The organism is Extensimonas vulgaris, from assembly GCF_003337425.1.
In the GTDB taxonomy this organism is placed as follows: domain Bacteria; phylum Pseudomonadota; class Gammaproteobacteria; order Burkholderiales; family Burkholderiaceae_C; genus Extensimonas; species Extensimonas vulgaris.
In genome coordinates this window covers 111,992-166,449 of record NZ_QPJU01000002.1, presented here as the reverse complement: position 1 = coordinate 166,449, position 54,458 = coordinate 111,992, and the positions used below count along the sequence as shown (strand labels likewise).

General features: G+C 66.3%; 62 protein-coding genes (1 of these 62 cut by a window edge). 41 read left to right on the top strand and 21 right to left on the bottom strand.

What is annotated here, in order from left to right; all coding sequences use genetic code 11:
• The 20 genes from DFR45_RS03760 to DFR45_RS03665 form a co-directional block, all read left to right on the top strand.
• On the top strand, window positions 1–948 hold the 3' portion of the coding sequence (locus tag DFR45_RS03760; RefSeq protein WP_114482359.1) for a UDP-N-acetylmuramoyl-L-alanyl-D-glutamate--2,6-diaminopimelate ligase. The gene continues 594 nt to the left of window position 1, outside the view; the window shows 948 of its 1,542 coding nt (coding positions 595–1,542); the start codon falls outside the window, past its left edge; it ends in the stop codon at window positions 946–948.
• Window positions 945–2,627, top strand: a complete 1,683-nt coding sequence (locus DFR45_RS03755; protein WP_114482358.1) for a UDP-N-acetylmuramoyl-tripeptide--D-alanyl-D-alanine ligase — start codon at window positions 945–947, stop codon at window positions 2,625–2,627. The genes DFR45_RS03760 and DFR45_RS03755 overlap by 4 nt, the downstream gene beginning before the upstream one ends.
• Window positions 2,621–3,799, top strand: coding sequence for a phospho-N-acetylmuramoyl-pentapeptide-transferase (mraY, locus tag DFR45_RS03750; RefSeq protein WP_114482357.1), 1,179 nt, complete (start codon window positions 2,621–2,623; stop codon window positions 3,797–3,799). Before DFR45_RS03755 ends, mraY begins: the two co-directional genes overlap by 7 nt.
• Window positions 3,796–5,430 carry a Mur ligase family protein gene (locus DFR45_RS03745; protein ID WP_114482356.1) on the top strand — a complete coding sequence of 545 codons (1,635 nt, stop codon included), beginning with the start codon at window positions 3,796–3,798 and terminating at the stop codon, window positions 5,428–5,430. The genes mraY and DFR45_RS03745 overlap by 4 nt, the downstream gene beginning before the upstream one ends.
• Entirely contained in the window at window positions 5,427–6,713 is a 1,287-nt protein-coding gene (ftsW, locus tag DFR45_RS03740; RefSeq protein ID WP_114482355.1) for a putative lipid II flippase FtsW, read from the top strand. Before DFR45_RS03745 ends, ftsW begins: the two co-directional genes overlap by 4 nt.
• Window positions 6,710–7,792, top strand: coding sequence for an undecaprenyldiphospho-muramoylpentapeptide beta-N-acetylglucosaminyltransferase (gene murG, locus DFR45_RS03735; RefSeq protein WP_114482354.1), 1,083 nt, complete (start codon window positions 6,710–6,712; stop codon window positions 7,790–7,792). Before ftsW ends, murG begins: the two co-directional genes overlap by 4 nt.
• Window positions 7,789–9,222, top strand: coding sequence for a UDP-N-acetylmuramate--L-alanine ligase (murC, locus tag DFR45_RS03730; RefSeq protein ID WP_114482353.1), 1,434 nt, complete (start codon window positions 7,789–7,791; stop codon window positions 9,220–9,222). Before murG ends, murC begins: the two co-directional genes overlap by 4 nt.
• Window positions 9,219–10,217, top strand: a complete 999-nt coding sequence (locus tag DFR45_RS03725; RefSeq protein WP_114482352.1) for a D-alanine--D-alanine ligase — start codon at window positions 9,219–9,221, stop codon at window positions 10,215–10,217. The genes murC and DFR45_RS03725 overlap by 4 nt, the downstream gene beginning before the upstream one ends.
• On the top strand, window positions 10,214–11,062 hold the full coding sequence (locus DFR45_RS03720) for a cell division protein FtsQ/DivIB (RefSeq protein ID WP_114482351.1): 849 nt from the start codon (window positions 10,214–10,216) through the stop codon (window positions 11,060–11,062). The genes DFR45_RS03725 and DFR45_RS03720 overlap by 4 nt, the downstream gene beginning before the upstream one ends.
• A gap of 1 nt (window position 11,063) precedes the next feature.
• Entirely contained in the window at window positions 11,064–12,293 is a 1,230-nt protein-coding gene (gene ftsA, locus DFR45_RS03715; RefSeq protein WP_114482350.1) for a cell division protein FtsA, read from the top strand.
• A gap of 177 nt (window positions 12,294–12,470) precedes the next feature.
• The gene (ftsZ, locus tag DFR45_RS03710) at window positions 12,471–13,715 is read left to right on the top strand and encodes a cell division protein FtsZ (protein WP_114482349.1); all 1,245 of its coding nucleotides are present in this window, start codon (window positions 12,471–12,473) and stop codon (window positions 13,713–13,715) included.
• Window positions 13,716–13,789: 74 nt separating this feature from the next.
• Window positions 13,790–14,713, top strand: a complete 924-nt coding sequence (gene lpxC / locus DFR45_RS03705; protein WP_114482348.1) for a UDP-3-O-acyl-N-acetylglucosamine deacetylase — start codon at window positions 13,790–13,792, stop codon at window positions 14,711–14,713.
• A gap of 159 nt (window positions 14,714–14,872) precedes the next feature.
• Window positions 14,873–15,127, top strand: coding sequence for an RNA chaperone Hfq (hfq, locus tag DFR45_RS03700; RefSeq protein WP_114482347.1), 255 nt, complete (start codon window positions 14,873–14,875; stop codon window positions 15,125–15,127).
• 33 nt (window positions 15,128–15,160) lie between these two features.
• Window positions 15,161–16,339, top strand: coding sequence for a GTPase HflX (hflX, locus tag DFR45_RS03695; protein WP_114482680.1), 1,179 nt, complete (start codon window positions 15,161–15,163; stop codon window positions 16,337–16,339).
• A 48-nt stretch (window positions 16,340–16,387) separates the two neighbouring features.
• Window positions 16,388–17,758, top strand: a complete 1,371-nt coding sequence (gene hflK / locus DFR45_RS03690) for an FtsH protease activity modulator HflK (RefSeq protein ID WP_114482679.1) — start codon at window positions 16,388–16,390, stop codon at window positions 17,756–17,758.
• A gap of 11 nt (window positions 17,759–17,769) precedes the next feature.
• Window positions 17,770–18,675, top strand: a complete 906-nt coding sequence (gene hflC / locus DFR45_RS03685; protein WP_114482346.1) for a protease modulator HflC — start codon at window positions 17,770–17,772, stop codon at window positions 18,673–18,675.
• Between the two features lie 33 nt (window positions 18,676–18,708).
• Window positions 18,709–18,888, top strand: coding sequence for a DUF2065 domain-containing protein (locus tag DFR45_RS03680; protein WP_114482345.1), 180 nt, complete (start codon window positions 18,709–18,711; stop codon window positions 18,886–18,888).
• Between the two features lie 125 nt (window positions 18,889–19,013).
• On the top strand, window positions 19,014–20,201 hold the full coding sequence (locus DFR45_RS03675; protein ID WP_114482344.1) for an ATP phosphoribosyltransferase regulatory subunit: 1,188 nt from the start codon (window positions 19,014–19,016) through the stop codon (window positions 20,199–20,201).
• A gap of 12 nt (window positions 20,202–20,213) precedes the next feature.
• On the top strand, window positions 20,214–21,590 hold the full coding sequence (locus tag DFR45_RS03670) for an adenylosuccinate synthase (protein ID WP_114482343.1): 1,377 nt from the start codon (window positions 20,214–20,216) through the stop codon (window positions 21,588–21,590).
• 43 nt (window positions 21,591–21,633) lie between these two features.
• Complete coding sequence (locus DFR45_RS03665; RefSeq protein ID WP_114482342.1) at window positions 21,634–22,158, top strand: phosphoribosyltransferase; 525 nt, start codon at window positions 21,634–21,636, stop codon at window positions 22,156–22,158.
• A gap of 37 nt (window positions 22,159–22,195) precedes the next feature.
• On the opposite strand, the gene DFR45_RS03660 is transcribed toward DFR45_RS03665, so the two are convergent.
• Both DFR45_RS03660 and DFR45_RS03655 read right to left on the bottom strand, forming a co-directional pair.
• Window positions 22,196–23,296: a VanZ family protein gene (locus DFR45_RS03660; RefSeq protein WP_114482341.1), complete on the bottom strand. Its 1,101-nt coding sequence runs from the start codon at window positions 23,294–23,296 to the stop codon at window positions 22,196–22,198.
• 22 nt (window positions 23,297–23,318) lie between these two features.
• Window positions 23,319–23,747 carry a CopD family protein gene (locus tag DFR45_RS03655; RefSeq protein WP_114482340.1) on the bottom strand — a complete coding sequence of 143 codons (429 nt, stop codon included), beginning with the start codon at window positions 23,745–23,747 and terminating at the stop codon, window positions 23,319–23,321.
• A gap of 231 nt (window positions 23,748–23,978) precedes the next feature.
• On the opposite strand from DFR45_RS03655, the gene hemB reads away from it, so the two are divergent.
• From hemB to DFR45_RS03620, 7 genes are all read left to right on the top strand, one after another.
• Complete coding sequence (hemB, locus tag DFR45_RS03650) at window positions 23,979–24,989, top strand: porphobilinogen synthase (RefSeq protein WP_114482339.1); 1,011 nt, start codon at window positions 23,979–23,981, stop codon at window positions 24,987–24,989.
• 282 nt (window positions 24,990–25,271) lie between these two features.
• Window positions 25,272–25,853 (top strand): MarR family winged helix-turn-helix transcriptional regulator, encoded by a 582-nt coding sequence (locus tag DFR45_RS03645; RefSeq protein ID WP_114482338.1) that lies wholly within the window; start codon window positions 25,272–25,274, stop codon window positions 25,851–25,853.
• A gap of 98 nt (window positions 25,854–25,951) precedes the next feature.
• The gene (locus DFR45_RS03640) at window positions 25,952–27,568 is read left to right on the top strand and encodes an efflux transporter outer membrane subunit (protein ID WP_114482337.1); all 1,617 of its coding nucleotides are present in this window, start codon (window positions 25,952–25,954) and stop codon (window positions 27,566–27,568) included.
• Between the two features lie 79 nt (window positions 27,569–27,647).
• Window positions 27,648–28,928 (top strand): HlyD/EmrA/EmrK family protein, encoded by a 1,281-nt coding sequence (locus DFR45_RS03635; protein ID WP_114482336.1) that lies wholly within the window; start codon window positions 27,648–27,650, stop codon window positions 28,926–28,928.
• 20 nt (window positions 28,929–28,948) lie between these two features.
• Window positions 28,949–30,568, top strand: coding sequence for a DHA2 family efflux MFS transporter permease subunit (locus DFR45_RS03630; protein WP_114482335.1), 1,620 nt, complete (start codon window positions 28,949–28,951; stop codon window positions 30,566–30,568).
• Window positions 30,569–30,666: 98 nt separating this feature from the next.
• Window positions 30,667–32,235, top strand: a complete 1,569-nt coding sequence (locus DFR45_RS03625; RefSeq protein WP_241659306.1) for a methyl-accepting chemotaxis protein — start codon at window positions 30,667–30,669, stop codon at window positions 32,233–32,235.
• A gap of 94 nt (window positions 32,236–32,329) precedes the next feature.
• Complete coding sequence (locus tag DFR45_RS03620; RefSeq protein ID WP_114482677.1) at window positions 32,330–33,331, top strand: hypothetical protein; 1,002 nt, start codon at window positions 32,330–32,332, stop codon at window positions 33,329–33,331.
• A 117-nt stretch (window positions 33,332–33,448) separates the two neighbouring features.
• On the opposite strand, the gene DFR45_RS03615 is transcribed toward DFR45_RS03620, so the two are convergent.
• Both DFR45_RS03615 and DFR45_RS03610 read right to left on the bottom strand, forming a co-directional pair.
• Entirely contained in the window at window positions 33,449–33,898 is a 450-nt protein-coding gene (locus DFR45_RS03615; RefSeq protein WP_114482334.1) for a host attachment protein, read from the bottom strand.
• A 167-nt stretch (window positions 33,899–34,065) separates the two neighbouring features.
• The gene (locus tag DFR45_RS03610; RefSeq protein WP_114482333.1) at window positions 34,066–34,755 is read right to left on the bottom strand and encodes a dienelactone hydrolase family protein; all 690 of its coding nucleotides are present in this window, start codon (window positions 34,753–34,755) and stop codon (window positions 34,066–34,068) included.
• Between the two features lie 170 nt (window positions 34,756–34,925).
• On the opposite strand from DFR45_RS03610, the gene DFR45_RS03605 reads away from it, so the two are divergent.
• Entirely contained in the window at window positions 34,926–35,558 is a 633-nt protein-coding gene (locus DFR45_RS03605) for a MarC family protein (RefSeq protein ID WP_114482332.1), read from the top strand.
• Between the two features lie 70 nt (window positions 35,559–35,628).
• On the opposite strand, the gene DFR45_RS03600 is transcribed toward DFR45_RS03605, so the two are convergent.
• From DFR45_RS03600 to DFR45_RS03535, 16 genes are all read right to left on the bottom strand, one after another.
• The gene (locus tag DFR45_RS03600; protein WP_114482331.1) at window positions 35,629–36,150 is read right to left on the bottom strand and encodes a hemerythrin domain-containing protein; all 522 of its coding nucleotides are present in this window, start codon (window positions 36,148–36,150) and stop codon (window positions 35,629–35,631) included.
• Between the two features lie 292 nt (window positions 36,151–36,442).
• Window positions 36,443–36,592, bottom strand: a complete 150-nt coding sequence (locus DFR45_RS14460) for a hypothetical protein (protein WP_158637005.1) — start codon at window positions 36,590–36,592, stop codon at window positions 36,443–36,445.
• 325 nt (window positions 36,593–36,917) lie between these two features.
• Entirely contained in the window at window positions 36,918–37,241 is a 324-nt protein-coding gene (locus DFR45_RS03595) for a DUF6378 domain-containing protein (protein WP_194161652.1), read from the bottom strand.
• Complete coding sequence (locus DFR45_RS03590; RefSeq protein WP_158636969.1) at window positions 37,238–37,987, bottom strand: DNA-methyltransferase; 750 nt, start codon at window positions 37,985–37,987, stop codon at window positions 37,238–37,240. Before DFR45_RS03590 ends, DFR45_RS03595 begins: the two co-directional genes overlap by 4 nt.
• A 56-nt stretch (window positions 37,988–38,043) precedes the next feature.
• Window positions 38,044–38,499, bottom strand: a complete 456-nt coding sequence (locus DFR45_RS03585; protein WP_114482329.1) for a phage virion morphogenesis protein — start codon at window positions 38,497–38,499, stop codon at window positions 38,044–38,046.
• Window positions 38,500–38,523: 24 nt separating this feature from the next.
• The gene (locus tag DFR45_RS03580; RefSeq protein ID WP_114482328.1) at window positions 38,524–39,405 is read right to left on the bottom strand and encodes a phage head morphogenesis protein; all 882 of its coding nucleotides are present in this window, start codon (window positions 39,403–39,405) and stop codon (window positions 38,524–38,526) included.
• 9 nt (window positions 39,406–39,414) lie between these two features.
• Window positions 39,415–40,983 carry a DUF935 domain-containing protein gene (locus DFR45_RS03575; RefSeq protein ID WP_114482327.1) on the bottom strand — a complete coding sequence of 523 codons (1,569 nt, stop codon included), beginning with the start codon at window positions 40,981–40,983 and terminating at the stop codon, window positions 39,415–39,417.
• A 1-nt stretch (window position 40,984) separates the two neighbouring features.
• Complete coding sequence (locus DFR45_RS03570; RefSeq protein ID WP_114482676.1) at window positions 40,985–42,415, bottom strand: phage terminase large subunit family protein; 1,431 nt, start codon at window positions 42,413–42,415, stop codon at window positions 40,985–40,987.
• A complete protein-coding gene (locus DFR45_RS03565; RefSeq protein WP_114482326.1) occupies window positions 42,415–42,987 on the bottom strand; it encodes a phage protein Gp27 family protein in 573 nt (190 codons plus the stop codon). The genes DFR45_RS03570 and DFR45_RS03565 overlap by 1 nt, the downstream gene beginning before the upstream one ends.
• Before the next feature lie 10 nt (window positions 42,988–42,997).
• The gene (locus DFR45_RS03560; protein ID WP_114482325.1) at window positions 42,998–43,312 is read right to left on the bottom strand and encodes a hypothetical protein; all 315 of its coding nucleotides are present in this window, start codon (window positions 43,310–43,312) and stop codon (window positions 42,998–43,000) included.
• Window positions 43,309–43,665: a hypothetical protein gene (locus DFR45_RS03555; protein ID WP_114482324.1), complete on the bottom strand. Its 357-nt coding sequence runs from the start codon at window positions 43,663–43,665 to the stop codon at window positions 43,309–43,311. Before DFR45_RS03555 ends, DFR45_RS03560 begins: the two co-directional genes overlap by 4 nt.
• On the bottom strand, window positions 43,655–44,281 hold the full coding sequence (locus tag DFR45_RS03550; RefSeq protein WP_114482323.1) for a DUF2514 domain-containing protein: 627 nt from the start codon (window positions 44,279–44,281) through the stop codon (window positions 43,655–43,657). The genes DFR45_RS03555 and DFR45_RS03550 overlap by 11 nt, the downstream gene beginning before the upstream one ends.
• Window positions 44,278–44,820, bottom strand: a complete 543-nt coding sequence (locus tag DFR45_RS03545; protein WP_114482322.1) for a lysozyme — start codon at window positions 44,818–44,820, stop codon at window positions 44,278–44,280. Before DFR45_RS03545 ends, DFR45_RS03550 begins: the two co-directional genes overlap by 4 nt.
• Window positions 44,821–45,118: 298 nt before the next feature.
• Complete coding sequence (locus DFR45_RS14330; RefSeq protein ID WP_144686910.1) at window positions 45,119–45,412, bottom strand: hypothetical protein; 294 nt, start codon at window positions 45,410–45,412, stop codon at window positions 45,119–45,121.
• A gap of 68 nt (window positions 45,413–45,480) precedes the next feature.
• A complete protein-coding gene (locus tag DFR45_RS03540; protein ID WP_114482321.1) occupies window positions 45,481–45,993 on the bottom strand; it encodes a hypothetical protein in 513 nt (170 codons plus the stop codon).
• A gap of 22 nt (window positions 45,994–46,015) precedes the next feature.
• On the bottom strand, window positions 46,016–46,363 hold the full coding sequence (locus DFR45_RS03535; protein ID WP_114482320.1) for a helix-turn-helix domain-containing protein: 348 nt from the start codon (window positions 46,361–46,363) through the stop codon (window positions 46,016–46,018).
• A 95-nt stretch (window positions 46,364–46,458) separates the two neighbouring features.
• Here DFR45_RS03535 and DFR45_RS03530 point away from each other — a divergent pair, with 95 nt between their 5' ends.
• From DFR45_RS03530 to DFR45_RS03520, 3 genes are read left to right on the top strand one after another with little or no spacing between them, the layout of a single operon-like run.
• Window positions 46,459–46,719, top strand: a complete 261-nt coding sequence (locus tag DFR45_RS03530; protein ID WP_144686909.1) for a hypothetical protein — start codon at window positions 46,459–46,461, stop codon at window positions 46,717–46,719.
• Between the two features lie 45 nt (window positions 46,720–46,764).
• Window positions 46,765–47,094: a hypothetical protein gene (locus tag DFR45_RS03525; protein ID WP_114482318.1), complete on the top strand. Its 330-nt coding sequence runs from the start codon at window positions 46,765–46,767 to the stop codon at window positions 47,092–47,094.
• Entirely contained in the window at window positions 47,091–47,438 is a 348-nt protein-coding gene (locus DFR45_RS03520; RefSeq protein ID WP_114482317.1) for a helix-turn-helix domain-containing protein, read from the top strand. Before DFR45_RS03525 ends, DFR45_RS03520 begins: the two co-directional genes overlap by 4 nt.
• Window positions 47,439–47,474: 36 nt before the next feature.
• On the opposite strand, the gene DFR45_RS03515 is transcribed toward DFR45_RS03520, so the two are convergent.
• Complete coding sequence (locus tag DFR45_RS03515) at window positions 47,475–47,741, bottom strand: hypothetical protein (protein ID WP_144686908.1); 267 nt, start codon at window positions 47,739–47,741, stop codon at window positions 47,475–47,477.
• Between the two features lie 113 nt (window positions 47,742–47,854).
• Here DFR45_RS03515 and DFR45_RS03510 point away from each other — a divergent pair, with 113 nt between their 5' ends.
• The 10 genes from DFR45_RS03510 (at window position 47,855) to DFR45_RS03470 (ending at window position 54,456) form a co-directional block, all read left to right on the top strand.
• A complete protein-coding gene (locus tag DFR45_RS03510) occupies window positions 47,855–48,331 on the top strand; it encodes a hypothetical protein (RefSeq protein ID WP_114482315.1) in 477 nt (158 codons plus the stop codon).
• Window positions 48,328–48,651 (top strand): IclR family transcriptional regulator, encoded by a 324-nt coding sequence (locus DFR45_RS03505; protein WP_114482314.1) that lies wholly within the window; start codon window positions 48,328–48,330, stop codon window positions 48,649–48,651. The genes DFR45_RS03510 and DFR45_RS03505 overlap by 4 nt, the downstream gene beginning before the upstream one ends.
• Before the next feature lie 55 nt (window positions 48,652–48,706).
• A complete protein-coding gene (locus DFR45_RS03500; protein WP_114482313.1) occupies window positions 48,707–49,630 on the top strand; it encodes a hypothetical protein in 924 nt (307 codons plus the stop codon).
• Between the two features lie 35 nt (window positions 49,631–49,665).
• Window positions 49,666–51,447 (top strand): DDE-type integrase/transposase/recombinase, encoded by a 1,782-nt coding sequence (locus DFR45_RS03495; RefSeq protein ID WP_114482675.1) that lies wholly within the window; start codon window positions 49,666–49,668, stop codon window positions 51,445–51,447.
• 110 nt (window positions 51,448–51,557) lie between these two features.
• The gene (locus tag DFR45_RS03490) at window positions 51,558–52,466 is read left to right on the top strand and encodes an ExeA family protein (RefSeq protein WP_114482312.1); all 909 of its coding nucleotides are present in this window, start codon (window positions 51,558–51,560) and stop codon (window positions 52,464–52,466) included.
• A 3-nt stretch (window positions 52,467–52,469) separates the two neighbouring features.
• Entirely contained in the window at window positions 52,470–52,628 is a 159-nt protein-coding gene (locus DFR45_RS14455) for a hypothetical protein (protein ID WP_158636968.1), read from the top strand.
• A gap of 83 nt (window positions 52,629–52,711) precedes the next feature.
• On the top strand, window positions 52,712–52,915 hold the full coding sequence (locus DFR45_RS03485; protein ID WP_114482311.1) for a hypothetical protein: 204 nt from the start codon (window positions 52,712–52,714) through the stop codon (window positions 52,913–52,915).
• Complete coding sequence (locus DFR45_RS03480) at window positions 52,915–53,541, top strand: hypothetical protein (protein WP_241659305.1); 627 nt, start codon at window positions 52,915–52,917, stop codon at window positions 53,539–53,541. The genes DFR45_RS03485 and DFR45_RS03480 overlap by 1 nt, the downstream gene beginning before the upstream one ends.
• Complete coding sequence (locus DFR45_RS03475; RefSeq protein WP_114482310.1) at window positions 53,538–53,894, top strand: helix-turn-helix domain-containing protein; 357 nt, start codon at window positions 53,538–53,540, stop codon at window positions 53,892–53,894. The genes DFR45_RS03480 and DFR45_RS03475 overlap by 4 nt, the downstream gene beginning before the upstream one ends.
• A gap of 34 nt (window positions 53,895–53,928) precedes the next feature.
• The gene (locus DFR45_RS03470) at window positions 53,929–54,456 is read left to right on the top strand and encodes a host-nuclease inhibitor Gam family protein (protein WP_114482309.1); all 528 of its coding nucleotides are present in this window, start codon (window positions 53,929–53,931) and stop codon (window positions 54,454–54,456) included.
• The last annotated feature ends 2 nt before the right edge of the window (window positions 54,457–54,458 follow it).

The following is a 54,458-nucleotide window of genomic DNA, read 5'->3' as shown; positions in this document are numbered from 1 at the left end:
GCGGGCACGCGCATCCGCGTGGCGGTGTTCACCAACTTCACGCAAGACCACCTCGACTACCACGGCGACATGGACGCCTACTGGCGCGCCAAGCGCGCGCTGTTCGACTGGCCGGGGCTGCAGGCCGCGGTGATCCACCTCGACGACGCCCAGGGTGCGCGCCTGCACGCCGAGCTCGAAGGCGCAGCGCTCGACCTCTGGGGCGTGTCCGTGCCTTTGGCGCAGCAGCCGCCTGCCGCAGGCGCACGCCTGTGGGCGCAAGACCTGCACTTCGGCGCGCAAGGCATCGCCTGCACGGTGTGCGAAGGCACCGCGCGCCACCCCTGGCAGCCGCGCGTGGTGGGGCGCTACAACCTGCAGAACCTGCTGGGCGTGCTCGCCGTGCTGCGCAGCCTGGGCGTGCCGCTGCCCGAGGCGCTGCGCGTGTGTGCGGCGCTGCCGCCCGTGCCCGGGCGCATGCAGCAGGTGCCGGGCAGCGGCGCCGAGCATGGGCAGCCGCTCGTGGTGGTCGATTACGCGCACACGCCGGACGCGCTCGAGCAGGTATTGCTGGCGCTGCGCCCCGTGGCGCAGGCGCGCGGCGGGCAGCTGTGGTGCGTGTTCGGCTGCGGCGGCGAGCGCGACGCGGGCAAGCGCCCGCAGATGGGCGCCGTGGCGCAGCACCGCGCCGATTGGGTGGTGGTGACGAGCGACAACCCGCGCGGCGAAGACCCGGCGGCCATCATTCACCAGATCCTGCTCGGCACGATCGCGGGCGAGACCGTGCGCGCCGAGCCCGACCGTGCCGCCGCGATCGCGCTCGCGCTGGCCGAGGCCGACGCTGCCGACGTGGTGCTGATCGCAGGCAAGGGCCACGAGGACTATCAAGAAATCGCGGGCCGGCGTGTGCCGTTTTCCGATCTGGCGCAGGCGCAGGCCGCGCTCGCTGCGCGTGGGGGTTCGGCATGATGCGGCTGCAGCAGGCTTTCGACTTCATCCGTGCGCGCATTCCTGCGGCGCGGCTCGTGGGCGTGGATACGGCGGGCGCGGCGGCCATCGAACTGCAGCGCGTGCACACCGACACGCGCACGCTGCAGCCGGGCGACCTGTTCGTCGCGCTGCGCGGCGCGCGTTTCGACGCGCACGACTTTCTGCCCCAGGCGCGCGCGCAAGGGGCCGTGGCCGTGGTGGCCGAGCGCGGGATCGAGGCCGCGGGCCTGCCCGGCATCGAAGTGCCCGACAGCACGGCCGCGCTGGGCGCGCTCGCCGCGGGCTGGCGCGCACAGTTCACGCTGCCGCTGATCGCCGTCACCGGCAGCAACGGCAAGACCACGGTGACGCAGATGATCGCGTGCATCCTCGCCGCCAACGCGGGCGAGGCGGCCTTTGCCACGCGCGGCAACCTCAACAACGCCATCGGCGTGCCGCAGACCCTGCTGCGCCTCACGGCCGCGCACCGCGTGGGCGTGGTCGAGCTGGGCATGAACCACCCCGGCGAAATCGCCTACCTGGCCGAGCTGGTGCGCCCCACGGTGGCGCTGGTCAACAACGCGCAGCGCGAGCACCTCGAATTCATGCACACCGTGGAGGCCGTGGCGCGCGAAAACGGCGCCGTGCTGGCCGCGCTGCCCCAGAGCGGCGTGGCCGTGTTCCCGGCGCAGGACGACTACACGCCGCTGTGGCGCAGCCTGGCCGCGGGGCGGCGCTGCCTTACGTTCGGCGGCGCCGGGGCCGATTTCGAGTGCCTGCGCGCCACTTGGGAGCTGACAGAGGCGCCGGAGCAGCCGGGCGCGCAGCAAGCCGCCTGGAGCGTGCAAATGCGCACGCCCACCGGGCCGCTCGCCTGCCGGCTGCACATCGCCGGGCGCCACAACGTGACGAATGCGCTCGCCGCCGCAGCCTGCGCGTTCGCTGCCGGTGTGCCGCCGGACGCCATCGCGCAGGGGCTCGCGGCCTTTCGGCCTGTGGCGGGGCGCTCGCGCGCGTTTGGCCTGCAGCTGGGCGGGCGCGAGATCACGGTGGTCGATGACAGCTACAACGCCAACCCGGACTCGGTGCGCGCGGCCATCGCCGTGCTCGCCGAGCTGCCCGCGCCGCAGTTGCTCGTGCTCGGCGACATGGGCGAAGTGGGCACGCAAGGCCCGCAGTTCCACGCCGAGGCCGGCGCCCAGGCGCGCGCCGCGGGCATCACCAGGCTTTATGCGCTGGGCGAACTGGCCGCACACGCGGTGCGCGCCTTCGACCCCGAAGGGCGCGGCGCGGGCCGGCATTTCGACCACATGGCCGCCTTGCAGGAGGCCGTGCGCGCGGCTTTGCCCGATTTGGGCAGCGTGCTCGTGAAAGGATCGCGTTTCATGAAAATGGAACAGGTGGTGCAGGCCCTAGGAGCCTGTCGGACTTTGGGCGTCGATAGCGAGAATGGGCCCCAGCAAGGCCAGTTTTTGCCGGATTCGCCGCCCCATAGCGGGACTATGGGGCAAGAAGACGGTAAAAAATGGGCCGCTGCGGCGCATTCGCAGCCGACGATTCCAAAGTCCGACAGGCTCCTAGAGGCCAGCCCTGGGGCCGCCGCGCCCACGCCAGCTGCTGCAGCATCCCCCACTTCCCCCACTTCATCCCCCGCCGGGGCCGCAGGTGCCGCATGCTGATCTGGCTCGCGCAATGGCTGCAGGGCTGGTCGGCCGAGTTCGGGTTCCTGCGCGTGTTTCAGTACCTGAGCTTTCGCGCCGTGATGGCCGCGCTCACGGCGCTGCTCATCGGGCTGGCCGCGGGGCCCAAGGTGATCCGCATCCTCACCGCGCTCAAGATCGGCCAGCCCGTGCGCGAGTACGCGATGCAGTCGCACCTCGTGAAAAGCGGCACGCCCACCATGGGCGGGGTGCTGATTCTGCTCGCGCTCACGGCGTCCACGCTGCTGTGGGCCGACCTGTCGAACCGCTTCGTCTGGATCGTGCTCGTGGTCACGCTGGGCTTTGGCGCGATCGGCTGGGTGGACGACTGGCGCAAGGTGGTGCGCAAAGACCCCGAGGGCATGCGCTCGCGCGAGAAGTATTTCTGGCAATCGATGATCGGCCTGCTCGCGGCGCTGTACCTGGTGTTCGCCATTTCCGGCAATTCCAACGCGCGCGTGCTCGAGCTGTTCATTACCTGGGTGCAGTCGGGCTTTGCGCTCGACCTGCCGCCCAAGGCCGGGCTGCTGCTGCCGTTTTTCAAGGAAGTCAGCTACCCGCTGGGCGTGTGGGGCTTCGTCGTGCTGACCTACCTGGTCATCGTCGGCGCGAGCAACGCCGTGAACCTCACCGACGGGCTCGACGGCCTGGCCATCATGCCGGTGGTGCTGGTCGGCTCGGCGCTCGGGGTGTTCGCCTACGTCGTGGGCAATGCGGTGTATTCCAAATACCTGTTCTTTCCGCACATTCCGGGTGCGGGCGAGCTGCTGGTGTTCTGCGCTGCCATCGCGGGCGCGGGGCTGGCCTTCTTGTGGTTCAACGCCTACCCGGCCAAGGTGTTCATGGGCGACGTGGGCGCGCTCTCGCTCGGGGCGGCGCTGGGCACGGTGGCCGTGATCGTGCGCCAGGAGATCGTGCTCGCCGTGATGGGCGGCATCTTCGTCGTCGAGGCGCTCTCGGTGATGCTGCAGGTGGGCTGGTTCAAGTTCACCAAAAAACGCTATGGCGCAGGCCGGCGCCTGTTCCAGATGGCGCCGCTGCACCACCACTTCGAGAAAAAAGGCTGGAAGGAAACGCAGGTCGTGGTGCGCTTTTGGATCATCACCATGCTGCTGTGTCTGGTGGGGCTTTCGACCCTGAAATTGCGATGAACAGCCCTGCCACCACTTCCATTGCCCAGCATACCCCGGCGCTCGCGCGTTGGCAGGGCGCGCGCGTGCTCGTGCTGGGCCTGGGCGCCTCAGGACTGGCGATGGCGCGCTGGTGCGCGCGCTGCGGCGCGCTGGTCACGGTGGCCGACACGCGCGCTGCACCGCCGCAGCTCGCCACGCTGCGCGCCGAGCTGCCGCAGGCCGCATTCGTGAGCGGCGCGCTGGACGCGGCGCTGCTGCGCGGCCAGGGCTATGCCGCGGTGCTGCGCTCGCCGGGGCTGAGCCCGGCGTCGATCGCTCCTATCGTGGAAGCTGCCAGCGCAGAATCCATCAGCGTTTGGGGCGAGTTGGACTTGTTTTCTGAAGGCTTGCAGGCGCTGCGTGCGCAGACTGGCTACGCGCCCGCCGTGCTGGCCATCACGGGCACCAATGGCAAGACCACGGTGACCTCGCTGACCGGCCAGCTCGTGGAGCGTGCCGGCAAGAGCGTGGCCGTCGCGGGAAATATCGGGCCGACGCTGCTCGACACCTTGAGCGAGCGCATGGACGCGGGCCGCCTGCCCGAGGTCTGGGTGCTCGAGCTCTCGAGCTTCCAGCTCGACGGCGTACAGGGCTTCGAGCCCACGGCGGCCGCGGTGCTCAACGTCACGCAAGACCACCTCGACTGGCACGGCAGCCTGCAAGGCTACGCGGCGGCCAAGGCGCGCATCTTTGGTCAGCACGCGCTCATGGTGCTCAACCGCGAAGACCCGCTGGTGATGCAGATGCTGCCCGCGGCTGTTTCTGCGGCCTCCAGCACTGTCGCATCGAACGCTAGCGCGCGCAAAACGCGGCCGCAAACAGCGCCGCAGCGCGCCTACCTGACCTTCGGCGGCGACTTGCCGCGCCGCGCCGGCGACTTCGGCATCGAGGTGGTGCACGGCATGGCCTGGCTCGTGCGTGCGCAGCCGCACGAAAACGCCGAAAACGCCGCGCCGCGCCGCCGTGCGCGTACTGAATCAGGGGCCGACGCACAGGCGCCGCTGCCGCTGCAGCGCCTCATGCCCGCCGACGCGCTGCGCATCCGCGGGCGCCACAACGCCGTGAACGCGCTCGCCGCGCTGGCGCTCGCAACTGCCGCGGGCTGTGCGCTCGCGCCCATGCTCTACGGCCTGCGCGCATACCGCGGCGAGCCGCACCGCGTGGAGCCCGTGGCCATCGTCGCCGGGGTCGAGTATTTCGACGACAGCAAGGGCACCAACGTGGGTGCGACCGTGGCCGCGCTCAGCGGCCTCGGGGCCGAGCGCCGCATCGTGCTGATTTTGGGCGGCGAGGGCAAGGGGCAGGACTTCACGCCGCTCGCGCCGCCCGTGGCGCGGCACGCGCGCGCCGTGCTGCTGATCGGCCGCGATGCGCCGCGCATCCGCGCCGCGCTGCAGGGCACGGGCGTGCCGCTGCTCGACGCTGCGAGCCTGCCCGAAGCCGTGCAGCAGGCCGCGCAGTGCGCGCAAGCGGGCGACGCCGTGCTGCTCTCGCCGGCCTGCGCGAGCCTGGACATGTTCCGCGACTACGCGCACCGCGCCGAAGTGTTCCGCGCGGCGGTGCGCGCGCTGGCCTTGAACATGGGACAAGACGTGGAGGGCATGGCATGAGCCGCGTGCTCGAATCCATGAGTCTCTGGCAGCGTTTTGCCGCCTGGGCTGGCACGCGCTTCGGCGGCCTGTCGACGCAGGCCGCCAATCGTCTGCCCGTGCGCGTGGGCGGCACCGAGTACCGCCAGACCAGCGCCACGCCCGCGCGCGTGCTGGGGTTCGATCAGACCTTGCTGTGGGTGGTGGTTGCGCTGCTCGCCTGGGGGCTGGTGATGGTGTATTCGGCCTCGATCGCGCTGCCCGACAACCCGCGCTTCGGCAAGATCGCGCACACGCATTTCATCATGCGCCACGCGATTGCGCTGGGCCTGGGTTTTGTTGCGGCGCTGCTGGCGTTTCAGGTGTCCATGGACACCTGGGAGCGCGTCGCGCCCTGGCTGTTCATCGCCGCGCTGATGCTGCTCATCCTCGTGCTGATCCCGCACGTGGGCACGGTGGTCAACGGCGCGCGCCGCTGGCTGCCGCTGGGCATCATGAATTTCCAGCCGTCCGAGCTCGCCAAGCTCGCCGTGGTGATCTACGCGAGCGACTACATGGTGCGCAAGATGGAGGTCAAGGAGCGCTTTTTCCGCGCCGTGCTGCCCATGGGCGCGGCCGTGGCCGTGGTGGGCATGCTGCTGCTGGCCGAGCCCGACATGGGCGCGTTTCTGGTGATCGCCGTGATCGCCATGGGCATTTTGTTCCTCGGCGGGGTGAATGCGCGCATGTTCTTCGTGATCGCGCTGATCCTCGTCGTGGCCTTCGGGCTCATGATCGGCCTGTCGCCGTGGCGGCGCGAGCGCATCTTTGCCTACCTCGACCCGTGGAGCATGGAGCACGCGCTGGGCAAGGGCTATCAGCTCTCGCACGCGCTGATCGCCATCGGCCGCGGGCGCATCTTCGGCGTGGGCCTGGGCAACAGCGTGGAAAAGCTCAACTGGCTGCCCGAGGCGCACACCGACTTCCTGCTCTCGGTGATCGGCGAAGAGTTTGGCCTCGTCGGCGTGCTGACGCTGATCGTGCTCTTTTTCTGGCTGACGCGCCGCATCATGCACATAGGCCGCCAGGCGATCGCGCTGGACCGCGTGTTCGCGGGCCTGGTCGCGCAGGGTGTGGCGATCTGGTTCGGCTTTCAGAGCTTCATCAACATGGGCGTGAACCTCGGCGCCCTGCCCACCAAGGGCCTGACGCTGCCGCTCATGAGCTTCGGCGGCTCGGCCATCCTCATGAACCTCGTGGCGCTCGCGGTGGTGCTGCGCGTCGACTACGAGAATAAGCTCCTGATGAGAGGGGGCCGCGTATGACGCGCAAAACCGCCCTCATCATGGCCGGCGGCACGGGCGGGCATATCTTCCCGGGCCTGGCCGTGGCGCAGGCGCTGCGTGCGCGCGGTTTTGCCGTGCACTGGCTGGGCGCGCCCGGCAGCATGGAAGAGCGCCTCGTCGTACCGCAGGGCTTTGCTTTTGAGGCGGTGGATTTTTCCGGCGTGCGCGGCAAGGGCCTCGGCACGCTGGCGCGCCTGCCGGGGCGCCTGTTGCGTGCGCTCGCGCAGGCACGCGCGGTGCTGCGCCGCGTGCAGCCTGGCGTGGTCGTGGGGCTGGGCGGCTACATCAGCTTTCCGGGCGGGCTCATGGCCGCGCTTGCGCGCACGCCGCTGGTGCTGCACGAGCAAAACTCCATCGCTGGCATGGCAAACAAGCTACTCGCGCGCCTTGCGCAGCGCGTGTTCACGGCCTTCCCCGATGCGCTGCCGGGTGCGCAGTGGGTGGGCAACCCCTTGCGCGAAGCGTTTTTGCAGCAGCCCGCGCCTGCCGCGCGCTTTGCCGGTCGCAGCGGCCCGCTGCGGCTGCTCGTGGTGGGCGGCAGCCTGGGCGCGCGTGCACTCAACGAGATCGTGCCGCAGGCGCTCGCGCTGATCCCGCCCGAAGTGCGTCCGCAAGTCACGCACCAAAGCGGCGCGGCGCAGCTCGAAGCCCTGCGCGCGCACTACGCGGCCGCAGGCGTGCAGGCCGAACTCACACCCTTCATCGACGACACGGCAAGCGCGTTTGCCGCCGCCGACGTGATCGTCTGCCGCGCCGGCGCGAGCACCGTGACCGAGATCGCCGCCGTGGGCGCGGCCGCGATCTTCGTGCCCTTTCCGTTCGCGGTCGATGACCACCAGACGCGCAACGCGCGCTTTCTTGTCGATGCGGGCGGCGGCTGGCTCGTGCCACAACAGGATTTGACCCCCGAAAAACTCGCCAAGATGCTATCGAATCTAGATCGCCTTACGCTCATGAATACTGCGCAAAAGGCCAAAATGATGCAAAAAACCGAGGCCACGCAAGCCATCGTCGCCGCGTGCGAGGAGCTCGCCGCATGCGAGGAGTTCGCTGCATGAAGCACGCCATACGCCACATCCACTTCGTCGGCATAGGCGGCGCCGGCATGAGCGGCATTGCCGAAGTGCTGCACAACCTGGGCTACGTCGTCTCAGGCTCGGACTTGGCCGACAGCGCCACGCTGCGCCGCCTCGCGGCCCTGGGCATACGCACCGCGGTGGGGCACGACGCCGCGCACATTGCCGATGCCGATGCCGTGGTCACCTCCACCGCGGTCAAGCCCGACAACCCCGAGGTGCTCGCGGCGCGCGCGCGCAAGATTCCCGTGGTGCCGCGCGCGCTCATGCTGGCCGAACTCATGCGCCTCAAGCGCGGTATCGCGATTGCGGGCACGCACGGCAAGACGACGACCACCAGCCTCGTCACCAGCGTGCTCGCCGAGGCCGGGCTCGATCCGACCTTCGTGATCGGCGGGCGCCTGAACAGCGCAGGCGCGAACGCGCGCCTGGGCCAGGGTGACTACATCGTGGTCGAGGCCGACGAGTCGGATGCGTCCTTCCTCAACCTGCTGCCCGTGCTGGCCGTGGTCACCAACATCGACGCCGACCACATGGAAACCTACGGGCACGACTTCGGCCGGCTGAAAAAAGCCTTCGTCGATTTTCTGCACCGCATGCCGTTTTACGGCGCGGCCATTTTGTGCCTCGAAAGCCCCGCGGTGCGCGAGATCCTGCCCGAAGTGACCTGCCCGGTCACGAGCTACGGCTTTGCCGAGGACGCGCAGGTGCGCGCCGTCGAGGTGCGCGCCGAAGGCGGGCAGATGCGCTTCACGGTGCAGCGGCGCAACGGCGTGCAGCTGCCCGACCTCGACGTGGTGCTCAACCTCGCGGGCGCGCACAACGTGCTCAACGCGCTCGCCGCCATCGCCGTCGCGGTCGAGCTCAACATTCCCGACGAGGCCGTGCTGCGCGCGCTCGCGGGCTTCAAAGGCGTGGGACGGCGCTTTCAGCGCTATGGCGAGCTGCCCGCGCAGGGTGGCGGCAGGTTCACGCTGATCGACGACTACGGCCACCACCCGGCCGAGATGGCGGCCACGCTCGCGGCGGCGCGCGGCGCGTTTCCGGGCCGGCGCCTGGTGCTGGCCTTTCAGCCGCACCGCTACAGCCGCACGCGCGACTGCTTCGAGGACTTCGTGCAGGTCATCGGCAGCGCAGACGCCGTGCTGCTCACCGAGGTCTATGCCGCGGGCGAGGCGCCCGTGGTCGCAGCCGACGGGCGCACGCTCGCGCGCGCGCTGCGCGTGGCCGGCAAGGTGGAGCCCGTGTTCATCGCCGACGTGGCCGAGCTGCCGCAGGCCATCGCCGCAAACGCGCGCGCCGGTGACGTAGTGCTGTGCATGGGCGCGGGCTCGATCGGGGCCGTGCCCGCGAAAGTCGTCGCATTGCTACAATCCAAGGAGCTGCTTGCGCAGGTGGAACAAGCGCTATGAGCCATTTTGACCTCAAACTCCACAGTATCGACGTGGCCGCACTGGGCAAGGTTGCCGTGCTCCTGGGCGGCACCTCGGCCGAGCGCGACATCTCGCTGATGTCGGGCCAGGGCGTGCTGCAGGCGCTGCGCGCGCGCGGCGTCGATGCGCATGCGTTCGACCCGGCCACGCAGGAGCTCGGCGCGCTCAGGCAGCAGGGCTTTGCGCGCTGCTTCATCGCGCTGCACGGCCGCCACGGCGAGGACGGCACGGTGCAGGGCGCCCTCGAGCTGCTGGGCATTCCCTACACCGGCTCGGGCGTGCTCGCTTCGAGCGTGGCCATGGACAAGACCATGACCAAGCGCCTGTGGCGCGCCGACGGCCTGCCCACGCCCGACTGGCGTCAGGTGGCCAGCGCCGACGAAACCGTGCAGGCGCTGCAGACATTGGGCGCGCCCATGATCGTCAAGCCCGCGCGCGAAGGCTCGACCATTGGCCTTACCAAGGTGCACCTGCCGCACGAGTGCGCCGCCGCCTACGCGCTCGCCGCGCGCTACGACCCTGAGGTGTTGTGCGAGCAGTTCATCGCAGGCGACGAAACTACCTGCGCTGTGCTCGGCACGGGCGCACAGGCGCGCGCGCTGCCGCTGATCCGCATCCTTGCGCCCGGCGGCAACTACGACTACCAGCACAAATACTTCACCGACGACACGCAGTACCTCTGCCCCTGCGGCCTGCCCGAAGCCGAGGAGCATGCGCTGCAGGAGCTGGCGCTCGCGGCCTACCGCAGCCTGGGCTGCCGCGGCTGGGCGCGCGCCGACATCATGGTGCGGGAAGGCGACCGCATGCCCTTTTTGCTCGAAATCAACACCTCGCCGGGTATGACGGGCCACTCGCTCGTGCCCATGGCGGCGCGCGCCGCGGGCCTCAGCTACGAAGACCTGTGCCTGGCCCTGCTCGCTACCGCCACGCTGGACACGCCGCCCGGCGCCACCTGGGGAGGCGCACCGCAATGAATGCCCCGCTGCCCGTGCCGCCGGATGTCAAGCTCATGAACCTGACCGCATCGGTCGTGTTCGTGGGCTGCGCCGCGCTGCTGCTGGCGGCGCTGGTCTGGCGCGTGCTGCACGCGCCGGCATTTGCGCTCACACGCATCGTTGTCGAGGGCGAGCTCGAGCACAACAACCCGGTCACGCTGCGCGCCAACGTCGCGCCACAACTTACGGGCAATTTTTTCACCATGGACTTGCATGCCGTGCGCGCGGCCTTCGAGCAGGTGCCCTGGGTGCGCACGGCCACGGTGCGGCGTGAATTCCCGGCCAGCCTGCGTGTGCACCTGCAGGAATACCGCCCGGTGGCCTATTGGGGCCCCGAAGGCAGCACCGCCATGGTGGACCGCGAGGGTGAGGTGTTCGAGGTGAACACGGATATGGTCGATGAAGACCTGCCGCGCCTCATCGCGCCCGAGGGCCACGCGCTCGAAATGTTGCAGGTGCACGCGCTGCTACAGCCGGTGTTCGCGCCGCTCGGGCTGCAGGTGCAGACGCTCGCGCAAAGCGGGCGTGGCGGCTGGCACGCCACGCTGGACAGCGGCGCCGTGGTCGAGCTCGGCAGCGGCACGCCGCAGGAGCTGGTGCAGCGCGCGCAGCGCTTCGTGCGCACCGTCACGTTGGTGGCCGCGCACTACGGCCGGCGCGTCGATGCGCTGGAGTCGGCCGACCTGCGCTACCCGAGCGGCTACGCGCTGCGCCTGCGCGGCGTGAGCACCGTGACCGAGGGCGCGCCGCCAGGCGCGAAGCCAAAAAGTGGCAAGAGTGGGCAGCGCGGGCAAAGCGAAAACAGCGACAAAGGCAGGCACTGAGATGGCAAGAGAATACAAAGATGTGGTGGTGGGGCTGGACATAGGCACGGCCAAGATCATGGCCGTGGTGGCCGAGGTGCTGCCCACGGGCGAGCTCAAGCTCGCGGGCCTGGGCGTGGCGCCGAGCAACGGCCTCAAGCGCGGCGTGGTGGTGAACATCGAGGCCACCGTGCAAAGCATCCAGCAGGCGCTCAAAGAGGCCGAGTTCATGGCCGACTGCAAAATCCAGCGCGTCTATACCGGCATCACGGGCAGCCACATCCGCGGCCTGAACTCCAGCGGCATGGTCGCCGTCAAGGACAAGGAGGTCACGCCCGCCGACGTGGCGCGCGTGGTCGAGACGGCCAAGGCCGTGAACATCTCCTCCGACCAGCGTCTGCTGCTCGTCGAGCCGCAGGAGTTCGTGATCGACGGCCAGGACGTGAAAGAGCCCATCGGCATGAGCGGCATCCGCCTCGAAGCCAAGGTGCACATCGTGACCGGCGCGCAGAGCGCGGCCGAAAACATCATCAAGTGCGTGCGCCGCTGCGGCCTCGAGGTCGAGCAGCTGCTGCTCAATCCGCTGGCATCGAGCCAGGCCGTGCTCACCGACGACGAACGCGAACTCGGCGTGGCCGTGGTCGACATCGGCGCGGGCACCACCGACGTGGCCATTTTCACGGGCGGGGCGATCCGCCACACGGCGGTGATCCCGATCGCGGGCGACCTCATCACGAGCGACATCGCGATGGCGCTGCGCACCCCCACCAAGGACGCCGAAGACATCAAGGTCGAAAGCGGCTGCGCCAAACAGCTGCTCGCCGACCCCGAGGCGCAGGTCGAGGTGCCGGGCCTGGGCGACCGCGGCCCGCGCATGCTCGGCAAGCAGGCGCTGGTCGGCGTGATCGAGCCGCGCGTGGAAGAAATCTTCGCCCTCGTGCAACAGGTGGTGCGCGAGTCGGGCTACGAGGAGCTGCTCTCCTCGGGCATAGTGCTCACGGGCGGCAGCAGCGTCATGCCCGGCATGGTCGAGCTCGGCGAGGACATCTTCCTCAAGCCCGTGCGCCGCGGCGTGCCCAAGTATGCGAGCGCGCTCGCCGACATGGTCGCGCAGCCGCGCGCCGCCACCGTGATGGGCCTGCTCGAAGAAGCGCGCCTGGCGCGCCTGCGCGGCTTCAAGGTGGCGCAGAAAAGCGGCTCCATGAAGACCATGCTGGACCGCGTCAAGGACTTCATCGTGGGGAACTTCTGAGCATGCGGCCCACCATCTGGCACCCGCGCGGCCCGCGCCGACGCATCCCGCGCGGCCGCTGGCGCAGCACCGGCCCGCCGTGCACTGCACCGCCCCGCGGTTCCACCGTTTTGTTTTTTCTTTTTTTCTTTATCCGCACCCAAGCGAAACCAGCACATCACAGCAAGGAGCAAGGTCATGAGCATCGAAATGATTGAAGCCGAAGAATTCAACCAGGGCACCCAGATCAAGGTGATCGGCGTGGGCGGCGGCGGCAGCAACGCCGTCGAGCACATGATCGGCCGCCAGGTGCAGGGGGTGGAGTTCATCGCCGCGAACACCGATTCGCAGGCGCTCACACGCAGCTCGGCGCACCGCATCATCCAGCTCGGCCAAAGCGGCCTGGGCGCAGGCAGCAAGCCCGACAAGGGGCGCGAGGCCGCCGAAGCGGCGATCGACGACATCCGCAGCGCGATCAGCGGCGCGCACATGCTGTTCATCACCGCCGGCATGGGCGGCGGCACGGGCACGGGCGCGGCGCCGGTGATCGCGCGCGTGGCCAAGGAGATGGGCATCCTCACCGTGGGCGTGGTCACCAAACCCTTCGAATGGGAGGGCGGGCGCCGCATGAACAATGCCGACAGCGGTCTGGCCGAACTCGAGGCCAACGTCGATTCGCTGATCGTCGTGCTCAACGAAAAACTGCTCGACGTGCTGGGCGACGATGTCACCCAGGACGAAGCCTTCGCGCATGCCAACGACGTGCTCAAGAACGCCGTCGGCGGCATTGCCGAGATCATCAACGAGTACGGCCAGGTGAACGTGGACTTCGAGGACGTGCGCACCGTCATGGGCGAGCCTGGCAAGGCCATGATGGGCACGGCCACGGCCACCGGGCCCGACCGTGCGCGCATCGCCGCCGAGCAGGCCATCGCCTGCCCGCTGCTCGAAGGCATAGACCTGTCGGGCGCCAAGGGCGTGCTGGTGCTGGTCACGGCGAGCAAGGGCAGCCTCAAGCTGTCCGAATCGCGCCTGGCCATGAACACCATCAACGCCTACGCCTCGCCCGACGCGCATGTGATCTTCGGCGCGGCCTACGACGACAGCCTGGGCGACGCGATCCGCGTGACCGTGGTGGCCACGGGCCTGTCGCGCCCGAACGCGCGCCGTCAGCCGATCTCGGTGGTGCAAGGCGGCCTGCGTACCGGCACGGACAATCTGGCCTTCGTCATGCCGGGCGCAGGGGCCATGCCGGCAGGGGGTGGCATCGCCCCGGCAGGAGCCATGCCCGGCGCCCCCGCCGACTATGGCCATATGAAGACGCCCAGCGTGTGGCGCAACAACCGCACGGCAGCCACGGCGGCAGCGCGCGTGGATGCGCTCTCGCTGAGTGGCATGGACGACGTGGAAATCCCTGCTTATCTGCGCAAACAGGCCGACTGATCTGCCCGGGAAGCTATCGTCACGATAGTGAAAATGCTGCGCTGCGTGCGGTCATGGCGGCGTAAAATCCCGCCATGCTGCAGCAACGCACCCTCAAGACCCTGACCCGCGCCGTGGGCGTCGGCCTGCACAGCGGGCAGCGCGTGGAGCTCACGCTGCGCCCCGCGCCACCCGACACGGGCATCGTGTTTCGCCGCATCGACCTGCCCGAGCCCATGGACATTCCCGTCAGCGCCGAGGCCGTGACCGATACACGTCTGGCCTCGACCATCGGTCGCGGCCATGCCAAGGTGCACACCGTCGAGCATTTGATGTCGGCCTGTGCAGGCCTGGGGCTGGACAATCTTTATGTGGACATCACGGCCGAAGAGGTGCCCATCCTCGACGGCTCGGCCGCATCGTTTGTCTTTTTGCTGCAAAGCGCCGGCATCGTGCTGCAAAACGCGCCGCGGCGTTTCGTTCGCATCCTGCGTCCCGTCGAGGTGCGCGAGGGCGAGGGCGCGCAGGCCAAGTGGGCGCGGCTCGAGCCGTACCACGGCTTCAAGCTCAGCTTCGAGATCGACTTCGACCACCCGGCCGTCGACGCCACAGGCCAGCGCGTCGAGTTCGACCTCGGCTCGGGCCGCTACAGCCGCGACATCGCGCGCGCGCGCACCTTCGGCTTCACGCGCGACGTCGAAATGATGCGCGCCAACGGCCTCGCGCTGGGCGGTGGGCTGGACAACGCCATCGTCATGGACGACTACAAGGTGCTCAACAGCGACGGCCTGCGCTACGACGACGAATTCGTCAAGCACAAGATTCTCGACGCCATGGGCGATCTCTATCTGCTGGGCAAGCCGCTGCTCGCGGCCTACAGCGCATTCCGCTCGGGCCATGCGCTCAACAACCAGTTGCTGCGCGCGCTGCTGGCCGAGCGCAGCGCCTGGGAACTCGTGAGCTTCGAGGACGCACGCCAGGCGCCGCGCGGCTTCGCGCAGCCGGCGCCGGCGTGGTGAGCAGCGTTCCGTGCGCTGCTTGCCGTTTGAAAAACGGCCTGGCGCCACCATCTCCTGCGTTCTTTCGCGTGCGGCCAAGACGGGCCAATATGCCGCGTAAGGATTAAGGCGCTGTGGTAAGGTGCCGGTTTACAACAACATTTGAACACGGAGAATATCGTGAGCAATAAAGGTCAGCTTCTTCAAGACCCCTTCCTCAACGCCTTGCGCCGCGAGCATGTGCCCGTATCGATCTACCTGGTCAACGGCATCAAACTGCAGGGGCAGATCGAATCCTTCGATCAATACGTGGTGCTGCTGCGCAACACCCTCACCCAGATGGTTTACAAGCACGCCATCTCCACCATCGTTCCAAGCCGCCCGGTGAACTTTTCGCTCGCCGAGGCTGCCGACGCCGAAGGGGGCGGTCACTGATTGACCGAAGCATCTTTCGCTGAAAAACCGGCCGTGCGCGGCGCTGCTGCGGCGGCGCAAACAGGCTCTGCGCCGGTACTGCTGGTGGGCGTGGACTTCGGTCTGCCGCATTTCGATCACAAGCTCGAAGAACTAGGGTTGCTCGCCGAAACTGCGGGCATGCGGCCCGTGGCGCGCCTCACCTGCAAACGCAAGGCGCCCGACGCCGCGCTCTTCGTGGGCAGCGGCAAGGCCGACGAGATCCGCACGCTCGCGCAGATGTACGGCGCCGTCGAGGTGCTGTTCGACCAGTCGCTGAGCCCGGCGCAGCAGCGCAACCTGGAGCAGCACCTCGGGCTGCCCGTGAACGACCGCACGCTGCTGATCCTCGAAATCTTCGCGCAGCGCGCGCGCAGCCACGAGGGTAAGCTGCAAGTTGAGCTCGCACGTCTGCAATACCTGAGCACGCGGCTCGTGCGGCGCTGGTCGCACCTGGAGCGCCAGCGTGGCGGCATAGGCGCGCGCGGCGGCCCCGGCGAGACGCAGATCGAGCTCGACCGGCGCATGATCGGCCAGGCCATTTTGCGCACCAAGGAGCGCCTGGCCAAGGTCAAGCGCCAGCGCGCCACGCAGCGGCGCCAGCGCGCGCGGCGCGACACCTTCAACATCTCGCTCGTGGGCTACACCAACGCGGGCAAGTCCACGCTGTTCAATGCGCTCGTGAAGGCGCAGGCCTACGCGGCCAACCAGCTGTTCGCGACGCTGGACACCACGACACGGCAGCTGTACCTCGCGGACGCAGGGCGCTCGGTGTCGCTGTCGGACACGGTGGGCTTCATCCGCGACCTGCCGCACGGCCTGGTCGATGCCTTCGAGGCCACGCTGCAGGAGGCCGTAGATGCCGACCTGCTGTTGCACGTGGTCGATGCCGCGAACCCGCATTTTCCCGAGCAGATCGCGCAGGTCGAGCGCGTGCTCGCCGACATCGGCGCCGCGCAGGTGCCGCAGCTGCTGGTCTTCAACAAGCTCGACGCGCTCCCGCCCGCGCAGCGACCCGCCGCGCTGCAGGACGTCTATGAGCGCGCAGGACAGCCTGTGGAGCGCATCTTCGTGAGCGCACGCACGGGCGAAGGTTTAGACCTGCTGCGCGCACAACTCGCGCGCACGGTGCTGGCTGCTGGCGCATCCGACAGGCTCCTAGAGCCCCCAGATGTCGCAGGTGAATGCCTGTGATTCGGCACAATGCCGGCCGATGTCATCCAAGAAGCAGAGATTGTGCGCATGAACTTCCGAGACTCAGCCCCGGCTTTGTGGTTCCGGCTGCGGGGTATGTTCAATTTGAATGACCCCCGCTGGGGTCGCGGCGACGACAAGCCGCAGGACGGCAAGCGCTCCGACGCCGAGCGCCCGCCCACGCCGCCGGGGCGCGGCCAGGGGCCGGGCCAGCCGCCCGACCTCGATGAACTCTGGCGCGACCTCAACCGCAAGCTCGGCAATCTGTTCGGCGGGCGCGGCGGCGCCGGCGGCAAAGGGCCGGGGCATTCGGGCGGCGGTTTCACGCCCGACGGCAAAAGCGCTGGTTGGGGCCTCGGACTGCTCGCGGGCATCGTGTTCGTGATCTGGATGGGCTCGGGCTTTTTCATCGTCCAGGAGGGTCAGCAGGCCGTCATCACGCGCTTCGGTAAATACCAGAGCACGGTCGGCGCGGGCTTCAACTGGCGTCTGCCTTACCCGATCGAGCGCCATGAAACGGTGTTCGTGACGCAGATGCGCTCCGTCGACGTGGGGCGCGACTCGGTCATCAAGAGCACGGGTCTGCGCGACTCGGCCATGCTGACCGAGGACGAAAACATCGTCGAGATCAAATTCGCCGTGCAATACCGCCTCAACGATGCGCGCGCCTGGCTGTTCGAGAGCCGCAACCCGGCCGACGCCGTGGTGCAGGCCGCCGAGACGGCCGTGCGCGAAGTCGTGGGCAAGATGCGCATGGACGCAGCGCTCTCGGAGGAGCGCGACCAGATCGCGCCACGCGTGCGCAGCCTGATGCAGACCATCCTCGACCGCTACAAGATCGGCGTGGAAGTCGTGGCGGTGAACCTGCAGCAAGGCGGCGTGCGCCCGCCCGAGCAGGTGCAGGCGGCGTTCGACGACGTGCTCAAGGCTGGCCAGGAGCGCGAGCGCGCCAAGAATGAGGCCCAGGCTTATGCCAACGACGTGGTGCCGCGCGCGGTTGGCACCGCCTCGCGCCTCAAGGAGGAGGCACAGGCCTACAAAGGGCGCATTGTCGCCCAGGCCCAGGGTGACGCGCAGCGCTTTGCGTCCGTGCTCACGGAATACCAGCGCGCGCCCCAGGTCACGCGCGACCGCCTGTACCTCGAGACCATGCAGCAAATCTACGGCAACGTGACCAAGGTGCTGGTCGATGCGCGCCAGGGTTCGAACCTGCTTTACCTGCCGCTCGACAAGCTGCTGCAAAGCACGGCACAGCCCGCGCAGCCAGCCGATGCCGCCTCGGCAACGGCCAATGCGGCATCGGGCGCTAGCTCCACGGCGGCCCCATCAGCGCCCGTGACCACGCCCACCACCAATTTTTCGAATGACAACAGCCGCACGCGTGACTTCGCCCGCACGCGCGAGCGTGAATCCCGCTAGGAGCCGTTTCCGTGAATAGAGTCGGTTTTATCGCCGCGAGCATCCTGATCGTGCTCGCTTTGCTGAGTTCCATGTGTTTTGTCGTGGATCAGCGGCAATTCGGTGTGGTGTATGCGTTCGGTCAGATCAAGGAGGTGATCACCGAGCCTGGCCTGCATTTCAAACTGCCACCGCCCTTCCAGAACGTTTCCTATCTCGACAAGCGCCTGCTCACGCTCGACAGCATGGACACCGAGCCCATGCTCACGGCAGAAAAGCAGCGCGTGGTGATCGACTGGTACGTGCGCTGGCGCATTGCCGAGCCGACCGACTACATCCGCAACGTCGGTCTCGATGAAAACGCCGGCGCCCTGCAGCTCAACCGCGTGGTGCGCAACGCCTTTCAGGAAGAGATCAACAAACGCACCGTCAAGGAGTTGCTCTCCTTGCAGCGCGAGGCGCTGATGGCGGATGTGAAGAAAGAAGTGCTCGAGGCCGTACGTGGCAGCAAGCCTTGGGGTATTGACGTGGTCGATGTGCGCATCACGCGGGTCGATTACGTCGAAGCCATCACCGAATCGGTGTACCGGCGCATGGAAGCCGAGCGCAAGCGCGTAGCGAATGAATTGCGCTCCACGGGGGCGGCCGAGGGCGAAAAGATCCGCGCCGACGCCGACCGCCAGCGCGAAATCACCATTGCCGGCGCCTACCGCGACGCGCAGAAGATCAAGGGCGAGGGCGACGCCGAGGCCGCGCGCATCTATGCCGAGGCGTTCGGCCGCGACCCGCAGTTCGCGCAGTTCTACCGCAGCCTCGAGGCTTACAAAGCGAGCTTCCACAACAAGAGCGACGTGCTCGTGCTCGACCCTGCCGCGTCTGATTTCTTCAAGGTCATGCGCGGGGGTGCAGGTGCGGTGGCTGCGCCGGCGCGCAAATGAGTGCTGCCAACGGCCCATCCTGTTGATAGCAGCATGTCGGATTCGCTGTGGACGGCGCTCGCGCTGGTGCTGGTGATCGAAGGGATACTGCCGTTTGCCGCGCCCGCGATGTGGCGGCGGGTATTTCAGCAAGCGCTTGCCTTGCGCGATGGGCAAATCCGCTTTTTCGGCCTGCTCAGCATCTTGCTCGGCTTGCTCTTGCTGGCATTTTGAGCCGGCGCAGACCTGCGCCCCTTGCAGCCTGGGCACGGCCGCCATACGGCATGCACCGGAGCGCCGCACGCCGCTGCCGCATTGCCTGCCGGTAGAATCCTTTTTTTCACCACTTGACGCATTCCATGTCCGCCTGGCTGTTGCCGGATCACATTGCCGACGTCCTGCCGTCCGAAGCCCGGCACATCGAGGAGCTGCGCCGCGACCTGCTCGACACCGCGCGCAGCTACGGCTGCGAACTCGTCATCCCGCCGCTGGTGGAGCACCTCGACTCCCTGCTCACGGGCACGGGCGAGGCGCTCGGCCTGCAGACCTTCAAGCTCGTCGATCAGCTCTCGGGTCGCAGCTTGGGCGTGCGTGCCGACACCACGCCGCAGGTCGCGCGCATCGATGCGCACCTGCTCAACCGCCGTGGCGTCACGCGTCTGTGTTACTGCGGGCCGGTGCTGCACACGCGCCCTGACAGGCCGCACGCGACGCGCGAGCCGCTGCAGTTCGGCGCCGAAATCTACGGTCACGCAGGCCAGGAGGCCGACCTCGAGGTGCTGCAGCTCGCACTCGCGTGCCTGCGTGTGGCGCAGGTGCAAGCGCTGCAAATCGACCTTGCCGACGTGCGCATCGTGCGCAGCCTGCTCGCGGGCGTGCCGCTCGACGCTGCACTGTTGCAAAAAATCCACGCCGCGCTCGCGGCCAAGGATGCGGCCGAACTGGCCGCGCTCACGCGCGATTTTCCGGCCCGCTCACGCGAGGGGCTGCGCGCGCTGCCGCAGCTGTACGGCGACGCCACTGTGCTGATTGAGGCAGAAAAAGCCTTGCAAGGCGCACCAGGATTGCCCGAGCTGCTATCGGGTTTGCGCTGGTTGGGCGAGCGTCTGCAAGGCGTGCGCGTGAGCTACGATCTCGCCGATCTGCGCGGTTACGCCTACTACAGCGGCATGCGCTTCGGCGTCTATACCCCTGGCGCGAGCGACGCGCTCGTGCGTGGTGGGCGTTATGACGAAGTCGGTGCGGTGTTCGGCCGCAACCGGCCCGCCGTGGGCTTCAGTCTGGACTTGAAGCAACTCGTCGCCGTCGTGCCGCCGCGCGCGCCCAAGGCGGCCATACGCGCGCCGTGGAATGAGTCGCACGACGTGCACGCCGCGATCGCAGCGCTGCGCCAGGCCGGCGAAACCGTGGTCTGCGTACTGCCCGGGCACGAAAGCGAGGTCGATGAATTCCACTGCGACCGCGAACTGGTGTACGTAGCCGGCGCGTGGCGCGTGCAACCGCTGGGTGGGGCGGCGCATGCCGACCCCATCACCACCAAGAACTGAATCAGGTTGGAAATGAAAGCAAGCAAAGGCCGCAACGTGGTCGTGGTCGGCACCCAGTGGGGTGACGAGGGCAAGGGAAAGCTGGTCGATTGGCTCACCGAGAGCGCGCAGGGCGTGGTGCGCTTTCAGGGCGGGCACAACGCCGGGCACACGCTGGTGATCGGCGGCGTGAAAACGGCGCTGCACCTGATTCCCAGCGGCATCATGCGCGCCGGGGTCAAGTGCTACATCGGCAACGGCGTGGTGCTTTCGGTGGGCAAGCTGCTCGAAGAGATCGCGGGGCTGGAGCGCGTCGGCGTTGAAGTGCGCTCGCGCCTGCGCGTGAGTGAGGCTTGTCCGTTGATTTTGCCTTTTCACGTGGCGCTCGACATGGCCCGCGAGGCCGCGCGCGAGCACGGCGGCAGCGAAAAGATCGGCACCACGGGCCGCGGCATCGGCCCCGCGTACGAAGACAAGATCGCGCGCCGCGCGCTGCGCGTGCAAGACCTGCGCCACCCCGAGCGCTTCGCCGCCAAACTGCGCGAGGTGCTCGCGCTGCACAACCACGTGCTGACGACCTTCCTCGGTTCGCGCAACATCGACTTCGGCCCCGGCCTGCAGCCGTACCTGCAGGACGGCGCGGTGCAGTTCGACGCCGTCTATGAGGAAGCCATGCAGCACGCCGAGCTGCTCGCGCCCATGGTGGCGGACGTCTCGCGCGAGCTCAACGAGGCGCACGCGGCCGGTGCCAATTTGCTGTTCGAGGGCGCGCAGGGCACGCTGCTCGACGTCGATCACGGCACCTACCCCTACGTCACCTCGAGCAACTGCGTCGCTGGCAACGCCGCAGCCGGCGCGGGTGTGGGGCCGGGGCTGCTGCACTACGTGCTCGGCATTACCAAGGCGTACTGCACGCGCGTGGGCGGCGGCCCCTTCCCGACCGAGCTCGACTGGCAGACCCCCGGCACGCCGGGCTACCACATGAGCACCGTGGGCGCCGAAAAAGGCGTCACCACGGGGCGCAGCCGGCGCTGCGGCTGGTTCGACGCGGCGCTGCTCAAGCGCAGCGCGCAGGTCAATGGCCTCTCGGGTCTGTGCATCACCAAGCTCGACGTGCTCGACGGCCTGCCTGAGCTCATGCTGTGCACGGGCTACGAGCTCGACGGCCGCCAGATCGACATGCTGCCGCTGGGCGCGGACGAGATCGCGCGCTGCATTCCGCGCTACGAGCGCATGCCCGGCTGGAGCGAATCCACCGTGGGCGTGACCGACTACGCCCAGCTACCTACAGCGGCGCGGCGCTACCTCGAGCGCATCGTCGAAGTCACGGGCGTGCCGATCGCGATGATCTCCACGAGCCCCGACCGCGACCACACCATCCTCATGCAGCACCCGTTCGCGGCGCCCTGAGCCGCTGAGCCGTATTGCAAGCCTTTCGCCCCGGAGTTTTCACATGCTGACCGAAGACGGCAAGCACCTGTACGTGAGCTACGACGAGTACCACGGCCTCATCGAAAAACTTGCGCTCAAGATTTACCAGTCGGGCTGGGAGTTCGACACCATCCTGTGCCTCGCACGCGGCGGACTGCGCCCGGGGGACATCCTGAGCCGTATCTTCGACAGGCCGCTGGCCATCATGTCCACGAGCTCCTACCGCGCCGAGGCCGGTACGGTGCAGGGGCACCTCGACATCGCGCGCTACATCACCACGCCGCAGGGCGAAATCGCCGGGCGCGTGCTGCTCGTCGATGACCTGGCCGACTCTGGTCAAACCCTCGCCGCCGTGGTGGAGCGGCTCAAGACCAATTACCAGCCCATCACCGAATTGCGCAGCGCCGTGATCTGGACCAAGGGCGTGTCCAGATTCACGCCCGACTATTCGGTCGAATTCCTGCCCACCAACCCCTGGATTCACCAGCCTTTCGAGGTCTACGACAGCATGGGGCCCGAAAAACTGCTCGAAAAGTGGCGGGTTTGAGCGCACTACTAGTGCAGGGGCGAAGAAATCGCGCTCGTTACCGTGCATCGCGCCGCGACAGCCGCAGCAGCGCGTACAGCAGCGTGACGTAAGGCCAGAGCCAGCCCAGCCATTGGCCGAGGCCGTAGAAGCGGATGAAGCGTCCTTGCTCCCAAAGCTGGAGCGTGTGGCTGAAGTAGGCGCTCGTCGGTGCCTGGTTGAGCAAGGACAGATGCCAGGCCAGCGCGAGCAGCAGCAGCGCCAGGCACGCGCGCCGGCCCAAGGGCAGTAGCACGGCGGCAGCCAGCAGCCACAGCACCAGGCCCGCGCGCACGGGCAGACTCAGCCAGTCCAAGGCATGCACCGGGCCCCAGCTCAGCGCCGCCGACAGCGCCGTGGCGGCGAGGCCCGCGCACAGAACCCCGGCGGCAAACAGCGCACGCCGCCCGGCCGTGCGAATCACGCCGTAGCCGAGCAGACATGGAATCAGGAGCCCCAGCGCGACGCAAAGCATCTCGCCACCGGGAGAGAGCGGATCGAGCGACTCTTCATCGACCTGCGGCAGCCAGTCCAGAAACGGTGTGCCGTCCAGCGTCTCGACGAGCGCAGCACCCAGCCGCTCGAACACCTGCCCAAGGCCAAAAGGTACGGCCGCGGGGAACAGCAGCGCCGCGGGCCACAAGGCCAGCAACACGAGGGCGCCGCGCGCGTCGGGCACGAACCAGCGTGCACGCACGTTGCTCCAGCGCGCCACGGCGCCCAGGCGCTCGAGCAGCAGGGCCGCAAGCGCACCCATGAGCGTGCCCAGCGCATTGAGCAGCCAATCGAGATTGGACGCCACACGCTGCGGCAGGTAAATCTGCAGAAACTCCATGCAAAGCGACAGCAGCGCCCCCGCGAGCGTGGCCAGCACAAACGCCCAGCGCGCGCGCACGCCCGTGCGCAGCAGCGCGAGCGCGAGCAAAAAACCCAGCGGGGCATAGCCAAACAGATTGGTGAAGACGTCGAACTTCGTCCAGTACGGCGGCGGCAGCGGCGCCAGCAGGAAAGCCCAGGGCGCGACCCCTTGCGCGCGCCAACCGCTGAAGGGAAACAGGCTCGCAAAAACGATCAGCGCGCCGTAGAGCAGCGCGAGGGGCCAGGCAGAGGTCTTGTGCATGATCCCGGTGCGCCCTGCGTCCTCAGAACGGCTTGACCACCACCAGCACCACAATCACGAGCAGCAGCAGCACCGGCACCTCGTTGAACCAGCGAAACCAAATGTGGCTACGCTGGCTGGTGCCGGCCGCGAGCTTGCGCAGCAGCACGGCGCAGGCATGGTGGTAGCCAATGACCAGCAGCACGGCCAACAGCTTGGCATGCAGCCAGCCGTTGCCCGGCCCGCGGCCTATGCCGTAGCCCAGCCACAGCCACAGGCCCAGCGCCACGGCCGGCACGGCGAGCAGCGTGCTAAAGCGCAGCAGCTTGCGCGCCATGAGCAGCAGGCGCTCGCGCTCGGCCACCGAGCCCGGCGCCACCATGGCGAGGTTGACGAAGATGCGTGGCAGATAGAACAAGCCGGCGAACCAGCTGGCCACGAACACGATGTGAAAGGACTTGACCCAGAGCATGGCGGCAGTGTAGGGCTTCCACGGGCGTGGCGTAGGAGCCTGTCGGACTTTGGAATCGTCGGCTGCGAAAGCGCCGCAGCGGCCCATTTTTTACCGTCTTCTTGCCCCATAGTCCCGCTATGGGGCGGCGAATGCGGCAAAAACTGGTCACGCTGGGGCGCATTCTCGCTATCGACGCCCAAAGTCCGACAGGCTCCTAGCGATAACCCCGAATGAGGCACAATTTTCCCCATGCACCTCCACAGCCCTGCCCCCTTCCCCCAAAACCGCCCGCGCCGACTGCGCCGCAACGCCTTCACGCGCAACCTGGTGCGCGAACATGTGCTCACGCCGCACGACCTCATCTACCCCGTGTTCGTGCACGAGGGCACAAAGCTGCGCACCCCCGTGCCCTCCATGCCCGGCGTGGAGCGCCTGAGCCTGGACTTGCTGCTGCCCGTGGCGCAGGAATGCGTGCAACTGGGCATCCCGGTGCTGGCGCTGTTTCCGGCCATAGACCCGGCCCTCAAGACGCCCGACGGCAAAGAGGCCACCAACCCCGACGGTCTGATCCCACGCGCGGTGCGCACGCTCAAGCGCGAGTTTCCCGATCTGGGCGTGCTCACCGACGTCGCGCTCGACCCCTACACCAGCCACGGGCAGGACGGCGTGCTCGACGACACGGGCTACATCCTCAACGACGAGACGGTGGAGATCCTCACCGCGCAGGCGCTCGCGCATGCGCAGGCCGGCGTGGACATCGTCGCGCCCAGCGACATGATGGACGGACGCATAGGCGCGATCCGCGAAGCCTTCGAAGTGCAGGGCCACATCCACACCGCCATCATGGCCTACAGCGCCAAGTACGCGAGCGCGTTCTACGGCCCGTTTCGCGACGCCGTGGGCACGCGCGGCGCGCTCGGCAAGAGCAACAAGAGCGTCTATCAGATGGACCCGGCCAACACCGACGAGGCGCTGCGTGAAGTGGCGCTGGACATCGCCGAAGGCGCGGACATGGTGATGGTCAAGCCCGGCATGCCCTACCTGGACGTAGTGCGCCGCGTGAAGGACGAGTTTCGCGTGCCGACCTTCGCCTACCAGGTCAGCGGCGAATACGCGATGCTCAAGGCCGCGAGCGCCAACGGCTGGCTCGATCACGACGCGGTGATGCTCGAGAGCCTGCTCGCCTTCAAGCGCGCGGGCGCCGATGGCGTGCTGACCTACTTCGCCCTCGAGGCTGCACGGATACTTCAAAAGGTATAGCTGCAAGCGCTTTATTGACGGGTACTACACGCCAATTTCGCTAAAAATCTGCGGCTACGGCATCGGGACTTCGTGGCGTTTGCGCAGCACTCCCAGTGCCGCTGCGATTCGTTTGTGCAGACAAATGCTACTTCGACAATAATTGCGCCCTCATTGATTGTCGCCAGCATGTCGTCTCCAACCCCTCCTGCCCAAGCAGCCTGTCAGGCTTTGGGCGTCGATAGCGAGAATGGGCCCCAGCGTGACCAGTTTTTGCCGGATTCGCCGCCCCATAGCGGGACTATGGGGCAAGAAGCCGGTAAAAAATGGGCCGCTGCGGCGCATTCGCAGCCGACGATTCCAAAGTCCGACAGGCTGCTAGCCACGCCCGCCGCAACGCCGTTCGACCTCGAACAGCAGATCGGCTACCAGCTGCGGCGCATCGTCGCGCTGCTGGGCGCCGAGATCACCCGCCGCGTCGAGCCGCTGGGCCTGACGGACGCGCAGTGGAAGCCCATGTTGCGCCTGCTGCTGGGCCAGGAAGGCACGGTGGCCGCACTGGCGCGCAGCTGCCACATGGACGCGGGCGGCATGACGCGCTTGCTCGACCGGCTCGAAGCCAAAGGCCTGTGCACGCGCGTGCGCTCGGCGCAGGATCGGCGCGTCGTGCACACCGAGCTGACCGACGCCGGCCGCGCCGTAGCCGCGCAGCTGCCCGCGATTTTCGACGCGCTGCAAGCGCAGGCCCTGCAAGGCTTCGACGCCGCTGAGGTCGCCCAGTTGCAGGCCTTGATCCAGCGCATCCACGACAACCTGCAAGCGCTCCCCCCCGCCGCTGTGGGCGACGGGGTGCATTCTTCCTCCCACGAACATCCTGCACCATGAATTTCTTCCTAGGAGCCTGTCGGACTTTGGGCGTCAATAGCGAGAATGCGCCCCAGCGAGGCCAGTTATTGCCGGATTCGCCGCCCCATAGCGGGACTATGGGGCAAGAAGACGGTAAAAAATGGGCCGCTGCGGCACATTCGCAGCCGACGATTCCAAAGTCCGACAGGCTCCTAGCTGCTACCGCGACCAGCGCGTCGGCAGGTTTTGCCGTGCGCGTGCGCGGGTTCCCTGCGGCGGCCAGGGCGCTCGCCTGCGCTGGATTTACAGGTTTGGCGGCCCTCACCGGCTGCGCCGACCACGCCGGCATCGCGCCGCAAGTGCAGATGCGCGACGCCGCCAGCCTGGGGCTCACGCCGGCGTCCGCTCCTGCCGCGGACGCTGCGGGCGCCGCTGCCGGTCATGCCAACGCGCCCGGTGTGGCGCTGCAAACCGACTGGTGGCGCATGTGGGGCGACGCGCAGCTCGACGCGCTCGTCGCCAAAGCGCTGGCCGGCAATCCCTCGCTGCAGCAGGCGCAGGCGCGCCTTGCGAGCGCCTGGGCGTTCAGCGAGGCCGTGCGCGCGAGCGACGGCCCGCGCCTGGACGGCAGCCTGCAAGTCGATAGGCAACATTTCAGCGCCCACAGCCTCTACCCGCCGCCCTATGGCGGCGGCAGCTTCAATCTCGCCGAAGGCACGCTGACGGGCAGCTGGGAACTCGACTTTTTCGGCAAGCACCGCGCCGCGCTCGCAGCAGCCATAGGCGCGGCGCGCGCCGCCGAGGCCGACGCGCAGGCTGCGCGCCTGCTGCTCGCGAGCAGCGTGGTGCGCAGCTACTTCCAGCTCGCGCGGCTGCAGGCGCAGCTCGCCGTGGCCGAGCGCACCCTGGCGCAGCGCGAGGAGACGCTGCAACTGGTGCGCGAGCGCTTCGCCGCAGGCCTGGACACGCGCGTGGAGCTGCGTCAGAGCGAAGGCGGCGTGCCCGACGCGCGCCAGCAGGTCGAGGCGCTGCGCGAGCAGATCGCCCTCATGCGCAACGCGATCGGCGCGCTCGTTTCCGAGCCAAAAGCGGCTCTAGCGCTTGATACACCTTCGCTAACAGCTATCAAAGCAGTAGAAATCCCGGCGCAGCTGCCGGCCGAGCTGCTCGGCCACCGCCCCGACATCGCAGCCGCGCGCTGGCGCGTGGAAGCAGCCACGCGCAGCGTCGATGAAGCACGCAGCCTGTTCTACCCCAACGTCAACCTCGCCGCCTTCGTGGGCCTCTCCAGCATAGGGCTGGACAACTTCGCGCGGGCAAGCAGCAAAGAGTGGGGCTTCGGCCCGGCGATCAGCCTGCCGATCTTCGACTCGGGCCGCCTGCGCGCGAACCTGCGCGGCAAGTCGGCCGACCTGGACGCCGCAGTGGCGAGCTACAACGCGAGCCTGCTCGACGCCGTGCACGACGTGGCCGACCAGCTCGACTCAGCACGCTCCATCGTGCGCCAGCAGACCGAGCAGCGCCAGGCGCAGGCTGCGGCCGAAGCGGCGTATGCGCTCGCGCTCGAACGCTACCGCCAGGGCCTGACCAACTACCTCACGGTGCTCGCCGCCGAAACCAACGTGCTCGCGCAGCGGCGCCTGGGCGTCGATCTGGCCGCGCGGCGCCTGGACACGCAAGTCAACCTGATCCGCGCGCTGGGCGGCGGCTACCAGGCCACGCTGCCCGAGACGCTGGCGAGCTCGGCGCGCTGAACGCGCGTCCCGCAGCCACGTCGCCCGGCCCAAGCCCCAACCCCTCCTCTTTTGCCGCTTCGACCTTTTTGGACCTCCCATGACCGAACCGCAACCCACTTACGCCGCCCGTGAAACCAACCCCACCCGCCGCAAGGCCCTGCTCGCGCTTGCCGTCGTGGTGCTCGTCGCGGGTGCCGCCTGGGGCGCCTACGAGTGGCTCATTGCGAGCCACAACGAAGACACCGACAACGCCTACGCGCAAGGCAACGTGATCCAGATCACGCCGCAGACCGGCGGCACGGTGACGGCCATCCTCGCCGACGACACCGACTACGTGCAGGCCGGCGCGCCGCTCGTGCGGCTCGATCCGTCCGACGCGCGCGTGGCACTGGCGCAGGCCGAAGCGGCGCTCGCGCAGACCGTGCGCCAGGTGCGCACCATCTACGTCAACGACGCTGCGCTGCAAGAGCAGGTGCGCCTGCGCGAGGCCGACGCCGCGCGCGCACGCACCGACGTCACGCGCACGAGCGACCTCCTGCAGCGGCGCCAGAAGCTCGCGGGCAATGGCGCCGTCTCGCAGGAAGAGCTGCACCAGGCGCAGGCCCAATACGACGCTGCGCGCGCCGCGCTCGCTGCAGCCGAAGCCGCCGTGGCCGCCGCACGCGAGCAGCTCGCGAGCAACCAGGCGCTGACGCAGGGCGTGCCGCTCGAGCGCCACCCCAACGTGCTCGCCGCCGCCGCCAAGGTGCGCGAAGCCTATCTGGCCGAGCGCCGCACCGTGATCCCCGCGCCCGTGGCCGGCTACGTGGCACGGCGCAGCGTGCAGCTGGGCCAGCGCGTGGCCGCCGGCACGCCGCTCATGAGCGTGGTGCCCGCCGAGCAGATGTGGGTCGATGCCAACTTCAAGGAAAACCAGCTGCGCAACCTGCGCCTGGGCCAGCCCGCCACGCTCACGGCCGACCTCTATGGCGGCAAGGTCGAATACCGCGGCCGCGTCGCGGGCTTGGGGATGGGCACGGGCTCGGCCTTTGCGCTGCTGCCCGCGCAAAACGCCACGGGCAACTGGATCAAGGTGGTGCAGCGCGTGCCGGTGCGCATCACGCTCGACCCCCAAGAGCTGCGCGCACACCCGCTGCGCGTGGGGCTGTCCATGCTCGTCGACGTCGATACCTCCGACCGCAGCGGCCCCATGCTGGCCGCGCAGCCGCGTACCGAGCCCATCGCGCAGACCGGCGTCTATGCCGATTGGGATCGCGGTGCCGAGGCCGATGTGGCACGCATCATCGCCGCCAACGCCGGCCCTGCCGCCAAAAGCGCACCCAGCAAAGGCCAGCCGGCCGCCGCCGCAGCGCAAAGCGCCGGCGCACGCAAAGGCTGACCGCCCCCGAAAGCCCGCACATGAACGCAGCTTCCGCCAGCGCGCCCTCGGGCACGTCGCCACCGCCCCCTCCCGCCACACAAGCCCCCGCGCCTGCCGCGCCGCTGCCGCCGCTGTCCGGCAGCGCACGCCTGTGGGGCACGCTCGCGCTCTCGGCGGCCACGTTCATGAACGTGCTCGACACCTCGATTGCGAACGTGTCGCTGCCCGCGATCGCGGGCGACCTGGGCGTGAGCCCCACGCAGGGCACCTGGGTCATCACGAGCTTTGCCGTGGCCAACGCGATTTCGGTGCCGCTCACGGGCTGGCTGTCGCAGCGCTTTGGGCAGGTGCGCCTGTTCGTGCTCAGCGTCGTCTTGTTCGTGCTCGCGTCGGTGCTGTGTGGCCTCGCCCCGACCATGCCGCTTTTGATCGCCTTCCGCGCGCTGCAGGGTTTTGTCGCCGGGCCCATGATCCCGCTGTCGCAGGCGTTGCTGCTGTCGAGCTACCCGCGCGCGCTCGCGGGCGTGGCCATGGCCGCCTGGTCCATGACCACGCTCATCGCCCCGGTGACGGGCCCGCTGCTGGGCGGCTGGATCACCGACAACATGACCTGGCCGTGGATCTTCTACATCAACGCGCCCGTGGGCGTGCTCGCAGCGCTCGTGACCTGGGGCATCTTCCGCCACCGCGAGTCGCCGCGCCATGCCCTGCCTATCGACTCGGTCGGTTTGGGCCTGCTCGTGGTCTGGGTCGCGAGCATGCAGATCATGCTCGACATCGGCAAGGAACACGACTGGTTCGAGTCGCCGCTGGTGGTGGGCTGCGCCGTCGTCGCGGTCATAGGCTTTGCCGCATTCATGATCTGGGAGCTCGGCGACAAACACCCGGTGGTGGACCTGACGCTGTTCAAGATACGGAATTTTTGGGCCGGCGCGATCGCCACGTCGTTCGGCTACGGCGTGTTCTTTGGCAACGTCGTGCTGCTGCCACTCTGGCTGCAGCAGTTCATGGGCTACACGGCCACGCAGGCTGGCGAAGTGCTGGCGCCCGTGGGCCTGCTCGCGTTGGTGCTCTCGCCCATCGTCGGGCGCACCGTCACCAAAGCCGACCCGCGCCAGTACGCCACCATTTCCTTTTTGGTGTTCGCGCTGGTGCTATGGATGCGCTCGCGCTTCAACACGCAGGCGGACGTGGTCACCATCCTGATCCCCACCGTGATCCAGGGGATCGCGATGGCGTTTTTCTTCATCCCGCTCGTGACGATCACGCTCTCCGAGGTGCACGGGCCGCGCATTCCCTCGGCTTCGGGACTGTCGAACTTCATGCGCATCACCGCCGGCGCCATAGGCACCTCGGTCTCGACCACGCTGTGGGAGCGCCGCGCGACCATGCACCACGTGCACCTGGTCGAAACCCTGCAGCAGGGCAACAGCACGCTCGCGCAGACGCTGCAAGGGCTGCAGGCCGCGGGCCTGAGCCAGCAGCAGGCGCTCGGGCAGGTCGAGCTGCTGCTGAACCAGCAAGCCTTCATGCTCGCGGCCAACGACATCTTCTACGCCTCGGCACTCATTTTTCTGCTGCTGATCCCGCTGATCTGGCTCGCCCACCGCCCGCACGCCAGCGAAGGCAGCGCCGAAGCTGCGGCAGGCGCGCATTGATCTTGACGCTCGTCAAATCAGGGATTTACAGGAGTTGCAATGGCTTACTTTTCGGTCAGACTTACAGCTTTTGACCAACGCCATTGCGCTTTCTGCCCATGGACTTCTCTTTTCTGCGCCGCGCCCTCAATGCCCTGACGATCGCCGCCAAGTTGCGGCTCATGACGGCCCTGGCCTCGCTGATCCTGGTGGCCATTTCGGGCTACTTTCTGTTCGAGGAATATCAAATCACGCGCGCCGGACGGGAAATCGCCGTGCGCCAGACGGTGGAAGTGGCGCACTCCATCCTCGGCTGGGCGCAGCAGCTCGAAGCCCGCGGCACCTACACCCGTGCGCAGGCCCAGCAACTGGCCTTGCAGACCCTGCAGGCGGCGCGCTATTCGGGCAAAGAATACTTTTGGGTGCAAGACATGCAGCCGCGCGTGCTCATGCACCCTTTCAAGCCTGAACTCAACGGGCAGGACGCCTCCCACATCCAGGACCCGGATGGCAAACCGATCTTCGTGCTCTTCGTCCGGCGCGCACAGCAAAGCGATGGCGGCGGGTTCGTCACCTACCAGTGGCCCAAGCCGGGTGAGGATCAGCCCGTGCCCAAGATTTCTTACGTCAAGGCTTTTGCGCCCTGGCGCTGGGTCGTGGGCTCGGGCGTTTATGCCGACGATTTGCGCAAGAACTTTCTCGCGAGCCTCTGGCGCACGCTGATCGTGGTTGCGCTTGCCGTGGCCGTCAACCTGCTGCTCGCGCGCAACGTCCAGCAATCGGTCGTGCGCGGTCTGGACAAGGCCGTGCGCGTGGCCCGCGCGATTTCGCAACGCGACCTCACGCAGCAGGTCACCGTCAAGGGGCGCGACGAAATCAGCCATCTGCTCGCCGCGATGAAGGCCATGTCCGAGGATTTGACGCAAACCTTGCGCGGCGTGCGCCAGGCGGCAGAGCAACTGGCCCACACGAGCGCCGAAATCGCAAGCGGCAACCAGGACTTGAGCAGCCGCACCGAGAGCACCGCGTCGAATCTGGAACAGACTGCGGCAAGCATGGAAGAGCTCACCGGCTCGGTCACGCAAAACGCCGAGGCCGCGCGCCGCGCCGCGCGCTGCGCCGAAACGGCCAACGAGGTCGCGACGCAGGGCGGTGAAGCCGTGGCGCAGGTGGTGCACCGCATGGAGGACATCCGCGCCTCGTCGCGCCAGATCGCCGACATCACCAGTGTGATCGACAGCATCGCCTTTCAGACCAACATCCTGGCGCTCAACGCCGCCGTCGAAGCGGCACGTGCAGGCGAGCAAGGACGCGGCTTTGCCGTGGTCGCGAGCGAGGTGCGCACGCTGGCACAGCGCTCGGCGCAGGCGGCGCGCGAGATCAAGACCTTGATCGAAAACTCGGTGCAACAGGTCGAGGCGGGCGGCGCGCAAGCCGCGCTGACCGGTCAAACCATGGAGCGCGTCGTCGCCGCGGTGCAGGAAGTGCACACGCTGATCCAGGAAATCACCACCGCCACGGGCGAGCAGAGCAACGGCATCGCGCAAGTCAACGTTGCCGTGTCCGAGCTCGACCGCATGACGCAGCAAAACGCCGCGCTCGTCGAAGAATCGGCCGCCGCTGCGCAAGCCCTGCGCGAGCAAGCCATGCAGCTGCTCGAAAGCGTGCAACGTTTCAAGCTCACTTAAGATCGCTGCAAAACCATGGCCGCACGGTGTGGCGCGCACCTGCCACCTGCACTGCCGCCCCTGCGCCGCGCCGCTTCAGCAAATACTCACTGCCGTGCCTACCGTCAACCCATCAAACCAGCCGCACCACTACGACGTCTGCAACGGCGATGCCGACGGCCTGTGCGCGGTGCGGCAGTGGCGCCTGCACGCGCCTGCTGAGGCCACGCTGGTCACGGGACTCAAGCGTGACATCGCACTGCTCGAGCGCGTGGCGGCCGAGCCGGGCGACGAAGTGCTGGTGTGCGACATTGCGCTGGCGCGCAACCGCGCCGCGCTCGAACGCCTGCTCGCGCGCGGCGTGCGCGTGCGCTACTTCGACCACCACGCAAGCGGCGCGCCGCTCGTCCACCCCTGCCTCGAAGCGCACCTCGACGCGGCGCCCGACGTCTGCACGAGCGTGCTCGTGGACCGCGCACTCGGCGGGCGCTTTCGCGCCTGGGCGGTGGTCGGCGCTTTTGGCGACAACCTGGGCAGCGTGGCCGAGCGCCTTGCCGCCACGCTGAATCTCGAGCGCGCACGGATCGACGCGCTGCGGCGCATGGGCGAGGCGATCAACTACAACGCCTACGGCGAGTCCGCGCACGACGTGCTCATCCACCCTGCGCAGCTGTATGCGCTCATGGCGCGCTACGAAGACCCTTTTGCGATGCTCGCGCACGAGCCCGTGCTGCAGGCGCTCGATGCGCAGCGCGCAAACGACCTGGCGCATGCCGCGGAACTGGCGCCCTATTGGCAGGATGCACGCGGCAGCGTCGTGCTGTTGCCTGACGCCGCATGGAGCCGGCGCATCATGGGGCATCTCGCCAACCAGCTCGCGAACCAGGAACCGCAGCGCGCGCATGCGCTGCTGCTGCCGCTGCCAAAGACCGACGCGGCAGACGCTGCATGGCGCGTGAGCATGCGTGCGCCACGCACCGCCCCGCAAGGCGCAGCAGACTTGTGCAGCCGTTTTGGCGGCTCGGGCCGCGCTGCTGCAGGTGGCATAGACCGGCTGCCCCAGGACTCGTTCGAAGACTTCCTGCGCGCATTTGCTGCGATGCGCTGGGGAGCGTGAACCCAGACTTTTCCCAAACTAGTGTAGTGTTTGATACTTGATGCGACAAATAGCCTAGCAGCAAAAAGCAAAAAGGGGAGCCGAGCCCCCCTTTTTTGATGCACTTGCACGCGCAGCTCAACGCTCGGGCGGCAACAGCTCTTGCTTGACGCGTTGCTGCAGCTCGGGCAGCTCGAAGCCCGTCAGGTCAAGGTCGCGCGCGAGGATCAACACCCGCCGCGCAGCCTCGCCCAGTTCGGCCTTGAGCTCACCGAGGAAGGGGTCGGACGCAAAAATGGCCAGGGCGTGGCAGCGGCCCTCGAGTGCCTCGCGCTCCAGATAGTCGGACAGCTCCTGTGCAAAACGCAAATGCTCTTTGCGCTTGGGGTCCGTCGGTGGCTGATAAGCAGCGCCGCCGTAGCTGCGGTCGGAGGCTTCGCGCCCCATTTTGTCGTGTACCAGCTCGCTGACTTTGCGACGGCTCTCAGGGTGCTCGAAAGTTTCGAGCAACTGCAAGGTGCCGTTGGATTCTCGCGCCAGATACCGCGCGTGCGTGGCATTGGCAATCAGGATGCGGTCGGGTTTCATGGTCTGAGCCTCTTTGTGTCATGGAAAAAACGAGCGGACGCCATGGAAAGCCAAGAGCGTTCGCTCTGTTTTATAGATGAGGGCGCAAAGTCTTTTTACAACCGTCTCTTGTACCCGCCATGGTGGCCAGAGCGGCACAGCGCCCCGAACCCGACCCCGGCGCAAGGTCACGCAAGGTGCTTGGCGAAGAAGGCCAGCGTACGCTCGTTGGCCAGCTGCGCGGCCGCCGCATCGTAAGAGCCGCGCTGGTCGCAGTTGAAGCCGTGGTCGGCGGCGTAAATGTGCACCTCGACCTCGGGATGGGCTTTGGCGAATGCCTTGACCTCCTCGACTGGAATCCAGTGGTCACGCTCACCGAAATGGGCAAGCACCGGCACGCGCGGCTTGCGCGCCGACTCCTCGGGCGTGGTCATGCCGCCGCCGTAGTAGCACACCGCCGCCGACAGGCCGTCGAGCGTGCATGCGGCACGCCATGTCAGCAGTCCGCCCCAGCAAAAACCCACGATGCCGACCTTGCCCCCGCTGCGTTTGGCCGCTTCATGGATGGCAGCCTGGATGTCTGCCATGACCCCTGGCGCCGGCAGTGCATCGACGGCCGTCTTGAGGGCAAAACCGGCTTCCATGTCTTTTTGCTCGTACCCGAGCTCCACGCCCTGTTTGACACGCGCAAAGGTGGAAGGCGCGAGCGCGAGGTAGCCATTCGCGGCGTAGCGGTCGGCCACCGCACGGATGTGCGAATTCACGCCGAAAATTTCCTGCAGCACCACGATCGCGCCACGCGGCGTACCCTGGGGCTCGGCCAGCCAAGCGGGCACGGAAAAACCATCGCTCGAAGTCACCTGGATGAATTGGCTCATGAAATGCTCCTCATAAAAGTGGATAGACCAAGCTCCTGCGACGGCCAGCGTCACGGAACACGGCATTTTTGCAGCAGAACGCTCCGCCGATGGCAGGGATGCACAAAAATCCGCCGCCGCACGCGGAATTTGCCGCTATCGTCTTTACGATAGCGGCAAGGAGCCCGTGCATGGACCTCAAGCCGCTGATCACCCTGCTGGCCATCGTGAACCCGCTGGCCATCGTGCCGTTTTTCATCCACTACACCCAGGGCTTTTCGCCTGCGCAGCGCCGCGCCACGGTGCGCACGGCGGCGTTTGCGGTGTTTTGCGTGATTGCGGCCTGCGCACTGCTGGGGCTGCAGATTCTGGAATTTTTCAATATCTCGCTGCAGAGCTTTCAAGTCGGTGGCGGCATGCTGCTGCTCATCAGCGCAATGAACATGCTCAACGCCCAGCCCGCCGAGGCCAAGGCGCACACGCACGAAATGGAAGAAGGCGCAGAAAAAGCCGCCTCGGGCGCAAGCATCGCCGTCGTGCCGCTGACCATTCCACTGCTCACGGGGCCGGCCACCATGTCCACCGTGGTGATCTACGCCGACCGGGCGCACACGATCTGGCAGCATGCGGCCCTCCTGGGCTACGGCCTCGTGATTGCCCTCGCGACGGCGCTGTGCTTTGCCCTGGCCAACCCGATCGCGCGCGTGCTGGGCAAAACCGGCATCAACGTGATGACGCGCCTCATGGGGCTGATTCTTGCCGCCCTGGCCGTCGAAGTCATGGCCGAAGGCTTGGGCAAGCTGTTCCCTGGACTTTTAGGCTAAAAACGGCTGAAACCAAGGCGCAGCAAGCGCTAGCAGCTATCACAATGATTGCATCTTGCGCAAACCGATTTCACGCGACGGCGGCCTGCGCCGGTGCATTCTCGGGCTCTTGCGCATCACCCTCGGCACAGGTGGCGCCACCGCAGCCGTGGATCAGCACTTGCGGCAGCGCTTCGGGCGCATGCACGACGCCCGTTTCCGGATCGAAGCCCACCCGGCGCAAGTGCAAGGCGAGTGCCGCATCCATGGCCTGCGTGTGCTGTGGAAACCATTGCGCGAGCTCGCCCACCAAGGCGCGCACCATGGCAGGTTCACCCTGTGCGAGCCGTGCAGAACCCTCTTGCAACACCTGCAGCACCACCTTGTGCTGGGTGCTGTGGCAGTTGCCCGAAGCGAAACGGGTCGCGGCCATCCAGGCGTCCTCGCGCGCGAAATGCGCCTCGGTGTGCGCCACGAACGCATCCCAAGCCGCGGGCAAGAGCGCCTCGTCGGCCGCGTCCACCGCGGCAAGCAGTTCGACGAATTCGCGGTGCGTGTCGTCCATCAACGGCAATTCCAGCGCCAGGGCATCCGACCATTCGAGTGCGGCCATGTTCGATCTCCTTGCATCACAAAATCCAGGCGCACAGCTTAGGCAGCGCCGCAGGTCGGGGTTTTGATGCAGGTCAGGGAAATGAGGGTACAGAAATTGGAAATTGGGGTCAGATTCCAATTTTCGGCCGATGCGCGAGGTGCCGAGTTAATTGGAATCTGACCCCAATTAATACCACGCCCCTGCGGGGCTCGCAATGACGGGAGCTTTTCAGACCAAGGCCGAGCGCAGCGAAGGCCCGTGTGGTATCCCCGCCCTTCTGGCTGCGCCGAGGAGCGCAGCGCCCGGCGGATCAAGGGCGCGCGATGTTTGAGCGCAGCGAGTTTCGCGCGACCCCGCCGGGCGTGAGCACCGCAGGTTGCCCTAGCAGCCTGTCGGACTTTGGAATCGTCGGCTGCGAATGCGCCGCAGCGGCCCATTTTTTACCGTCTTCTTGCCCCATAGTCCCGCTATGGGGCGGCGAATTCGGCAAAAACTGGCCTCGCTGGGGCACATTCTCGCTTTCGACGCCCAAAGTCCGACAGGCTGCTAGGCGCCGTAAGGCGCACAGGGACGCAGACAGCAGGGTCGCCTTCTTTTGCCTTCTTTTCTTGGCGAGACAAGAAAAGAAGGTGCGCCGCCGGGCGCACATCCCGGCACCCTCCCTTTGCCCCAGCACCAGCGGCCGGAAATTCGAATCTGATGAACGGGAGTGAGATAAATGAAGGGGCAACGGCGCGATATTTGGGGAAAAAAGGGGATGGGATGGAAAAAAAGGGGACGAGAAATTAAAGTTGGTTTTGCCGTGTGAAAGCGGAGTTGGCGTCGTATTTTTGAGGGGGTTGGAGGGTGAGGCGACTGGCTACGAGGGTGGCGTAGCCGGCTATGTCTAGCCAGGAATCGGCGTAGTCAGGGTCGCCGTTGATGATGCGGGCGATCTTGTGGAGGATCATTTCAAGGGCCTCTTGCTGATCGGGGGTGAGGGTCAGGCTGCGGGCGGAGGCGGCTTTGGTGATGGTGGTTTTGAGGGACTGGGAGAGCTCGGCGTGGGTTTGGAAGCTGCCGTAGCGGTCGCCGCGCTCGGTGAGGATTTGGTGAATGTCGTTGGTCATGCTGCGCCTCCACGCTCATAGAACAATTCGACGCGCTGGCACGCGATCTCGAAAAACTCGGGGGAGATTTCGCAGCCGATGAAGCTGTGGCCCAGGCTCAGCGCGGCTACGCCGGTGGTGCCGCTGCCCATGTAGGGGTCGATTACGGTGCCACGCGCAGGCGTGACGCTGCGCACCAGGTACTTGAGCAGCTCGATCGGCTTTTGTGTGGGGTGCGCCACCTTTTCTGCACGCCCATAGCGCAGGTTGTCGCACACGAACACGTTGCAACGGTACTTGGAGTCGTCGCCAAAAAAAGCGCCTTTGCGGTAGGCGTACACGATGTTCTCGTGCGCCGATGGCCACCAGTTTCCGTCGCCTGGTGGAGGCGGATAGGGTTTTACCCAGACGGCATGCTTGGCAACCATGCCGCTGGTGCGCAGCGTTCGCGCTACATCGCCAGCTTGTTCCGTGCCGCAAAATATGACGGCAGCATTGCGCACCTGTTCAGCGCATAGGCGCAGGGACTGCACGACCTCAAAGGTCGCATCTTTGCTGTCGAAGTCGAACTGCAAGCGGCGCGTACCTTTGTCGGTTTTCATGGTGCCGAAGCGGTTTTGCAGCGCATATGGAGGGTCTGTCACCAGCGCATCGCAAGGCCCAAACACCCCCGCCCGCAGCAGCTCACGCGAGTCGCCGCAGTAGAGGGTGGCGTCGCCGATCACGCACTTCTGGAACTGCACCGAACCCACCTGATCAGTGGTCACGATGCGCTGCGATTCAGCCGTTGGTTTGTGGTCTAAAACGGAGGGTTCTGGCATGCTTATCCCATGGATTCGTCGATGAATTTCTGCACGATGGCGAGGACTGCCGTTTCGTCGGATGCGGACAGTGTCCCGGCCTCTGGGCTGCTCATGAGCATGCCGCGGCGGGGCATGTTTTTGGCGCCGAACTCGTGATAGACGGCATAGGGCTGGCCGAAACCAATGCGCACCGAGTCTGCGCCTGTGACGGTGTGCGACAGGCTTTTGATCATGTCGCCATAGCGATCCAGCAGGCGTTTGTGGGCGCCTTTCTTGGGGTACGTGGCAATGGTTTTCTCTGCCCATGGTTGCCAGCTCTGGCCGTTCGGGTCTTTGCGGGTTGAAAACCGTTTGCGGACATTGCTCTCCATCATGGCGCCGATGGACTCGAGCAGCGGATGCAAGTCGCTGAGGCGTGCATGCGCGGCGGCAAGCTTTTGCTGCAACTGCGCGTCCTGGATATTGACGGTGAGCATTTATGGGCACTCCACGGGTTGCACTTACTCGCTCATGCCGTCTTTTTTGGCGGCATCGGCAATGCCCTTTGCGGCCCGCTGCAGCTTGGCCTGCTCGAGGTCTTTCAGGGCCTGGGAGCGAGCTTTTCCAGGGTTGTAGCCAAAGCCTGGATCGATGCCATCCGCTACCTGCACGATCTGTCCAGTGCGGGTGTTTACATAGTCCACCATGGGGCTTGGGGGGGCTATTTTGACCAGAGGAGTTTGCACGATAGGGGCATTGGCATCGAACTCTGCACCTGGGCGGCTCTCTGTGTAGCCAAGGTCGTAGTCTTCCTGGTTCATGGGCTCTGCGCGGCAGCGGCAGCGCCAGCCGCAGGGCGGGAAATGCTGATCCCACCATGGGTGATCGATTGGCAGGGTGACGTTATGCCAGGCGCGATGTTTGGGGCGCACGTGGCCATCATCCATGGTGACGTAGCGCATGTAGGGGTGAGTCTTTTTGGTACGCTGCGCACGCTCCCACAATCCTGCCGCATAGGCCTGGCTGGTGTTGGTGTCAAAAATGAGCTTGAGCCGTGCAGCATCAAACCTGGTGCGCACCACGTCGCCAGTTACGGGGTCTGTGACCTCATTCAGGCCCCACCATCCGCGCTCGCGCAGCAGTTGTTCGACGTCGCGCATCCAGTCGCGGCGCGACAAATTGCCGTTGACGTTGGCAACGATGCCGTCGTAAATGTCCTGCAATAAGTCCACTCGGGCCAGACGAGAAATGGTGAATTGCGTGTTGTGCTCAGCTTGAAAAATGTCTTCCCACGCGAAAGTCTCGCGCATCAGGTTGCGCGCCATGAGCCAATCCACCGCATCTTGCGGCGTGAGCTTCATGAGCTGCGCGAATTGTTCCGGGGTCAGATTGGAATCAGGCATTGCAGCGCATTATGTTTTTGCAAGGTCTGCATTGTCTGCATTGTCCGCATTGTTGGCTGCAATGACACGTGCAATGAATGCGGATTGCGCAAGTTTTTCCGTGAGTGGTTTCACGTCCACCTCGGGTAATGTGCTCGGCAACTTGTCCAGCAATTCTTGCGCAGTCAAACCAGAATTTTCAGCCTCTGCAAACAACGCACGCAATGGCGCTACCATGGGCTCGGAAATGCTTTGCCATTGATCCTGCATAGCCTGCACCAGCATTTCTGTGGTGGTCATGCGTTGCGCTGGGGCAATATATTTGCCTGCAGCATCTGCAAACGCTGGGTTTTGCGCAGCGCCTGACAATGGTGCAGGCGTTTGCATGGTTTGTGGTGGGGGCTCTGCAATATCACCAGGCTCGAAACCATAGACCCGCGCGAAATAGGCGGGCGTGAGTTTTGCGCCAGATTCTGTCAGCGTCTTATCCCGCAGGGCCAGCGTGGTATCCACCTCCTCTTGCTCGTACAGTTCGAACGTAGGTGCAGCTGCACCAGGCCCATCGTTAAGGTCAACGATCCAGCGCAAAAGCTGGTTCAGGGTTGCCTCCACCAGGCGCGCGTCCGCGTCGCGCAGCTCTGTCACCACCTGCAGGCCCGCGGTGGCGCTGGCACGGTTGGACTGCACTTCGGTGGTCTGGTTTTGTCCCAGCAGCGCTATGGCTATTTCTGACCGGCAGAACATCAGCAGGCGCTCATACAGGTCTGCGCTCGCCGTCTTTCCCGCAGACTCCACGATGTCCACGCTGGCGTCATCGGGGATCACCGCAACAGCGTCTTGCACCATGGCTTCCAGGTTGTCCAGCAGTGCGCTCTGCTCTGCCGGTGGTGTGCCGCGTGGGGTCTTTCCGATGAGCCAGGGCGTGCCGTATTTTTCAGCGAACGTGACCCAGAACTTCAACCCTCCACGCTTGAATACCGTGGGCCAGAAACACATGCTCAGGTCGGCAAAACCATAGGGGTTTGCGTAGCTCGCATCCTGCGCCGGAACCAGGAATTTGCGCTCTGGCAACTCCTCGCCATACAGCGGCGCATTGCGCGAGCGAAAACGCAGTTGCGCATTGGCGTCGAACTGGAACCACGTGACAGGCTTTGCCAGCACATCCAGCGGCACCGTTGCGCCACCGAATAGCGGTTTGCTCCACACGATCTCCATTGGCTGCCAACCAAACAACGGGGCATCGAGCATTTCGCGCAGGATGCGGCGCATATCCAGCGCATCGAATGCCGCCTGGCATATTTTGAGCGTGCGCGCACTCGCATTGCCGCGCTGCAGCCGCCATTCCATTGCCAGCACACCCGCCTTGCGCCGCCGAATGCAGCCGCCCACGTGCGCATCGCTGCGCAGCTCGGTGTAAATGGCAATGTCGCGGCCCTGTTTTTTGAGGATGGGGTCAGGGTTTGGCAGCAACAGGCTCAGCGCCGCAAAATCAGGGCTGCGGTCGCGTGTGGCAATCTGCTCTGACAGGGGGCGCTGCGCCGATGGGTCTGCAAAATGCACGAATTCGCTCGGCGTGACGTAAAGGCCGCGTGCGGTCATATCAATAGCCCTCCAATTGCAGGCGCAGGTCGGTGCGGCGCGGTCGGCTGGCCACGCTCGGAGGCCCGCTGGGTGCGCTGTCTGCGTGCAATGCCAATGCCAGTGCCCAAAAATGGTCAGCGTGGCCGTCTGGCGTGCGCTCTGCCGCAAAACGGATGTTGCCAGCGCTGCTCACCACCTTGGTGACGGAGCGCAGGTCAGCGCGGATGCGCTGGTCGTAAGGGATGCGCAACTTTCGGTCTTCCATGGCGCCGCGCACTGGATAGGCCATGGACTCCTTGACGGGCCCGGTGAAGGTCACGCCCTCCACCCGGTAATGGCCCCATGCGTCCTGCGCATCATCGACCCAGCCAATGCCAAGGCCCGTCGCATCGATGCAGGTGCGGCGGCTGCGCTCTATCCATGGCCATAGGATGGCCTCCTGGTCGGACTTGCGCATGCCGCGCAATGCCTCCACGTGGCGCGTGTAATAGGTGTCCCCCAGCTTTTCCAGCACCCAAAGCACGGTCAAGTCCTGCTTGCGGCCGATGTCAATGCCGCAAAAAAGCGGGCCGTTTTCGCGGGTTCGCCAATCGATGGTTTGCGGGTATTCGCAGGCAGCAATGAGGTCGTATTCCAAAAATGCGACGTCATCGTCCGCCGGGGCGCAGCAGTATTCCTGCTGGAACGATTCCTCATCGGCGCAACCTGCGCGGATGAAGTCGAAATACTGCGCCTCATCCATTGCCTGGCGCTCATCGTCTGCGGGCAGCATGGATTGCAGTTTGTAGAGGAATCCCTGATCCAGCGCATCCTGCAGCGTCACGCGGTGCAGGCTGATTCCCTTGGGGTTTCCGCCCTCGCGCACCTCGCGCACCAGGCCGTTGAAAAAATTGTGGCTGCCGCGGTGCGTGCTGATTACCTCCAGGTTGCCGCCCCAGGTAATGCCAGGGTAGGCAATAGACCACAGTTTGCGTGGGTCGGGGTGCAAGGCGAATTCATCCAGCACGCGCGAGCCGCGTTTGCCGGCCTGCGCGTCGGGGTTGCTGCTCATGCTGTGGATGCGTTTGCCGGACGCAAACTCCACCACGTAGGCGCTGCTGCGCGCGCCATCGTCAATCAGTAGCTCACCCAGGTCTTTGGCGGCCATGCCCATGATGCCGGCCCAGAGCTTGCAGTCCTCGACGAACAGGCGCGCCTGCAGATCGTCGCGGCTGCTCACCCATTGGTCATGGCGAGCCCCCTGCGCTGCAGTGCGCTCCACGCAGGCATAGGCCGTGCTCCACGAGAGGCCAATCTGCCGGCCTTTTTCCATCAATTTAAGGCGCGACTCATCCTTGATCCATGCCGATTGGTAAGGCAGAAAAATGGCTTGCGCATCGCGCGGGATTACTTTCGCGCGGCCCTTGCGATCGCGTGGTTTGGTGGGATGCGCAGGGAGCTCGGCAGGCATCATGCAATCCCCAGCGCGGCGCGGATGGCGGCCTTGGTTTCGTCGGTCACGCCGCCGCGGTTGGGCATGGATTCGAGCGCCTTGCGCTGCTCTTCCAGCAGCTTGAGGCGCGCGGCCTCTTCGGCCTCGGCCTGGTATTTTTTGAGGTTGACCGAGCTGCGCGTGAGCGTGGCAATGTTCTTGGCCGCGGCGCTGAGCTGGGCCACGCGCTCGGCTGGGTCTGCGTCTGGGTCGTCGGCTTCTTGCAGGCACAAAATGGCCTCGAAAAGCTCGGTCTGCACCAATGCCGTGAGGGCCTCGCTGCGCGCGTCCTTGTCGTCTCCGGCCTGCGCCTGGATCAGCTTGGCGGCCTCGGTGCTGGCGCGTATGGCGGACAGGCGCCGGTCTAGCTTGGAGCCATAGCGATGCAGCGCAGAGCGGCTTGGCAAGGCGCCATCGTGCGCCTGCGCGGGGAAGCGCGCCTGCAGGTCGGCAATCATTTCGTCGAGGGTTTGCGCACCCGTGGCGAGCATGGCCTCGATGTACGCCTTGACATCCTGCGGCAAGCGCGCCACGCTGGATTTTCTGCCCATGTGGCGCCCCTTACCAATACTTCTGCGGGCGGGCAATGCCGGGCTCGCACTGCGTGGTGTATTCGGCCAGATCAACGCCCTCGCGCGTAAGCTCGGCATGCCAGCGTCCGCTGGGCTGGCGATCCAGCCGGATCAGCTCGCGCTCGTGCAGGTAGTCCAGCTCGCGGCGCAGTTCCAGCGGTGTGGCGTCGGGGTACTCGGCCTGCGCCACGGCCAGAATGGGGCCTTCGGGAGCGCCCAGCGGGCGCGCATTGTTGAGCGTGAGCAGGATCAGCCAGCGCAGGTGCTCGCGCCGGATGCGTTGCGTGTCGTTCAAGGTGGTCATGGGTGGCTCCTGTCGCTGAATGCGGCGCGCAGCTGCACGTTGTCAAGTTTGGTGGCCAGGCCGTCTAGCTTGGCCTCCACGATGGACTGCCCGCGCACGTAATCCTCGCGGCGCACGTAGTTCAGGGGAAGCTCGCCTTGCAGACGCATGAACTGGCGCTCCAGCTCCTGCATGGCCTTGGCATTGCCATCCTGCGCGGTGGAGATGCCATCGAGCAGCTTGACCAGCGCGTCGAACTTGTCGGCAATGCGGCGCTCATACTGCACATTGACCATTTTTGCCAGTGCCCACAAGGCCGCCACGACAAGCGCCAGTACGGTGATCACGTTTCCCAGCGTCAGCTCAAAGACCATTTCCACTCCCGTTTTCTGCAGCGCCCGTTGCGGCGTCGCCATTGCCATCCATAGCCATGCGCGCCCACGCCTGCAGGCCCGTCACCTGGGCGCTGAGCCCGTCAGCCGTTGCTGCCACAGCTGCATATCGCTGGCTGCACTCGCCGAGTGCGTTGCGGGCGGTGGTGGCTCCATCAGGCCCGGCATCGGCGCCGGCAGGCGTGGCGGGCGTGGGCAGTCCGGCAGCGGGCGCAGCCCCAGCCCGGTTGAGCTGGGCGATGGTGTCGAGCAGGCTGCGAGCATGGGCAGCACTGCGCTCAGCGTCAGCGCGCAAAGCAGCCTCGCGGTTGGCTTGGTCATGGGCGATCCTTTCGGCGGTAGCCTGGTGTTGCAACTCGGTTTCGCGGGCCGCGCGCTCTGCGATGGCCTGGCGCTGCGCGGCCTGCATGGCGGCCTGGGCATCGTCGGCACGGCGCCGATCCTCCGCAGCGTCCCAGCGCGTCTGCACGGTGCGCATGCCGGCGTTGCGGCCTGCAACGTAGAGGTAGGCGCACAGCGCCAGCGCGGCGCATGCGGCTATTGCCACCAGCAGCGCACGGGTGCGGTCTGTGGCCAGGTTGATGGGGCTGAAAGTCATGGCGCAGGCACTCCCAGGCACATCGCGCGCAGGCGCTGGCGGTCTGCCCATACGCCGCGGCAGGTGCGGTTGTCGGGGTGGCTGCAACGGTCTTGCGGCTTGTGCACGGGGCCAGCCTTGTCGTACAGCATGATGGCATCGCACGCGCCCGCATAGTCGCCCGCCTGCAGGCGCTGCGCCAGGGTGCTGGGCCCCGTGCGGGCATTGTTTTTGCACACGGCCGTGGCGCCCGTGTTGTAGGCCAGGCCCACGAAAGCATCCCACTCGCGCTGGTACATGGGCACGGCAAGGCACTTGCGCAGCGCTACCTCCACCTCGGCCGCATCGGCGCGCAGGCGCACCAGGGCGCGCACCGGCGTGGTCGTGTCGCCCATCTTGACACCACCCGTGGAGCCGTATCCCAGCGTGGCCACGGCCTTGCCATGCACGGGGTCGGGGTAGGCCTTGTCGCTGTAGCCCTCGCGCTGGGCGATATACACCAGGCCGGATGCAGACAGCACCAGGGCCGCAATGCCTATGCGTTGGGAGTCAAGCGCCATGCGCGCCTCCGCAACGGAGGGCGTAGGGATGTAGATCGCGGTATGACGTCATGCCCAGCATGGTGCCGCGCGCGCGCGAGCCGGGCGAACGAAAGCGGTTTAGTTATTGCAACGGCAACCCCCAGGCTACGCTGCAGCACTCACTCCCCAAAAGGCATCATCATGCAACGGCACCACTGGAAGACACTTGGCACCAGCGCTTTTTGTATTGCACTCATCGCGCGCATGGCCTGGCGCAAAAGTTGGGCTGACCGAGCGGCTGGTGCCGTTAAGGTTTCAGGCATGAACACCGCCACCGCTAACGCGAAGGCGGCAGAATGTTCAACGGGGTCGAGCAACATTCTTCCAGAATCACCAGCACTTCGCGCATACGGCGACCAGTGGCATCGTCGGCAGCAAGCGCTTGATTCGGTGCGCCAATCTGCAGCCATGCTCTGCGCAACTCCGCTGCAAACGCCTGCCCATCTGGATGCGTGCGCAGCAATGCTGCCAGCGCACACACCACCACTGCAAGCTCCCCCTTCACTTCCTCAACGGCTTCGCCAAGCGTGGCAACGCCTGTGGCCAATACCTTGACGGAATCCTGAGTCATCATGTCTCCTTGTTGTGGTCGGTCGTCATGGGCCACTGCGCGCTGGCTTTTTCGCCATCATGTGGTTTTTAGCGCAGCGCCTCGAGCTCGCGCTGCAGCGCGTCGATGCGGGTGCGCAGTTCGCGCTGACGGGTGTCGCAGGCTGAGGCTGCGGCCTGCATTTCGGAGGATATGGACTGCTCCCACACTGCGCCCGCCAGGTTGTTGTTGGCGCGCAGCTTGCGGGCTGCCAAGGTGCGTTGCTGCTCATCGCACTGGCGCACCTCATTGTCCAGCTGGCGCTGCAACGGCGGCAGCTCAAACTGCCTGATGGCGAAAGCCCGGTGCCACTTGTCGTCGTAGGCGCCCTCCGCAGCTGCTGGAGCGTTGCCTCCGGAGGCTGAGCGCTGCGCCGCCGTGGGGCCGTTGGCATGCACGTCCAGCACGGCGCCGCGGCCATCTTGGCAGGGCGCGTCCTGGTACACCACGCGACCTCCTTCGGCGGAGCACTTGTGCACGGCCCATGCGGGGGTGCACAGCAGCATGAGCAGGGCCAGTGCCAGTGCCAGTGCGAGTGAGTGCGGGCGGGTGATGGCGGGCATTTCAGGCTCCTTTCAGTGGGGATCAACTGGCGCGTTTCTTGGTGGCATTCGCAGGCGCGAACGCACCTAGCGTAGTGCGCACGCCGGCCTGCACGGCCTGCGGCGCATGGCGGAAATTGTCCAACAGGATGCGCTCCTGCGGGGGAAGCAACTCCAGCTCTGCGATGGGCTTCGCGCGCTCGCCGGTGAGGACGTATGCAACATCAACTCCGACTTTGGCGATTTCGGACAAGTACCTAGCGTCTGGCGATCTTTCATCTTTTTCATAGTGCAGCTGGGCTTGCTTGCGCACGCCTCCAACAGAGCCAAGTTCCTCCTGGCTCATCTGCAATCGCTCGCGTTCTTCACGCAATCTTTGTCCAATACCCATTTGGATAACTCAAGTTATTGCAAGGTACTCATTTGCGTACCATAATCACATCCGCAAACCCTACAAAACCATAGATAGACCAACGGAAGCAAGCCATGAACCACTCCATTCAAGCCCCTGTTTTCAACGACCCGCTGCGCATGAGCGACGCGGAGCTTTTTGCCGCCGCGCAAGGCTATGCGCAGCGTCGCCAGCAGCTGCTCGCGCTGGCTGCCGATGCCCACGCCCTGGGCCTGGCAGGCAAAACGCGCCGCCAGGTGCTGCTGGCTGCACGCCGCTGCGAGACCAAGGTCTTAGACCTGTCCATCAGCGCGGAACTGCGCTGCATGCGCGACGCAGAGCGCAACGCGGCCTGACGCGCCTTTGCCAACCACCTCCACCAAACCAACGGAGCCACCACCATGACACACCTCGCCTCCATCACCATGACCCCTGGCATGCCCATCACGCACGAGTGCGTGGACTGGCACGCGCAAACCGTGGCGCAGAGCGCGCTCTCGGCCAGCATTGCGCTAGACAACGCCGCATCTGCTGCGGCGGCCTTTTTGCAACGCAGCCGCGCACCAGGCGGCAGGCGCATGGCATCGCGCGTGTACGAGGACTACGTGGACCTCATCGCTCGCATGGATGCCGAGTCACGCTATCTGCAGCGCTTGCACCAGATCCTGGACTGCACCGATGCGCAGCAAGCGGAAAAGCAAGCAACAAACGAAACAAAGGTGCACCAATGAGCAAGCATAGCAAACCTACGACGCAAGGCACGCGCACCCCGCAAGAGGTGCTCGAATGGCTGGAATACAACGGCATCAGCGTGGCCCAATGGGCGAGAGAGCATGGGTTTTCAGTCGGACTCACGCGCTCTGTGCTGCGGGGCCGTCCTGGACGGCGCGGCATGAGCCACAACATTGCCGTGGCCCTAGGCATCAAGCGCGGCGTGCCCACCGCACTGCCTGGCCGCAGCGACGCAGACCTGTGCGCATCGCGCGGGCAGCTGAACAGCGCCGCCCAGCGTGCCCGGCGTCAGGCTGGCAATGTCCAATCCGGCGCAGCCCACACGCAGCAGGAGGCCGCATGAACCACTGCACCATGCCACTCGCTGAGGCCAAGCACCTCAGCGATCTGCTGATGGCCCGGCATGCACGAGCAACAGCGCCTCTGCAAGTTCTGCAAGCCCGGATTGCCAAGCTGGCTCAGGCTGTGTGCCAGCCATCATCTCAAGATCGCGCGCCAGCTGCAGCAGGTTCGCATGGCCGGCCTTTGACAGATGGCGAGCCAGCACTACAAACGCCGCCCGCTGCACCGTCTGCGCAGCATGTAGATCGCGCACCTGATTCAGCAGCTCATCCAGCACATCCGGCAGGTCTTGATGGTGTTGCATGTTCGTCCTTTCGAGGGGTTGTGTGACATGCCTGCACTTTGCCACTGCGAAAGCCGCTTTACCAGTGCAAAAGACGGAATCTTTTTGGAAGCGCTGCGCAAAGGGGCCTTCCAATGATCCGCCGCGATTGGAAACGCCTGCGCGCCGCCAGCCTGGTGGAGGCGCTGCGTCTGTGCAAGGCCTATGCGCAGGAGCGCTCAAACCTCAGCGTGGAGCGCATCGCCGATCGCATGGGCGTGACGCACGACAGCCTCTACAAGTGGCTGGCCACGGGGCGCCTGCCGGCCAACCTGATACCGCCCTACGAACACGCCTGCGGCTGCCACTACGTGAGCGAATGGCTGGCGGCGTCTGCAGGGCGCATGGTGGTGGCCATGCCCACGGGAAAAAAGGCCGATGCCGCAGACATGGTGCAGCTCAACAGCGGCTTTGCCCAGGCGCTGCAACTGCTGACCAACTTTTATGCCGACCCGGCGCGCACCGATGCCAGCGTAACGGCGGCAGCGCTGCGCGAACACATGGAGCGCGTGGCCTACCACGAGCGCAACGTGGCTGCATATGCCCAGCCGCAACTGGAGTTTGACGCATGACCACCCGCCCCCGCAAAACCGACTACACCAACCGCGCGCAGCAGCGCCTGCTGCAGGTGGTGCTGGCCTTGTTTGCCGATGTGGTGCAAGGCATGGCGCCCACGGCGCTGGCCAAGGCCGTGGGCTGCAGCGTGCCCGTGATATTGCGCGACCTCGACAACCTGGCCACCGCAGGCCTGGCCGAGCGCGACGAGGCCACCGGCCTATGGCGCCTGACGCAACGCCTGCCGCAGCAGTCCATCAAGGTGTTTGCTGCGCTGGACACCGCGCAGCGCCGCCTGGACGAGGCGCGCCAGCGCTACACGCGCAACCCAGGCTAGAGCCGCCATGCAGTGCCCTCTATCCCACCCAATTTGAAGACTTGGAGCCCAAAAAATGACGACTGCAGGACGCAAAACACTGGTGCCAGCTGCACCGGCCATCAGAGACGAAGAGATCGATGAGCAAAAACTAGATGGCGCCATGCAGGCCATGCGCGCCGAAGGCCTGGCGCTGCAGCAGCGCGATGCCAGTGTGCGCGCCGTGGCCCTGCAACTGGGCTACCAACTGCCCGCCGATGCCACCGACCCCGATCTGATCCAGCGCGACATTGCCGCGAACATGCGCCGCAGCGTGGAGGCCTGCCTGGAAGTTGGGCGCGGGCTGCGCGTGCTCAAGGAGGCTTGTGAGCATGGGAGCTTCATGGCACGACTGGAGGTGCTTGGGATCGAGGCCAGTGTGGCCCGCCGCTTCATGGAAACAGCAACCAAATTCGCAAAACGTGCGACGTCGCACGTTTTGGCCGCAGCTGGTAGTCAATCCAAATTATTCGAGCTGCTGATCCTCGACGATGAACAGATCGAGGAGCTAGAGCTTACGGGCCAGACAGGCGAACTGAAACTGGACGATGTGGCCACCATGAGCGTGAAGGAATTGCGCGCGGCGCTGCGTGAGCAGCGCGCCGAAACCGATGCAACGCGCCGCGTGCTGGCCGACAAAAACGCCGCCATGGACAAGCTGCGCGCGCAGATCAAACGCATCGAGACAGCGCCCAGAGACATGGTGCAGCTGGAGCTGCAAAAAGAGGCCACGGCCATCATGCAAGATGCGCTGGGGGCCATACGCGGGGGCGTGCGGCAGGCGCTCATCAAGCTGCGCGCACACGGCGATGGCAGCACGCGCGACGATGTGTTCTGCGCCGGCCTGGTGGGCCAGCTGGCGCACGAGCTGCAGCTGCTGCGCGAGGAGTTCCGGCTGCCCGACGTGAGCAATGCCGCCGAGCTCGAGCTGGCCGCCGAGGTGGAGCAGTGGGCAGATTGATCGGGCTGCACGCACACCGCATAGGGCTCGCCACCATGCACCACCACACCCTGAACCCCGTGCGCACGCAGCGGCTGGCGCAGCTGGCGCAGCAGGTGCAGGAGCTGCCCGCCGGGCAGCGCGGCGCGCTGTACGCCGCGGCCTGCGCAGAGCTGGGTATGAGCCTGGCTACGCTGCACCGCCACCTGGCTAAAGTGGCGCCGCGCCCGCAGCGCAAGCGCCGCGACGATGCCGGCGCAGTGTGCCTGCCGCGCACCGAGGCGATAGCCATCAGCGCCATGTTGATGGAAAGCCACCGCAAAAACTCCAAGCGCCTGATGTCGGTTGGCCAGGCAGTGCAGATTTTGCGCGCCAACGGCGAAATCCGCGCGCAGCGCCTGGACGCCGCCACGGGCGAGCTGGTGCCGCTGTCGGACAGCGCCATCGCGCGTGCGCTGCGCGCCTATGGCATGCACCCCGAGCAGATCAACCGGCCGGCACCGGCGGTGGAGCTGCGCAGCCTGCACCCCAACCATGTGTGGCAGATAGACGCGAGTCTGTGCGTGCTGTATTACCTGCATGCGAACACCGAGCGCGAGACCGGGCTGCAGGTGATGCAGCACAGCGTTTTCTACAAAAACAAGCCCAGCAACCTAAGGCGCATCGAGGCCGACCGCGTGTGGTCATACGAGGCCACAGACCACTATAGCGGTGCGATCAAGTTGCGCTACGTGATGGGGGCAGAGAGCGGCGCCAACCTGGCGGAGTGCTTCATAGAGTTCATCCAAAAGTGCGATGGCGACCCCATGCACGGCGTGCCCTACATCCTGATGATGGATATGGGCAGCGCCAATACCAGCGGGCTGTTTGCCAATCTGGCACGGCGCCTGCAGGTCAGGCTGATTGCGCACGCTCCAGGCAATGCGCGCGCCACCGGCCAGGTGGAAAAGGCGCGCGACCTGATCGAAAAGAGCTTCGAGAGCGGACTGCGCCTGCGCCCGGTGCGCGACCTGCAGGAGCTGAACCACCAGGCGCAGCGCTGGGCGCAGTGGTTCAACGGCCATCGCGTGCACACGCGCCATGGCAAAACGCGGTATGACGCCTGGATGAGCATCCGCGAGGATCAGCTGCGCATTGCGCCGTCGGTGCAGGTGTGCCAGGCACTGCTGACGCACCACCCCGAGCTGCGCAAGGTGAGCGTGACGCAGACGGTGAGTTTTGGTGGCGCAGAGTACGACGTGCGCGATGTGCCCGGCGTGATGGTGGGCGAGAAACTCTCCGTGGCCATCAACCCCTATGCGCAGGACGCCGCCACCATCGTGCTGACCGATGCCGATGGCAATGAGCTGCTGCACAGCGTGCCCATGGTGGCGCGCGATGGGGCGGGGTTCCGCACCGATGCCAATGTGATCGGTGAGGACTGGGCGCGCCCGCAGGACACGCAGCTCGATGCCACGCGCAAGGAGCTCGAGCGCGTGGCCATGGACGCGCAGACCGATGCCGAGGCCGAGGCCGCGCGCAAGGCCAAGGCGCTGCCGTTTGGCGGGCGCATAGACCCGTACAAGGTCATCGAGCAGGCGCCAGAGCGCGTCTTTTTGCCGCGGCGCGGCACCGCGCTCGAGGCGGGCGCAAGGCTGGCGCAGCAGGATTCCGTGCCGCCGCTCACGCATTTTGCGGCAGCGCGCGCGCTGGTGGCGCAGGGCGTGGCCATGACGCCGGCGCTGCTGGCCACGCTGCGCCAGCAATACCCGGAGGGGGTGCCAGAAGACAAGCTGCCGGAGATTGCCGCACGCCTGACGGTGCGCGCAGGCCTGCGCGTGGTGGGGGGTGACGCATGAGCGATGCCGCCGCCGCATACGGGCAAAAAGAAGGCCCCATGGGCTGTGCAACCCAGGGGCCAATGAACCCCCCAGAAACCAAACCAACGGAACACCAGGAGGTACCGACGATGTTACTACGCAATGAGAGCCTTTCGCCCGCGGCAAAACGCCACTTTGGCCTGGCGCGCAATCCCTTTGTCGATGACATACAGGCGCGCGAGGACGTGTTTGTGACGCAGCACGGGCGTTACGTGCGTGCCGCGCTGCTGGACGCGGCCACCAACAACGGCTTTGTGGCCATCGTGGGCGAGTCCGGCAGCGGCAAAACCACGCTGCGCGAGGAGCTGGAAGAGCGCATCCGCGAGGAGGCGCGGCCCATCATCCTGATCAAGCCCTATGTGCTGGGCATGGAGCCCAGCGAGGCGCGCGGCAAGCCGATGCGCGTGGGCCAGATTGCAGAGTCCATCGTGCATGCGCTGGCGCCGAATGTGCAGCTCAAGAGCAGCCCCGAGGGGCGCTACCGCCAGGTGCATGAGCTGCTCAAAAGCAGCCGATCGGCGGGCTATACGCACCTGGTACTGATTGAAGAGGCGCACCGCATGCCGCTACCCACGCTCAAACACCTGAAGAATTTTATGGAGCTTAAGGACGGCCTGCGCCGCTTGCTGGGCGTGGCGCTGATTGGCCAGCCCGAGCTGCGCACGCTGCTGAGCGAACAAAACCCCGAGGTGCGCGAGATTGTGCAGCGCTGCGAACTGATCGCCATGGAACCGCTGGACAACGACCTTGAGGGCTACCTGACGCACAAACTCGAGCGTGCCGGCGCCAGGGTGGCAGACCTGTTCGAGGCCGATGCCATGGATGCGATTCGCGCCCGCCTGATTGCCACGCCGCGCGGCGCGCGCACAGGCCATGCCAGCGCTGCGGTGAGCGTGTGCTACCCGTTGGTGGTGAACAACCTGGTGTGCCGCGCGCTCAACGCGGCGGCGCTGGTGGGCTACCCGAAGATCGATGCGCACGTGATTGCGGGGTGCTGAGCCATGACCATTTACAGCATCCGCATCACCATGCAAGACGGCAGCGCCCGTCGCTATACCGGCCTGTTCGCGTGCGGCATCGAGGCCGTGCTGCAAACCATGGCCGACTACCCGCAGGCGCGCAGTGTGAGCGCAATCTGCATCCAAAGGAGCAAACCATGACGATCCGAGGATATACGTGTGCGGAGCTTGGCGTATGCAATGCCGGCACCAAGGGCTCCTGCAGCTGCCGCGAGGAACCCCGCATGGCTGTACGCCATGACACAGGCGCCCTGCCGGCGGGCGGCTTTTATTTTGCGCCGGGGGCGATAGAGCACATGCCACGCCGCGCGCGGCGCACGGCCGGCCAGATGGTGCCCATGCGACGCACCACGGCGGTGCTGCTGGCGGTGCTGTGCATCGAGCTTGGCGCGCTGCTGCTGCTGGCGGCAGGAAAGGCGTGGCACTGATGGCAGATCTTTCCTGCCCCGTATGCGGCACCGAGCTGGACATGAGCAGCCTGTTTGCCTGCGAGATGGATCACCGCGCGCTCAGCAGGCTGGCCACGGTGAGCATTCCGCTGGGGGCGCGTGTGTTGCAGTACGTGGCCCTGTTCACACCGCCGAAGCAGCGCCTGACTGCGAGCAAAAAGATCAAGCTGATCCTGCAGCTGCTGCCCGACCTGGAGCGCCAGGCCATTACCTGGAAGGGGCGTGACTGGCCCGCTCCGCTGTCCGCATGGGCGCAGGCCATTGACCAGATGCTGGCCGCGCGCGACCTGCAGCGCCTGGAGTTGCCCATGAAGGGGCACGGATACCTGTACGCCATTTTGAGCGGCATGGCGGACAGGCACGAGGCCGCCGCCGAGCAAACGCGCGAGGCCGAACGCCGCAGCGCTGGCCGTGCGCACTCCAGTGACGCACCCACGCATGTGGGCGCGCTTTTCACGGGCGGGGCGACGCCCATTGCGCGACCTGGATCAACCGCGCCCATGCCAGCGCCCAGGCCCGCGCCTGCTGCAGCGCCCGCGGGCACATCGCCCACCGTGCGCGCCATGCGCGAGGCCATCGCAAAACGCAAAGGAGAGACGCCATGAAAGGACTGAGCTACGAGGCCCTGCAGCTGCTCGAGTTTCTGCGCGAGCAGGGGCCGGCCACCGCGCAGGACATGCGCGTGGTGACGCCGCACCTGAGCGTGCGCCATATCAATAACCGCCTCAAGCGCATGGCAGACCTCGGTTACATCGAGCGGCTGGGGCGTGAGGGCAATTCACGCTGCTACATGCTGTGGGGCGCCGTGGATACCCGCCTTGCCATACCCCAGGCACCGCAGTTTGACCGCATGCATGCCCCCGTCTATGTGCCGCCGCGCGATGAGCCTGCGCGCGAAGGGGCGCTGGACTTCAAGCGCTGCCCGAGTCTGTTCTTCGGTGCACTGGTGCACCGCTGAAAAAGTCATTTCAACCAACCTGTAGAGAAACATCATGGCCACACGCATCAAAAACAAAACCCACGCGCACGTACCGCAGGATCGCAACGAATGCGCGCAGCACATTCGCCAGATTGGCGAGCTGCAGCGCGACTTCGAGCGCCTGCGCTCGGACATGAACGACCAGATTGCCACCATCACGCAGGCGTTCCAGCCATTGCTGGCCGATCGGCAGCAGCGCATCGAGGCGCTGCAGGCCGGTGTGCAGGCCTGGTGCGAGGCGCACCGTGTCGAGCTGTGTGGCGAGGCCGACAAGCGCGGCAAAACGGCCAACCTGGTGACGGGCGAGGTGAGCTGGCGTCTGCGCCCCCCCAGCGTTGCCATACGCGGTGCGGACGCCGTGATCGAAACCCTGCTGCGCATGGGCCTGGGCCGTTTCGTGCGTACCCGGTACGAGCCCAACAAGGAGGCAATGCTCAACGAGCCCGATGCGGTGCGCGGCATTGCCGGCATCAACATCGTGACGGGGGTGGAGGATTTCGTGATCGTGCCCTTCGAGGCTGCCGCCACGGTGGAGGGTTGATC

Coding starts and splice junctions, on each gene's coding strand:
- DFR45_RS03755 (WP_114482358.1), top strand. CDS start 945: ATGATGCGGCTGCAGCAGGCTTTCGACTTCATCCGTGCGCGCATTCCT.
- mraY (WP_114482357.1), top strand. CDS start 2,621: ATGCTGATCTGGCTCGCGCAATGGCTGCAGGGCTGGTCGGCCGAGTTC.
- DFR45_RS03745 (WP_114482356.1), top strand. CDS start 3,796: ATGAACAGCCCTGCCACCACTTCCATTGCCCAGCATACCCCGGCGCTC.
- ftsW (WP_114482355.1), top strand. CDS start 5,427: ATGAGCCGCGTGCTCGAATCCATGAGTCTCTGGCAGCGTTTTGCCGCC.
- murG (WP_114482354.1), top strand. CDS start 6,710: ATGACGCGCAAAACCGCCCTCATCATGGCCGGCGGCACGGGCGGGCAT.
- murC (WP_114482353.1), top strand. CDS start 7,789: ATGAAGCACGCCATACGCCACATCCACTTCGTCGGCATAGGCGGCGCC.
- DFR45_RS03725 (WP_114482352.1), top strand. CDS start 9,219: ATGAGCCATTTTGACCTCAAACTCCACAGTATCGACGTGGCCGCACTG.
- DFR45_RS03720 (WP_114482351.1), top strand. CDS start 10,214: ATGAATGCCCCGCTGCCCGTGCCGCCGGATGTCAAGCTCATGAACCTG.
- ftsA (WP_114482350.1), top strand. CDS start 11,064: ATGGCAAGAGAATACAAAGATGTGGTGGTGGGGCTGGACATAGGCACG.
- ftsZ (WP_114482349.1), top strand. CDS start 12,471: ATGAGCATCGAAATGATTGAAGCCGAAGAATTCAACCAGGGCACCCAG.
- lpxC (WP_114482348.1), top strand. CDS start 13,790: ATGCTGCAGCAACGCACCCTCAAGACCCTGACCCGCGCCGTGGGCGTC.
- hflK (WP_114482679.1), top strand. CDS start 16,388: ATGAACTTCCGAGACTCAGCCCCGGCTTTGTGGTTCCGGCTGCGGGGT.
- DFR45_RS03680 (WP_114482345.1), top strand. CDS start 18,709: ATGTCGGATTCGCTGTGGACGGCGCTCGCGCTGGTGCTGGTGATCGAA.
- DFR45_RS03675 (WP_114482344.1), top strand. CDS start 19,014: ATGTCCGCCTGGCTGTTGCCGGATCACATTGCCGACGTCCTGCCGTCC.
- DFR45_RS03670 (WP_114482343.1), top strand. CDS start 20,214: ATGAAAGCAAGCAAAGGCCGCAACGTGGTCGTGGTCGGCACCCAGTGG.
- DFR45_RS03665 (WP_114482342.1), top strand. CDS start 21,634: ATGCTGACCGAAGACGGCAAGCACCTGTACGTGAGCTACGACGAGTAC.
- DFR45_RS03660 (WP_114482341.1), bottom strand. CDS start 23,296: ATGCACAAGACCTCTGCCTGGCCCCTCGCGCTGCTCTACGGCGCGCTG.
- DFR45_RS03655 (WP_114482340.1), bottom strand. CDS start 23,747: ATGCTCTGGGTCAAGTCCTTTCACATCGTGTTCGTGGCCAGCTGGTTC.
- hemB (WP_114482339.1), top strand. CDS start 23,979: ATGCACCTCCACAGCCCTGCCCCCTTCCCCCAAAACCGCCCGCGCCGA.
- DFR45_RS03645 (WP_114482338.1), top strand. CDS start 25,272: ATGGGGCAAGAAGCCGGTAAAAAATGGGCCGCTGCGGCGCATTCGCAG.
- DFR45_RS03640 (WP_114482337.1), top strand. CDS start 25,952: ATGGGGCAAGAAGACGGTAAAAAATGGGCCGCTGCGGCACATTCGCAG.
- DFR45_RS03635 (WP_114482336.1), top strand. CDS start 27,648: ATGACCGAACCGCAACCCACTTACGCCGCCCGTGAAACCAACCCCACC.
- DFR45_RS03630 (WP_114482335.1), top strand. CDS start 28,949: ATGAACGCAGCTTCCGCCAGCGCGCCCTCGGGCACGTCGCCACCGCCC.
- DFR45_RS03625 (WP_241659306.1), top strand. CDS start 30,667: ATGGACTTCTCTTTTCTGCGCCGCGCCCTCAATGCCCTGACGATCGCC.
- DFR45_RS03615 (WP_114482334.1), bottom strand. CDS start 33,898: ATGAAACCCGACCGCATCCTGATTGCCAATGCCACGCACGCGCGGTAT.
- DFR45_RS03610 (WP_114482333.1), bottom strand. CDS start 34,755: ATGAGCCAATTCATCCAGGTGACTTCGAGCGATGGTTTTTCCGTGCCC.
- DFR45_RS03605 (WP_114482332.1), top strand. CDS start 34,926: ATGGACCTCAAGCCGCTGATCACCCTGCTGGCCATCGTGAACCCGCTG.
- DFR45_RS03600 (WP_114482331.1), bottom strand. CDS start 36,150: ATGGCCGCACTCGAATGGTCGGATGCCCTGGCGCTGGAATTGCCGTTG.
- DFR45_RS14460 (WP_158637005.1), bottom strand. CDS start 36,592: ATGGGGCAAGAAGACGGTAAAAAATGGGCCGCTGCGGCGCATTCGCAG.
- DFR45_RS03595 (WP_194161652.1), bottom strand. CDS start 37,241: ATGACCAACGACATTCACCAAATCCTCACCGAGCGCGGCGACCGCTAC.
- DFR45_RS03585 (WP_114482329.1), bottom strand. CDS start 38,499: ATGCTCACCGTCAATATCCAGGACGCGCAGTTGCAGCAAAAGCTTGCC.
- DFR45_RS03580 (WP_114482328.1), bottom strand. CDS start 39,405: ATGCCTGATTCCAATCTGACCCCGGAACAATTCGCGCAGCTCATGAAG.
- DFR45_RS03575 (WP_114482327.1), bottom strand. CDS start 40,983: ATGACCGCACGCGGCCTTTACGTCACGCCGAGCGAATTCGTGCATTTT.
- DFR45_RS03570 (WP_114482676.1), bottom strand. CDS start 42,415: ATGCCTGCCGAGCTCCCTGCGCATCCCACCAAACCACGCGATCGCAAG.
- DFR45_RS03565 (WP_114482326.1), bottom strand. CDS start 42,987: ATGGGCAGAAAATCCAGCGTGGCGCGCTTGCCGCAGGATGTCAAGGCG.
- DFR45_RS03560 (WP_114482325.1), bottom strand. CDS start 43,312: ATGACCACCTTGAACGACACGCAACGCATCCGGCGCGAGCACCTGCGC.
- DFR45_RS03555 (WP_114482324.1), bottom strand. CDS start 43,665: ATGGTCTTTGAGCTGACGCTGGGAAACGTGATCACCGTACTGGCGCTT.
- DFR45_RS03550 (WP_114482323.1), bottom strand. CDS start 44,281: ATGACTTTCAGCCCCATCAACCTGGCCACAGACCGCACCCGTGCGCTG.
- DFR45_RS03545 (WP_114482322.1), bottom strand. CDS start 44,820: ATGGCGCTTGACTCCCAACGCATAGGCATTGCGGCCCTGGTGCTGTCT.
- DFR45_RS14330 (WP_144686910.1), bottom strand. CDS start 45,412: ATGACTCAGGATTCCGTCAAGGTATTGGCCACAGGCGTTGCCACGCTT.
- DFR45_RS03540 (WP_114482321.1), bottom strand. CDS start 45,993: ATGCCCGCCATCACCCGCCCGCACTCACTCGCACTGGCACTGGCACTG.
- DFR45_RS03535 (WP_114482320.1), bottom strand. CDS start 46,363: ATGGGTATTGGACAAAGATTGCGTGAAGAACGCGAGCGATTGCAGATG.
- DFR45_RS03530 (WP_144686909.1), top strand. CDS start 46,459: ATGAACCACTCCATTCAAGCCCCTGTTTTCAACGACCCGCTGCGCATG.
- DFR45_RS03525 (WP_114482318.1), top strand. CDS start 46,765: ATGACACACCTCGCCTCCATCACCATGACCCCTGGCATGCCCATCACG.
- DFR45_RS03520 (WP_114482317.1), top strand. CDS start 47,091: ATGAGCAAGCATAGCAAACCTACGACGCAAGGCACGCGCACCCCGCAA.
- DFR45_RS03515 (WP_144686908.1), bottom strand. CDS start 47,741: ATGCAACACCATCAAGACCTGCCGGATGTGCTGGATGAGCTGCTGAAT.
- DFR45_RS03510 (WP_114482315.1), top strand. CDS start 47,855: ATGATCCGCCGCGATTGGAAACGCCTGCGCGCCGCCAGCCTGGTGGAG.
- DFR45_RS03505 (WP_114482314.1), top strand. CDS start 48,328: ATGACCACCCGCCCCCGCAAAACCGACTACACCAACCGCGCGCAGCAG.
- DFR45_RS03500 (WP_114482313.1), top strand. CDS start 48,707: ATGACGACTGCAGGACGCAAAACACTGGTGCCAGCTGCACCGGCCATC.
- DFR45_RS03495 (WP_114482675.1), top strand. CDS start 49,666: ATGCACCACCACACCCTGAACCCCGTGCGCACGCAGCGGCTGGCGCAG.
- DFR45_RS03490 (WP_114482312.1), top strand. CDS start 51,558: ATGTTACTACGCAATGAGAGCCTTTCGCCCGCGGCAAAACGCCACTTT.
- DFR45_RS14455 (WP_158636968.1), top strand. CDS start 52,470: ATGACCATTTACAGCATCCGCATCACCATGCAAGACGGCAGCGCCCGT.
- DFR45_RS03485 (WP_114482311.1), top strand. CDS start 52,712: ATGGCTGTACGCCATGACACAGGCGCCCTGCCGGCGGGCGGCTTTTAT.
- DFR45_RS03480 (WP_241659305.1), top strand. CDS start 52,915: ATGGCAGATCTTTCCTGCCCCGTATGCGGCACCGAGCTGGACATGAGC.
- DFR45_RS03475 (WP_114482310.1), top strand. CDS start 53,538: ATGAAAGGACTGAGCTACGAGGCCCTGCAGCTGCTCGAGTTTCTGCGC.
- DFR45_RS03470 (WP_114482309.1), top strand. CDS start 53,929: ATGGCCACACGCATCAAAAACAAAACCCACGCGCACGTACCGCAGGAT.